Source organism: Rhizobium sp. WSM4643 (genome assembly GCF_025152745.1).
GTDB classification, from domain to species: domain Bacteria; phylum Pseudomonadota; class Alphaproteobacteria; order Rhizobiales; family Rhizobiaceae; genus Rhizobium; species Rhizobium leguminosarum_I.
Window position 1 is genome coordinate 395,819 of sequence record NZ_CP104040.1, and the last position, 57,671, is coordinate 453,489.

Here is a 57,671-nt window from a genome sequence, read left to right on the forward strand (position 1 = left end):
ACCGCGAAAGCGATATCGGTATTCGCGCCTTCGAGCCTGAGGAGGTCAATCTCGCCGCGCGTCAGCTCGGGGAGGTGGCCTATGCCGTCTATATCAGGCGCAACGCCGCCGAGACCGACGAGCGCTGGATTGCAGTTGCCGAGGAAGAGGCGATATCTGCCTATCTGCGCTGGCCGCACGCCCATGCCGCAACGGGGATCGTTGCCACCGTCAATCGGCCGCGTTCGCTGCCGGATCTGGTGCGCGCCGGCGCCGGCAAGACCGTGCTTCCCTGTTTCGTCGGCGATCTCCAACCCGAATTGCAGCGGCAGGGCGGCGAGTTGCCGGAATTGCGCCACCGGCAATGGATCGTCATGAATGCCGAGGATCGCCACCGCCCGGAGATCCGCACAGTCGCCGACCGCATGACCAAGCTCATCAAAAGCTATGCCGATCTCTTCGCCGGAAAACGACCGAGTCGCGGCTGAAGCGTGTCGCCCAGAACTGTGCAGCGGCTTTGGCGCCACAACATGCATCAAATCGAGACGCAAATCGCCGCGCCCGATAGGTCGCGGCGATTGAAGAAGCGGGCCGACTTCACCGGCCCGCCAACGGTCGCCTTTTCGTCAATGCCGGTTGGTGACGACGACGGGAATCAGCAGGTCGCCCCAGTGGCCGTCGCCGCCATGATGACGGGCCGAGCGCACCAGTTCGACCGAGACACCGGCCTCGACGGCTTTCATGACCGATTGGTTCAGCCGATGTAGGTCGTTGGCGAGCATGCGGATCGTCGTCTGCTGATCCTCGCTCATGCTGCTTGCCTGTTCCTCGGCCCGTTCCCTGACGCGTGTAATGGATGCCATGATCTTCTCCTCCTCTTCGAGTTATTCCGCAGCCGGTTTGAACTGCGCATGTTCGGTCGAACCGTGCATCGCCGTGGTCGAAGACCGGCCGCCGGTGATGGCGAGCGACACGGCGTCGAAATAGCCTGTGCCGACCTCGCGCTGATGTTTGGTCGCGGTATAGCCATTGACCTCGGCGGCGAATTCCGCCTGCTGCAGCTCGGAATAGGCCGACATCTGCCGCTGCCGGTAACCACGCGCCAGTTCGTACATGCCGTAGTTCAGCTGATGGAAGCCGGCGAGCGTGATGAACTGGAACTTGTAGCCCATTGCGCCGAGTTCGCGCTGGAACCGCGCAATGGTCGCTTCGTCGAGGTTCTTCTTCCAGTTGAAGGAAGGCGAGCAATTGTAGGCGAGCAGCTTGCCGGGATGGACCTTGTGTACGCCTTCTGCAAAGCGCCGCGCCTGATCGAGGTCCGGCTTCGAGGTCTCGCACCAGATGAGATCGCAATGAGGCGCATAGGCGACGGCGCGCGCGATGCAGGGCTCGATGCCGCTTCGCACCTGATAGAAACCTTCGACCGTACGGCCGGCATCATAGTCGACGAAGGGCTGGTCGCGCTCGTCGATGTCCGACGTCAAAAGCTTTGCCGCTTCCGCGTCGGTGCGGGCGATGACGAGCGTCGCAACGCCCATGACGTCGGCGGCAAGCCGCGCGGCATCGAGATTGCGGATATGGGCGGCCGTCGGGATCAGCACTTTGCCGCCAAGATGGCCGCATTTCTTCTCCGAAGCGAGTTGGTCCTCGAAGTGGACGCCCGCAGCGCCCGCCTCAATGTAGGCCTTCATGATCTCGAAGGCGTTGAGCGGTCCGCCGAAGCCTGCTTCCGCATCGGCAACGATCGGTGCGAACCAGGTCTCGACGGAAAGTCCCTGGGCTTCCGCGGTCTCGATCTGATCTGCGCGCTGCAGCGTGCGGTTGATGCGTTTGGCCAGTTCCGGACCGGCATTGGCCGGATAGAGCGACTGGTCGGGATACATCGCCGACGCCGTATTGGCGTCGGCCGCCACCTGCCAGCCGGAAAGATAGATCGCCTTCAGTCCGGCGCGCACCATCTGCATGGCCTGGTTGCCGGAAAGCGCGCCGAGCGCATTGACGAAATCCTCCTGGTGAATGAGCCGCCACAACCGGTCCGCCCCCATTTCGGCCAGCGTATGGCTGAGCGCCACCGAGCCTCTGAGCCGCTGCACGTCCGCGGCCGAATACGGTCTCTCGATGCCATCGAAGCGGCCTGCTGATGCATTTGGAACAAGCTTGTAGAAATCCGTCATGCTGCTCTCCTCACTAAAAAGCCTGATAAAGGTGCTGCATGACAAGATTGACAATTTGCACCGATATGACCAGGAAAACCTTTGATTTCCTGCTCGGAAAGAGGTTAAGATGACGAAGATTGACAGAGCGGCGCTGTGAATTTGTAAAGTTTTGTAAATACGGCGCTCCCTGCCTGTCAAAGGGTGTGACATGGCGGAACGAAAGATATTCGCAGGCCCGAAAGTCAGGCGCATCCGCAATGCGCTGGCGCTGACGCAGACCGCCATGGCCGAGGCGCTTGAAATATCGCCGTCCTACCTGAACCTGATCGAGCGCAACCAGCGGCCGTTGACGGTGCAGCTCCTTCTCAAGCTTGCAAGCGTCTACAGGGTCGATCTGGAGGAGTTGCGGGGGCAGACCGGCGGCAGTCTTGACCAGCTCAAGGAGATCTTTGCCGATCCGCTGTTGTCGGGCGAGTTGCCGGGTGATCAGGAATTGGTGGAGGTGGCCGAGGCAGCACCCAATGCCGCGAGCGGCATGATCAAACTCTACCGCGCCTATCGCGAGCAGGCGGCAAGGCTGTCCGATCTGACGGCGCTGATGGCCGCCGAAGGGCATGCGCCGATCGCCGCCGGCCGCTTGCCGCTGGACGAGGTGCGCGAGACGCTGGAGCGCAGGTCCGGCTATTTCGGACAGATTGAGACGGCGGCGGAAGCTTTTGCCGCAACGCTCCCTGGCGGCCTCGATCTTGCTGCCGGACTGAAGGATTGGCTGCGCTCGGAGCGCGGCATCGCGGTGCGCGTCTTGCCCGTTCATGTGATGCCGGATCTGCGCCGCCGTTTCGATCGCCATTCGATGCGGCTTTTCATCTCGGAGCGCCTGTCGCAGGCCGACCGTGCGCACGAGATTGCGGTCGAGGCCGCGACTCTGGCCCTGTTGCCGGCAATCGATGCCGAGCTCGACGATCTCTCGCTCTCCTCCGCCGAGGCGCGCCGCATCGCCCGCTTCGAGCTTGCCCGCATCGCGGCCTTAGCGCTCGCAATGCCCTATGAAGCCTTTCTCTCGGCGGCCAAAGCAACGCGCTACGATATCGATATTCTGCGTGCGCGCTTCGGCGTCTCCTTCGGCCAGGCGGCTGCGCGTCTTGCCATGCTGCAACGCCCGGGGGCAGCCGCCATCCCCTTCTTCCTGATCGAGATCGATGCTGCGGGCCACCGGTTGCGCAGGGCAGGCGCCCAGGGCTTTCCGCACGCCCGTTTCGGCGGCGGCTGTCCGAAGCTCAATCTCCATGCCGCCTTCCTGCAGCCGGGCCAGATCCTCGCCGAAACGGTCGTCATGCCTGACGGCGCATCCTTCCTGACGGTTTCCCGAACCCTGGAAGGGCCGAGCGTCGAATTCGGCGAAAGGATCAGGCGCACCGCGATCCTGATCGGCTGCGACGGTGCCCTTGGCGAGGGGGTGGTCTACGGGCAGGCGACGGCGCTCGATCCGGTCGCGATCGGTCCGGCCTGTCGCCTTTGCGAGCGGCGCGGCTGCCTTTCCCGGGCCGAGCCGCCGGTGACGAGACCGCTCGGGCTCGACGAGATGGTGGCCGGGCTCAGCGCCTTCGACTTCCAGTGATTGTGAAATCATTGAGGGCGCAGGATTTTGCGCTTGTGGGCTTAGAAATTCCTTCTTAGTCTGCGTGGAAAACCAGAGGGAAAAGATGTCCGAGGGTGCGGAATCTTTGAACAAACAGGAGAAGTCATGAGGTCAACCATCCTAAGCGTGACGGCCGCCGCCGTTACCGCGCTCCTTGCTGGCGTGCCGGCCTTTGCGCAGGAGCGTGTGGTCAACGTCTACAACTGGTCGGATTATATCGACAGTTCCATCCTCGAGGATTTCACCAAGGAAACCGGGATCAAGGTCGTCTACGACACCTTCGATTCCAACGAGACGCTGGAAACCAAGCTCCTGGCCGGCGGTTCGGGCTATGACGTTGTCGTCCCCACGGTATCCTTCATGCAGCGCCAGATCGCCGCCGGCGTCTACCAAAAGCTCGACAAGTCGAAGTTGCCGAACCTGGTCAATATGTGGGACGTCATCATGAAGGGCGTGGCGTCCTTCGACCCCGGCAACGAATACAGCGTCGATTACATGTGGGGCACGACCGGCATCGGCTACAATGTCGACAAGGTCAAGGCCGCCCTCGGCACCGACGAAAAGCCCAATTGGGACGCGTTGTTCGATCCGGCGAAAGCAGCAAAGCTCAAGGATTGCGGCATCTACATGCTGGATTCCCCGACTGATGTCGTGCCCTCGGTGCTCGCCTATCTCGGGCTCAATCCGAACAGCACCGATCCCGCCGATCTCAAGAAGGCGCAGGAAGTCCTCACGGCTGTTCGTCCCTTCGTCCGCAAGTTCCACTCTTCCGAATATATCAGCGCGCTGGCGAACGGCGATATCTGCATCGCGCTCGGTTATTCCGGTGACATGTTCCAGGCCCGCGACCGTGCCGCGGAAGCCAATGCCGGGGTAAAGGTCGACTATTCGGTGCCGTCGCAGGGCGCCCAGATCTTCTTCGACGTCTTTGGCATTCCGAAGGATGCGCCGCATGTCGCCGAAGCCCATGAATTCATCAACTACATGATGAAGCCGGAAGTGATCGCCAAGGCCTCGAACTTCGTCTTCTACGCCAACGGCAACAAGGCGTCGCAGCAGTTCCTCGACAAGGAGGTCCTCGACGATACGGCGATCTACCCGACGCCCGAGGTGATGGCGAAACTCTTCACCGTTCCGCCGCTCGATCCGAAGACCCAGCGGATCGTGACGCGGCTATGGACCACCGTGGTCACCGGCCAATGATCTGATAGTGGCCCGGACGGAAACGTCCGGGCCTTTTTTGACGATCCCGGCCGGGTGAAACCGGGAATAAAAGCCAATAACAAAAGCAAAGAATGCATTTTCGGGGAACAATATGAAGTCTCTAGGCAATATTCGCCGCTCTTTCGCACCTTGGACCGATCCGACCGCCAAGCCCTTCATATCAATCAAGAACGTCACCAAGAATTTCGGCAATTTCACTGCCGTCGATAACCTGTCGCTCGATATTTATCACCGTGAGTTCTTCGCGCTGCTCGGCGCTTCCGGCTGCGGCAAGTCGACGCTTCTGCGCATGCTCGCCGGCTTCGAGCAGCCGACTTCGGGCGAAGTCGTGCTCGACGGCACCGACATGGCCGGCACGCCGCCTTATCGGCGCCCCGTCAACATGATGTTCCAGTCCTATGCGCTTTTCCCGCACATGACGGTCGAGAAGAACATTGCCTTCGGCCTGAGACAGGACGGCATGGCGAAGGACGAGATGACTGACCGCGTCTTGCAGATGCTGAAGCTCGTCAAGCTGGAGCAATTTGCATCCCGCAAGCCGAACCAGCTTTCCGGCGGCCAGCGCCAGCGCGTGGCGCTGGCCCGATCTCTTGCCAAGCGCCCGAAGGTGCTGTTGCTCGACGAACCGCTCGGCGCACTCGACAAGAAGCTGCGCGAGGAAACCCAGTTCGAGCTGATGGACCTGCAGCAGAATCTCGGCCTCACCTTCGTCGTCGTGACCCACGATCAGGAAGAGGCGATGACCATGGCCGACCGTATTGCCGTCATGAGCCACGGCAAGGTCGTGCAGGTGGCGACGCCGGCGGAGATCTACGAGGCGCCGAATTGCCGTTTCGTCGCGGATTTCATCGGCGATGTGAACATCTTCGATGGCAAGGTTGCCTCATCGGGCAACGGCACCGTCGAGATATCAGTCGATAGCGGCTTCAGCGTCCGCGTCGCCGCTTCCGAGACACCCTCCGCAGGCGGTGCCGTCGGCTTTGCCATCCGGCCGGAAAAGATGCGGGTCGGGCGCACGCCCCCCGCCAACGCTTCGGTCAACGCTGCCAGGGGCGAACTCTGGGATATCGCCTATCTCGGCGACATGACCGTCTTCCATGTGAAATTGCAGAGCGGCAAGGTCGTCAAGGCCTCCTCCCTCAACGCGCAGCGCTTGGTCGACGACCCCTTCACCTACGATCAGCACGTCTGGGTCTCCTTCGACGAAAATGCCGGCGTTCTGCTGAAGGATTGACATCATGGGCAAGTTTACGTCCGGCCTCTACAATCGCCTCGTCATCATCATCCCTTATGCTTGGCTGCTGCTCTTCTTTCTGGCGCCCTTCTTCATCGTCTTCCGCATTTCGATGTCGACGACGGCGATCGCCATGCCGCCCTATGAGCCCGTCTTCTCCTTCGCCGACGGCTGGGCTGGCCTATTAAGCAAGCTCAGTGAACTCTCCTTCGACAATTACACCTACCTCACCGACGACCCGCTCTATTTCAACGCCTATGTGTCGAGCGTGGTGATCGCTGCGATCTCCACCTTCCTGACGCTGCTAATCGCCTATCCGATCGCCTACGGCATGGCGCAGGCGCCGCGTGGCCTGCGCCCGACGCTGGTGATGCTGGTGATCCTGCCCTTCTGGACGAGCTTTCTGATCCGCGTCTACGCCTGGATCGCCATCCTGAAGCCGGAGGGCCTGTTCAACCAGCTGCTGCTGTCGCTGCATCTCATCGACACGCCCCTGATCATCCTCAACACCAATACCGCCGTCTATATCGGCATCGTCTATTCCTATCTGCCCTTCATGGTGCTGCCGCTTTATTCGGCGCTCGAGAAGATGGACGGCACGCTGATCGAGGCCGCGCAGGACCTCGGCTGCCCGCCGATCACCGCCTTCTGGCGCGTCACCTTCCCGCTGTCGATTCCCGGCGTGGTGGCCGGCTGCATGCTGGTCTTCATCCCGGCCGTCGGCGAATTCGTCATCCCCGACCTGCTCGGCGGGTCGCAGACGCTGATGATCGGCAAGACGCTGTGGAACGAGTTCAATTCCAACCGCGACTGGCCGGTCTCCTCGGCAGTGGCGACCATCCTGTTGCTGATCCTGGTCATCCCGATCGTCTTTTTCCAGAATGTCCAGGCCAAAGCCGAAGAGCGGGGGAAATAAGCCATGCTGAAATGGACCCGCTTCAACATCCTCTCCGTCACCCTCGGCTTCGCCTTCCTCTATCTGCCGATCGTGCTTCTGGTGATTTTCTCCTTCAACGAATCCAAGCTCGTGACCGTTTGGGGTGGCTTCTCGACGAAATGGTATGTCTCGTTGATGAGCAATCAGGCCTTGCTCGACGCTGCCTGGGTAACGCTGCGCGTCGGCCTGTTGTCGGCAACGTTGGCAACCATCCTCGGCACGATGGCGGCGCTGACATTGGTGCGCTACACCCGCTTTCGCGGCCGCATGCTGTTTTCGGGCATGGTCTATGCGCCCCTCGTCATGCCCGAGGTCATCACCGGCCTGTCGTTGCTGTTGCTCTTCGTGGCGATCGGCCTCGACCGCGGCTTCTGGACGATCACGCTTGCGCATACGACGCTGACCATGTGTTTTGTCGCCGTCGTCGTGCAGTCACGCCTGTTGAGCTTCGATCATTCGATCGAGGAGGCGGCCCAGGATCTCGGCGCCCCGCCGGTGCGCACCTTTTTCGAGATCACCCTGCCGATCATCGCGCCCGCCGTCGCCTCAGGCTGGATCCTTGCCTTCACCCTGTCGCTCGACGATCTGGTGATTGCGAGCTTCACGTCGGGGCCCGGCGCCACCACGCTGCCGATGAGGATTTATAGTCAGGTCCGCCTCGGCGTGACGCCTGAGATCAACGCGGTGTGCACGATCCTGATCGGCATCGTCGCAGTCGGCGTCATCTGCGCCTCGATCATCACCAAGCGCCGCGAAACGCAGCGCCAGAGGGACGAACGCGCCGCTGCTGCCGGCGCCTGATCAAAAGTGCGCGGCGGTTTTTGCGTGAAAACAAAGGGATAGAGCACTTCCGTGATTCGAAGAAAAACGGAAATGCTCTATTGCGCGTGAGGTGTATTGCCGAACAGCGGCACCGGCGAGATCACCGGGTTTGGCCATGAACCGCCGATGAAGAACGGCAGAAGCGGCAGCTCCGCGGCCTTCGCCGGATCGGTTGCCTCCAGCGATCCGGAAAGCGCCAGCCCGTTCGAATGATAGGTGATGACGCCGGAAAGCGTCAGCGTCTGCGTGGCGCCGGAGATATGGGCGTCGTGCATCTCGGCAGTGCCGTTGGCGAAATCGGCCTGAAGGTTCAGCTGGTTGAAGGCGAAGGCGCCGCCTGCTGCCGCGCTCAGCGGAAAGAACGGCTTTTCGGCCGCCTGCGTCCGGAGTGCTGCGGCATCGATGCCGGGAATTGTGCCTTCGCCCGTCCAGAAGTGCAGCTTGCCGGTGACGTCGGCAAGGCCGGTCGTCCAGATCGCCTTTGGCGACTGCAGGTCGAGATCGAGCGATCCTGTTGCAAGCGGCAGCGGACCCTTCAACGCGAGGCGCTCGGCAAGGGCTGCGAAGTCGGCATTGCGAATCGACAGCTGCAGCTTGCCGCCGCCGTCGAAGTCGCGCTGGGTCGCTTCCAGATGCGCGGTCATCTCGCCGCCCTCGAACTGGCTGTCGCCAATATCGAATTTGGCCTCGCCGCCGGCAACGATCATGCTGGCGCCAACGTCGGAAAGCTCGAAGAGCCCCATCTGGGCGCGCCGCGCCGAAAGCCTGACGTCGACATCGAGCGCCTGCAGCGGCCCACCTATGCCGGCGGAGATTTCCTCTGCCTCGCCGGCGGCGAGCCTCAGCGCGAAGGCATCGAGGAAGGGCTTGAGGTTCATCTGGTCGAAGGCGAGCGTGCCGCCGATTTTCGGTCGTTTGCCGGGTTGAGTAAAAAGGTCCATCACCCCGGTGGCACTCGCTTCGTTCAGCGAGAGACTGAGATTGTTAAAGCGCAGCCCATTGCCCGACGACATGATGTCGGATTCCACCGAAGCGCTCTTCAGCGTTGCGATACCGGGGATCGACTTGCCCGACCATGTCAGCAGCGCCGGCACATCGGGAATGCTGGCGGTGATATTGCCGGAAAGGGCCGAAAGGCTGGCGATGCTGGCAATGCCCTGAAAGTGCGCGGTCAAAAGGTTCGATGTAAGCGATGTCCGTGCCTCGGCATTCCTGCCGGCAAAGGCGAGCAGCGGCTGGCGCGAGGCGAAATCGACCTTCAGATCCTCGCCGTTGATGCGGGCGATGACGACCGCCGAGATCGCGCCGGAAAGTCTCGGCCAGGCAATATCTGCGGTGACGCTGCCGAAATGATAGGCCTTGGCGGTCTTGATGTCGGTGACCACAAGCGTGCCGTCCTCGACGGTCACTGCGCCGATCTCGGCATCGAGATCAGGATTAAGCACCTCGGCGCCGTTTTCGTAGCGTACGCCACTGATCGCGCGTGCAAGCAGTCCGGCATAACTCCAGTCGATCAGGCCTTTCTCGTCGCGCGTCAGCGCCAGGTTGGGGCGTACCAAATGGAACTCGTGGAAGCTCGTCCGGCCTCGCAAAGCATCGATGAGGCTGAAATCGGCCGACAGGCTTTCAATGCTGCCGAGCAGCTTATCGCCATTTTCGCGCGGCTGGCGGATGGTGATCTGGTTCAGCGTGATGCGCGGTGTCGGCCAGAATTCGAGAACTGGGCTACCCTTGATCTCGGCATGGTAGCCCGTCCATTTCGACAGCGCGTCCTCTATGCCGGAGCGCACGAATCCGGTCGAAATGAGATAGGGCGCGGCAACCCTGAGCGCCACGAAAAGCGCCAGCGCGATCAGCAGGAATACCGTCGACAGGCGGGCGAAGGCCGGAAGCCAGCGCGAAACGGGTCCGATCTTCCTGCGCCACCTGCGATGTCTTGACGTGCTCATGATCTCCGCCGGCAAATTCAGCCGGTCATCCCGTTATGCGCTGATTTCGCCGGATATAGGAAATATCGGGCATATGCAAATCCCTACAGCGCCGCGCGTCTTTTCAGACGCGCAAAGGACGCTGTAGCACTTTCAAATAAATAGTTGGAGCATGATGTCGTCCGAAAACCGCTCACACTTTTCGGCATCATGCTCCAGGCGTCGGATCGCGTCGGTTCCACGCTTTATAATGCAATGCAGCATGATATAAGGACGGCATTGGGGAGGAGGATTGAATGCAGGATAACAAACCACTTTGGGTGCCCTCGCAGGATGCCATTGCAAAAAGCCCGATCCATGCCTTCATGGAGCGCTGCAATGCCGATTTCGGGCTTTCTCTTTCGGGCTTTGAGGATCTGCATGCATGGTCGGTGGCCGAGCGGGAGAACTTCTGGTCGACCGTCTGGGATTTTTGCGGCGTGCAGGGAGAGCGTGGCGCAAAGGTGCTTGCCAATGGTGACCGCATGTTGGACGCGCGCTTCTTTCCTGATGCGACGCTGAACTTTGCCGAAAACCTGCTGTCTGGCCGCGGTGAGGGTGATGCGATCATCTTCCGCGGCGAGGACAAGGCCGAGGACCGCTGGTCGTGGGATCGGCTCCGCGCGCTGGTCTCGAAGCTGCAGCAGGCTTTCGCAGCGCTCGGCATCGGCAAGGGCGACCGCGTCGCCGCGATGATGCCGAACATGCCGGAGACCGTCGCCGCCATGCTCGCCGCCGCCTCGATCGGCGCCATCTGGTCGTCGTGTTCGCCTGATTTCGGCGAGCAGGGTGTGCTCGACCGCTTCGGCCAGATTGAGCCAAGGCTCTTCATCGCCTGCGACGCCTATTGGTATTCCGGCAAGCTGCAGGATGTCGGCACCAAGGTCGCGACGGTCGCAAAAAGCTTGGATGTCCCGACGATCATCGTCCATTACGCCGGCGATGCCGAGGCGGTGGCGCTCAAGACACCGGGGGCTTTAACGCTCGACGCCTTTGTCGCGCCTTACGAGGCAAGGGAGGTCGAGTTCACACGGCTCGGTTTTTCGCACCCGCTTTACATCCTGTTTTCATCGGGCACCACTGGCGTGCCGAAATGCATCGTGCATTCGGCCGGCGGCACGCTGCTGCAGCACCTCAAGGAGCAGCGGCTGCATTGCGGCCTGGAGGCTGGCGAGAAGCTGTTTTACTTCACCACCTGCGGCTGGATGATGTGGAATTGGCTGGTCAGCGGCCTTGCGAGCGGTGCGACGCTCTGCCTGTTCGACGGCTCGCCCTTCGCCCCCGATGGCAATGTGCTGTTCGACTACGCCGAGGCTGAAAAATTCACCATCTTCGGCACCTCGGCGAAATATATCGACGCGGTGCGCAAGAGCGGGCTGACGCCGCGCGCGAGCCACGATCTCTCCAGCCTCCGGCTGATGACCTCCACCGGTTCGCCGCTATCGCCGGAAGGGTTCACCTTCGTCTACGACGGCATCAAGGAGGACGTGCAGCTCGCCTCGATATCGGGCGGCACCGATATCGTCTCCTGCTTCGTGCTCGGCAATCCGCTGCAGCCGGTCTGGCGCGGCGAGATCCAGGGGGCCGGCCTCGGCCTTGCCGTCGACGTCTGGAACGATGATGGCAAGCCGGTGCGCGGGGAGAAGGGCGAACTCGTCTGCACCAAGGCCTTCCCGTCGATGCCGGTGATGTTCTGGAACGATCCGGATGGCGCCAAATATCGCGCCGCCTATTTCGACCGGTTCGACAATGTCTGGTGCCACGGCGATTTCGCCGAATGGACGAAGCATGGCGGCCTGATCATCCATGGCCGTTCGGATGCGACGCTCAACCCCGGCGGCGTGCGCATCGGCACGGCCGAGATCTACAATCAGGTAGAGCAGATGGAGGAGGTGGCCGAGGCGCTGTGCATCGGCCAGGAGTGGGACGACGACGTGCGTGTCATCCTCTTCGTTCGCCTTGCCCCGGGTGTGACGCTGACGGAGGATCTTGTCAAGGCGATCAAGACGCGTGTCCGTACCGGCGCCTCGCCGCGGCACGTGCCGGCGAAGATCATCGCAGTTGCCGACATTCCCCGCACCAAATCCGGCAAGATCGTCGAGCTTGCAGTGCGGGAGGTCGTTCACGGCCGGCCGGTGAAGAACCAGGAAGCGCTTGCCAATCCCGAGGCGCTGCGGCTCTTCGCTGGGCTAAGCGAACTGAAGGATTGACTGCGATCGGAAACTACAAGCTTTCACCCTCTATCAATCTCCTGTCATGAAAACCTTTCGTTAAGAAAGGTTTGTCAAATGTGAAGCTAACTTGGGGGCCGCACATGAACGAGGCGGCCTGGGGCTTTCGGGCCTTCGAAACATGACGTTGATCGACTGAGCTCTTGTTGAACAGCACTAAATTCTAGGCAGCCTCTGGCTGCCTTTTCTTTGCGCTCCGATCAGCCGGCCAGCACCCGCTGCGACGGGAAAGTGATCTCGACGAGCGTGCCCTCGTTCGGCGTCGAATTGATCGAGAACGTTGCCCGGTTGGCATCCACCATCGCCTTGGTCAGCGGCAGGCCGAGCCCGGTGCCGTCGCCGCGATGACGGGATTGGGTCGAGGAGACCTGCCGGAACGGCTTCATCGCCTGGTCGAGTTCGCTGCGCGTCATGCCGATGCCGGTATCGCGGACCCTGAGGACGACGCTGCCATTGGCCTCATAGGAAGTGGAAACGACGATCTGCCCGCCTGATGGGGTGAAGCGGATGGCGTTCGACAGGATGTTCAGAGCGATCTGCTTGATCGAGCGTAGATCGGCCACCACCTCGGGGACCGCCTGCGACAGCGCCGTGCGGATGATGACGCGCTGGCCATTCGCCTGCGGCTGTATCAGTGCCACGGCCTCGGAGACCGCTTCGTTGAGACCGACGGCATCAAAATCGAGATCCATCTCGCCCGCTTCGATCTTCGAAATGTCGAGCAGGTCGTTGACGATGTCGAGCACGTGTCTGCCAGAGCGGCCGATGTCGTTGGCATATTCGATATAACGCGGATGGCCGATCGGGCCGAAGCGCTCGCCCGCCATCATGTCGGAAAAGCCGATGATGGCGTTGAGCGGTGTGCGGATCTCATGGCTGACACGGGCGAGGAAATCGGTCTTGTGAGCGTTGGCGGTTTCGGCCGCACCCTTGGCGTTGCGCAGTTCGTCCTCGGTGCGCTTCCACTGGGTGATGTCGCGGATGACGGCGCAATAGCCATTGGAGGAGGTGAGCTCGCCCATCGTCATGAACAGCGGCACGAAACCGCCGGCGGCCTCGCGGCCGATCACTTCGCGTCCGTCGTTTAACACACTTGCCACGCCATGGCCGGAGAGGCCGTTCAGATAGTCCATGACCGCCTTCTGGCTCTCATGGGCAAACAGCATGACGAAGGGTTTGCCGCGCGTCTCCTGCTCGTCGTAATTGAAAAGCGCGCTGGCCGAGCGGTTCATCGAGCGGATGTCGCCCTCCGTGCCGATGACGACGACGCCGTCGGTCGCCGTTTCCAGGATCGAGCGCAATTCTTCCACTTCGACCTGGAGTTTAGCGACCTTCTCAACCATCCGCTCGGGGCGACCTTCGGAACGGCCCTCGGAACGGCTTGCTTCGCCGCGCGTGTCTTCCTTGCCTTCCACCGGCATCAGCGCCAGCATGAGGGCGTTGGCATCTTCCCAGCGCACCGATTGCAGCCGGGCGGTCACCGGCGCCAACGTATCATCGGCCTTAACGAGCATCATGGTGCCGGAGCCTGCGGCATTTTCCTCGAGTTCGCGGCGTTGCAGCAGGGCTTCGATGCCGCCCACCTCGCGCAATGCCTCGAGCGAATTGTAGCCGGTCAGCCGCATGAATTCCGGATTGGCGTGGAGCAGTGCATCGCCGATATGGATCAGCACGGCAACAGGCAGCTGGTCGACCGTTCCGATCGACAGCCCGTCCGTCATCTTGACGCGGGGTGGGATGAAGCTTGTGAGAACCTCGATCTGGCTGACCGTCTCCTCCAGCCCTTCCGTCGCCTCGTCCTCGGCGATGACAGCCGGTTCTTCGGTGGCGCCGTCGTCTTCGCGCTGCGCCTCGATGGCATTCTCGAAGATCGCCTCCTGTGGCGCGATTTCCTCGATCGACGGTATTTCCGTCTTGTCGGCGGTGGGCGTTTCGGCCTCGAACTCTTCGGATCCGGAGGCCTCGTCGAAGCCCGCCGTTTCCGTGGTGGCGGGTTCCGCCGGCGCCGCGGCGCTGGGTTCCATCGATGCTGCGGCGGCAGGCTCTTCCTTGCGGGTACCGAAGGCTTCCAGACGTTTGGCGATCTCGCGGAAATTGGCCTGTTCGGCAGCCGTCAGTCCGGCGCCGCTGTTGTGGAGCTGAACGATCTTGTCGGAGAAACGGCGATTGGGCGTTTCCGAAATCCGAAGCGCCGGCGGCTCTTGCGAAAGTTCTGCTACCGGCTCGGCGGCGGAAACGCCGCCGGCATCGGCGCTGCCTTCCGTTTTTTCTGCAACACTTTCCGGGGCAGGTGTCTCGATAGTCGCCTGCTCGGTAGAAATCTCTTCCGGCGTTGGCTCCGTCTGCAGCTCGCTTGCCGCAAGCGCCTGATCCTCGACCTCTTGCGTCAACGCAGGTTCGATCAGGGGCTCTTCAAACGCTGTCTCCGCTTCGTGTGCCACCTCGGCAATGGTCTCGGCGGGCGGGCCGAGGCTCGCTGCTTCATGGCCGATGCCGTCCGGGCCGAGTGTCAGGCCGAGTGCCAGCGGATCTTCCTGGGTATCGGAAAGCCGAACGACGCCGAAGCCGCGGAAACCATCGAAGTCGCGGTTGCGGGTATAGGTCGGCAGCGCCGCCAGATCGACCGGAACGACGAGGCTGGTGCCTTCGACCGGCCAGAGGATCGTCTTGCCCGACCATGTGTCGCGGCGGGCGAGCGCTTCGGAAATCTTGCCGTCAGGATCGAGATTGAAGAGGGCGGCGACGTCGCCGAAGGAAGAGCCGATAATGTCGGACGCATGTGGGCCGACGGCCTGGGCAAATTCGTGGCTGACTTCATTGAACCGGCCTTCCGCATCGATCTTCCAGACGAAGCGCGTGGCGCGGCTGTTCGGCCTGAAGACGAAGCCGGGCTCAGCCGCAAGCTCAACGGCAGTGCGCGCGTCGGGGACAGGCGCTGCGATGACGGTTTCTTCGTGGACCGCATCCGGCGTGCCATCGATAGGCGTTTCGCTGGTTTCGACAGGCGCTTCCGCCGTCGCCGCTGTTTCCACCGTCTCGGCAACGGAGGCCAAGTCGTCCTCGATGACCGCGGCAGGCTCATCGGCCTCATCCGCGCCACCGTCGATCACGCCGCCGTCGCTCTCGGACTCCGCATGCCCGGCAGAATGCGTCGCTTCAACCGCCTCGTCAGCGGATGCCGCCGCAGTCTCCGTCGGCTGTTCGCTTTCGCCGGCGATCTCCTCCAGCGTCTCCTCGACCTCTTCGATCCCCGCGACCGCGTCGATAATCTCGGTGAAGCCTGCGGTGGCGAGAGGCTCGTCCTGAAACGCTTCGGCAGGTGACGGGCTTTCTTCCTGTGCGGGCGCATCGACGGGGTCGAGCGCGGGCGTATCGACCGTGTCAAGATGACCGATCGCGGCCTCCACAGCAAAGAGCAGATTGAGGGCCGGATCGTCGCTGAGCTTGCCGACCGCGGCCGGAAGATTGCCTCTGGCGGTGGCGACGGGACGCTTCACCAACCGGTCGGGATGTGCGCCGGCAAGGTTGATCAAGGTCTTTGCCGTCTGCTCGGAGATCCCGAGCGAGGCAAAGCCCGGCGAAGCCGCGATGACCTCGCCATTGGCGCCGATCACCGCCATATGCGTATCGGGATCATCAAGTCCCTGCAGCATCTGGGCCGCCGATGCGCCTGACGCGAGGGGCTTTGCCGAGACTGGCACCGAAAACAGGATGGCCTTTTCGCCCTGGGAAAGGCGGATCAGTTCGGCAGCCGCCTGGACCTGCGCACGCTGAAAGCCCTTGGCAACGCGGATCATCAGGTTGCGGCTGTCGCCGATATCGGTGAGCTGGCGCGCCGCCGTTTCCAGCTGGCGAAAGGTGATGTCGGCGCGGTCGACGCCCTGATCGAGCAGATCATAGACCGCCGAATGGCCGAAAAGCTCCGCACCTGCACCATTCGCCCAGAGCAGACGGGCAAGATCGGCCGAAAACAGCACCATGGCCTCGCCGCGTGAAAAGCGTTCCCGCACCCGTGCATGCACGGCGATGTCGATGAACGGATATTGGACTGCGGGCATGTTCGAACCTTGTCGCTGTCGGCCTTCTTAAATTAACGGCTTATTAATAACTGCGGGGCGCATGCCGGTCCAGCAGAGGAGGGGGTTTTCGGCCGGAAAGGTTAACGTCTTGTGCATTGCACAATAATTGTTGCAATGCACAATGAAATGTCTTATATAAGCATCATCCCAACTACCGCAGGCAGCGACTGCCTCAGCCCAAAGGATGCGACCCATGGCTACCATAAAGACCGATGACGTTTTTTCAATCGCTTCTTTCGACCCGTCCAAGTTCACGGAATCCTTCCGTGAATTCGCCGAAAAGGGCGCCCAGCAGTCGAAGGACGCCTATGCCAAGCTGAAGACCGCAGGTGAGGAAGCCGGCAAGACGCTCGAAGCCACCGTCCAGACGGCACAGGCAGGCACAGTCGAGATCGGCCTGAAGGCGATAGACGCTCTGCGTGTCAACGCCGAGAGCTCGATCTCGCACCTGGAAGCACTGCTCGGCGTCAAGTCTCCTGCCGAATTTTTCGAACTGCAGACCTCGTTCCTGCGCAAGCAGGCCGAGCTGGCTGTCGAACAAGCGAAGTCGATGCAGGAAACCACCAAGCAGGTGGCCGAAAAGCTCGCAAAGCCTACCAAGGACGCCGCCGAAAAGGCCATGGCCTCCTTCAAGGTTGCCTGATCGGTCTCTATCGACCAGAAACAAAAAGGCTGGACCTCGCGTCCGGCCTTTTTGTATATTGACGAGGAATGGGGCTTGAATTCGTCGCCAAGTCCTCGTATGTGACCCCCATCGCGCCGAGCGCGATTTATGCGGTTGTAGCTCAGTTGGTTAGAGCGCAGGTTTGTGGCACCTGAGGTCGGAGGTTCGAGACCCCCCAACCGTACCATTTTTTACTTCTATATTTCAGAGGCTTATGGGTCGCGCGACTTTTCTTCGGGATGGCGCATGTTCCCCGCAAAGCCGTTGCGGAACACGTCTGGAACATCACGTTGCCGAAGAGCGCACGCACGAGACGAATTCTGGACTTTCGTTGGACGGTGCGGCCATAAAGCGGCTTTGGCGATGGCGCAATGTCGAAACGTTCTTCGTTCTTCCACTTTCCTGTGAACTAATCACCTCTGCGGAAACTCAATTCAGTAAGCCTCAATGACGGAGGGGTGTTTTCTGTTTACAAACGACAGTTGACTCTGATCGGTTGGCCCGACAAGAGCGTGTGGTTATTCTGGACGGCGAGGGACAACGTGGCTGAAAATACTGATCAAGAAGAAGCAGAAGCTGTGCCGGCCGATCCGATCGACGAAATCGAACGCCAGGAAGATGTCGAGCGTGAGACTGACGATACGAACGAGTCTCCACCCAGCGATATCGTCGCCTACAATGAGCTACGGTCGGGCGCTGACCTTCTTAGAATGCATCTAGAGGGTGACCTAATCATCCAGCCCGATTTCCAGAGGGACGTGGTCTGGAATTCGACAGATCAAACAAGGTTTATCGATTCACTCATCAAGCAGCTTCCCATACCGAGCATGTGTTTCGCCTATGATGCCAAGCGGAATTCGTGGCTAGTAATTGATGGGCTGCAGAGAATTTCGACAATTGTTCGCTTTCTGAATGGTGAGGACTGGAAACTTTCAAAGCTTCCAGACATCGACGAGGTTCTGCGTAACAAGTCGGCGGCGACCTTCAAGACTGCAAAACCTGGGAGCGATCTCCGAAAAATTTTCTCGAAGGTTCAAAATCAAACGATTCCAATTAATGTGTTGAGATGCGATTTTTCGAAACGCAGTCACAACGAATATCTCTTCACGATCTTCCATCGCCTGAATTCTGGCGGACTGAAGCTAAACAACCAAGAGATTAGAAATTGCATATATTCAGGCACGTTCAATAAAGCTCTGAAGGCATGGGATGACGATCCCAACTGGCGAGCCATCAATAATATGCAGCCAGGGGAAAAGTATCGTTTCGCAAAGCAAGAGGCAATACTCAGGTTTTTTGCATTCTATCATAACAAAGACAAGTACAAGGGTTCGGTCGCCAAGTTTTTGAATGACTACATGTCGGATCGTCGCGAGGCAGACGAGAAGATCATTAAAGAGCATGCCGACCTATTTACCCGGGTTGCCAAAGTTCTTGCTGAAAAAGTCATTACTGATCGGCCGGCTCCGCGCATGCCAGGAACCGTCCTGGAAGCGGTGATGATTGGCGTTGCCTCAAACCTCGCCCATCTGGAGGCATCTTCTCCCGTCCATGCCCGAGCGCTGCTCGCGAAGTTCCGCGCTGACAAGAGCATCTCGGATTCCGAGCTCGCAGAGGGGCTTTCTAAGAAAGATAAGGTCGACGCACGCCTCACGGCAGCGGCCAACGTTTTTGCGGAATGACATGGTCGTCAAAAAACACATCGAGGAAAACCTCACACATCTGGATCAGGCTTACCGACGAGAGCCTGATCAAAAGAAGGCCACCTATTTCTCCAAGCTAGCGATACTTGAATTGTGCGGTTGGATCGAGCTCTCCATGGACGGCATCATCCTCAGGCATTGCGCAAGGAAGATCAGGTTACCTGCCAATACCAGGTTGATTGAAGACACCGTAAAACGGACGTATGGCTTCGACTACGAAAAGCATTTCCGAAAAATGTTGATCAACCTCGTTGGCGTCGTCGCTTGCGAGACTGTTGAAGCGTCCATAAATACCGCGGCTAAGGCAAGGCTCGAAGCTCAGCTGAGGACGTTGAAAACAGTCCGTGACGGACTTGCGCACACCTACCTCCAGGGTCCTGCACCGATAGTTGCGCTCGACGCTCCTTCGGCGACCAAGGCCCGATTGGGGGATATATATCACGGCCTAAAAGAGTTTCAGCGAGTTCTACGACAGCTCTAACGCCGGCCATTCTAATTATAAAGGCCGGCGGCACGGGGACGCCGGCTCCGGCAATGAATGCAATTTCGGTGTCAGTCGGCCCCGCATCTCCCCTCGGGATCGCTATGCTGATGCTCCTGCGGCTGACATCACTCCCGAAATCACATGCGCGAATTCCCGCGGCGTCCCCTTCGGGGGCGCTATGCTCGCCGCTCCGATATGCTCAATGTTGGCAAAGGCGCGAAAACCGCGCAGGTTACATGGAATGGCTGTTTGGAGGTCCGAAGGCGTGGAACCGAGGCGCAGGGAAGGCCGTACAGCATGAATAAAGCATCACGATGATGTCTAATACCCCGAGACATGGCTCTCCTAAACAGCCGGCCACACGCGCAGAGGTAGCCTCGCGCCCTTCCAAGTCGATGCTCCAGGGCTTCGGGGCGAGCCACGTGTCTCGCCCCGATCCGCTGCGCGGACCGCCCCTCCCGCATAGACATGGAACCTTTGTCGCTCGGTGACGTCGAGCGGCGGGGCTTTCCTGACCTTCGGTCACCGCCATGCCATTTCTGGCAAGGCGGGGAGAAAGCCTATGCCCCGCCGCTCGACGTCAACCCCTGCGCACCCGAGCGCACCGCGGATGACCATTAGAACTTTAGGGATTCAATTAACCGCGCCTCCGGGACGTCGCAACTTTACCGCGTGCACCCCGATAAATCCCTGGGCTCCGCCTCACGCCGTGATAAAATAAACACGTCAAAACAGCGACAATGGGGTTTCGAATGCAGATCATCGTAACAACCTTTCCGGGTCTGACTTTTGACTTGCTGGTTGAAGAGGTTAATCACCGGGACCCAGCCGGCCGTTTACTTTGCTACTTGGCGTCGATCTATCGCCAGGAGAAAGGCACTGTGGCTCGCCATCTGATCCGCCGATCACGTTTACCCGGTTCAGCCGACGCCATGCGCCATGAGCTTCAGAGAGACGGTATCCAGGCATTCCGTCGCCTTGAGCCGCCCAACGCCTCGAAGGCTAAGAGCGACTACAACCATAAAGTAAATAAAGACCTCAGTAGCGGATAATTTAAGAACTCGACGCGCGCTTAATTGCCATGAGTTCTTCAATTATTTTTCTTTAAATTCAAGACCTTAAATGTTTGCAAGTTGCATACTCTCATATTATAAAGGGTACGCAGACAACAACCAAAAGGAGAGTTTAGTGAATATAAGTTTCAGTCCCTGGACGGCCGAACCGGATGTTTTTGGCGAAGCAGCATCAATGTGGACAAACGAACGATTTCTCGACCTCACGATGACGCCGACCAAAAGAAGGCGCGCGGTTTGGGACGTCCTCGACGGCGGTGAAAAGATTGCGGAAGGCGAGGCTGATAGCCCCGAGGCCGCGAAGGCCGAAGCCGTCGTTGCAGCCCGACGAGGGCTGTTCACAATTGTAAAATGATACCTCACGGCGTGAGGTTCGGAAGGACAACGTGTAAATGAGTGAAGCGATTTCAAAATCCAAGGTGAACTGGACTGGGGCTGTCATGTGGTTGATGTTAGTCCCCGCACCGTTCCTATTCTTCATTCTCGTGAACGTGGTGGCGAACAAGGCCCCCGGAATGGCGGCCGCCTATTCGCTGGTTCCGTATGCGACCCTCGTTCTGGCGGCCGGCTTCGGGATCAAGGGTAGGTCCCGTTGGCGCTCGTGGCGGGGCGTCGTTGGCCTGCCATTCGCCGTTCTCGGCGGTTGCGGCCTCGCCGCGATCTTGGCGAATGGGATCATGTACGGACTATAATCTCGGCGCAGCTTGCTCTCTCCATCATCATAGCTCCCGGCGCGTGGAGCCGAACCAGTGATTGCCCGTCACCATGCAATGGACGTGAGAAGCAAACCCGCCAAGGGTGGCTTGGTCGATTCAGGGCCTTGATCAACAACAAATAGCTCACGCCGTGAGATTTCCATTGCCGCCAATCTCACGGCGTGAGATTATCAGATACGGTTTACAAACTGGGAGACGAGAGATGACGGAATATCCACACAACCTACCCGTCGCCCACAAGAACAGGATCATCAAGGCCCTGAGAGATTATCTGGGCTATCACTATGCGAAGATCGATATCCCATCGGAGTTCGATCAGTCCCCCGCCTTCAAGTTCGACTATATCGCCGGCGAAAAGGTTGATTACGGTGATCCAGACCTTAGGCGCATCCGCGACCTGCTTCTGGATGCCGGGTTTTACTACCTGCAGGATATTGTTGACAGACGTCTCTCGGTCATCAGCGGACCATTATTCCGCCGTGAGCTTTGCCGCATCACGATGGATGCACTGGAGCGGTTTGGTTCTCCAATTCTTACTTCGGAGGACGTTCCCAGTGAACCAGCACACGAGGTTACAGAGCATATCCAGTCGCAGGTTTCGGAAGACAAGAAGGTCCGTCAGGCCGGCTACGCCGCCAAACACCGCGAGAAGGCCAAGGCGGTCGGTCGCCCGGATGCTCGTGCCGTACAGGCGGCGGTATTCGACGCGTTGAGTCACCAATTGTGGATAGCGCGGCGAAATAATCGATCCGGTGAAGTGCTGACAATGCAGGGTATCCTCATGGCAGCGGCGGTCGCGTTATATAAGGACTACGACAAGAAACAGGTACTCGAAAAGATCGTGAGCATGCGCGGTGATAATCCCTTCCCGTCGCCAAGCGAGCCATGAAATCTAACCCCTACGGCGGCGCAGGCCAAACTCGCCGACGTCATTCGAACAATCTGTAGGGCTTATTGACCATTTCCTCACACTCCCGATGCTAAGACAATCATGGGCAATGCTACGCGCACCAGCGCCCAGACGCGGGCAGGCGAGCGTAGAATTCGACTGAAAGATTGAATAGACCTTATTGAGAGAACTCTTAATGCCTGATGTAATTACCGATGCTGCTCACCCTGGCTGGACGCTTGCCTTCGGGCTCGTCTTCCTTCTTCTCGGCGCTGCTTGCCTTCTGATCAAGTTTGGGCCGAAGTGGAAACAGTGGGGTACTGATTGGTCGAAGCCGATTAAGGCCTTCGGCGTCGTCGCCGCCCTTCTTGGAGCGGCCAACACTTACCTGGGAATCAAGTGGCTATTGGCGGCATCGGGGGCGGCATGAGGGGCTGAGCGTAAAAGCACGAAACCGCTTGTCGGGAGGAGTTCGGCAAAGGGTTTTCGGGATGTGTTTTCGTGATCGGTCTCAATCTCAATTGACGATGACTTTGTGCCAATAGACACGTGGGGCATCCTCAATGCCCCACTCATGGCTGTTGTAATCCTCCCAGCACCCGTAAAACTTCACGGCGACGTCGTAAGAGCCGCGACTGAGATTGCCGCGCAGTGTTATCCCGCGATAAAAAGCAGGATCATCAATAAAGTGTTCGGACCAAAAGCCATGGCCGGCCGGGTATTCAAGTTCCCAACGCCCTTTTCCCCTGCAAGATATATACCATGGCGGTGGCTCACCGCCGCCGCCGGAGAAGTGGACACGGATTCCATGAGCAGCCTGCGCGGCTGGAAACCTGAAGGTTTCGGCCGATGCGCTCCCGGGGATCAATGCCGCCAGCGCGGCGGCGGCGATGATGGTTTTCATTTCCCGTCCTCCCTAAGTGTCTCGATATTTGACGCGATACGGTCGGGCAGGGACCATATGAAGCCGAGGAAAACACAGGTGATCCAAAAGGGGATTACAAATGCGACCAGGTAACACAATCCCAAGACGGGTCACATTTCCACTTGCTCGACGTTCATTCGCTGCGCCTCCACGAGCCTTCATCTATGCTGCCTGTCGGCTTTGCCTTGGACAAGGCCTGCGTCGGCAAAGCGCCGGGGGTGGACCGATTGCCTAGGGCAGTCGCACCCATCACCGCCGCCGCCGTGTGGTCGGCCTCTCCCATGCTTCCAGCGCCTTGGATTTCGAGCCAGGCCATCACGCGATCCGGAAGCCCTGCAATCATCCCGAAACCTCGGGTGTGCACCATCCATTCAACATACGTCTTCAAGGCATAGCTGACGATGATCGTAGACAGACCCGCCACATAGCCGCCCGTTTGCGCGTAGAACGCCATCGGCCAAATAGCGTCAAGCGTATTCACGGCGAGCGGGAAGAACAGGAAGCCAGCGCCGAGCGATAGGACGGCCAGCGCCGGACGCAACGCAATGTTGATGAGCAACCTCAAGCCCATCCGTTGAGCAGAGCCGATGAAATCTTCGTTGTCGGCCTTCATGAAGGTCAGAGCCCAGATCGGCCCCGCGATCATCGCTTCGGCGATCGCGACGACGAACAAACATCCGGCCATGTACGTGTAGATGGTGGGCAAGCTTGGAATGATGTCGGTCCACATCGAGCCGATTAGCCACATCGCTCCGATCGCCACTGAAGCCCAACTGAGCAACCACTTTGCGGCCTCGCTAGCGCCGAGTTTTTCGGCAAACCAGTTGGACGAACCAACCATTACGACACCCCCGAGGACGACAGCGCTTTCGGCTGTCGTCTTCCACACTTGGCCCCCGGCAATCCGTCGCGCCATAGGGTCATCTTGGGGATCGACCGTAGCGAACCACACGCCAATATCTCTCGCTGACGGACCGAGAACCTTTGTCAAAAAGTCGGCCCTATCGTCACCGGCAGAGGTGAAGTCGTTTGCCGAAATCTGCACCCGCGCAACTTCACCGCTCACCTGGTAGCGCAGCGCCTCGAAGCCCTTGGCGATCTGCTGACCGAAGTCGGAATCGAGGCGCGGCGTCTGCCGTTCGGGCTTCTCGTTTGCCATGCGCGTTCCGAGCATGGAAATGTCCGACAGGCCCCGCCAGTACATCCCCATAGACATCCAGCCTTGCTGTCTGGCGTTCGCTACGAGCTTGGCGCGGCTCTCCGTTTCCAGGGTCGCCGCTTCCGCTTTCGCGGCCTCGGCAATCCTCTTGTCGAAGGCTTCACCCGCTGCGCGGAGGTCGGCCACGATCGAGACGGGCAGGGAGCCGTTGGCGATCGCTCTCACATAGGCGTCAGACGAATTGACGCCCGTGTTCTCGGTGACGGCATCGGCATATTTCGCCGCGGCCGTCCTCATGCCAATGACAAGGGTTTCCACGGCTTTACGGCGGGCCTCGGAGAAGTTCGGGCGGTCATCAAGCATGGTGTACGAGATGGAGCCACATGTCGGCCCATAACTCCACCAGACGCGATCGCCGGACACTTCGCCTGCAGGTGCTGCTTGCCGGGTTTTCCAGCCCCAAAGGTCGCCACTCTTGTTGTAGATGGCCGCGCATATCTCGTGCTCGAGGATTGACATCACGACGCCGGAACCGCCTGTAGAGGCGGGCAGGATCGGCACGGACTTTCCCGCGACCGCATCGACGTCGGCAAGCCACATATGATCGGCAGCGTTCACGGCGGGTAGGGCGATGAAGTATTTGATGCCGTAATGAATGCTGGAAAATTGACCACCGACAGGCACGATGAGGCCGAAACCGAGAATGATACGGAGAGGCGTCCAAATCTGGTGAAACCGCTCGCCTAGCACTTTGCCAGTGTACGCACTGGCGACAATCCCCGTCACGGTCGTATAGGCGAGATAGAAGCTTCCGAACGTGGCTAAGATCGCAGTGAAAACTGCAAAAGTCTGTCCCCAGGCGGTGGAAGTGTCAGACGGCAAGATTGCATCGACCCACTTCCAAGCGATGTTGACAATCTCGCCGTTTATTTTCGGAGGTTCCGCAAACAGGTCTATCATAGCTTCGGCCCTCCCGGAGGCGTGAAATCGTTCTTCTCTTCCTTGGTGTTCCTTGTGGGCTTCCCCCAGCCCATGGCCGCGATCTCCGCAGCGGTCAAAATGACCTCTTCGGCGGTGTCCTCAGTTTCGACCGGCGCACCGGATTTCGCCTTCTGGCCTCCTCCGGAGCCGCCTTCAGCAGTGCCGCCCTGGTCTTCGTCTTGGTCGGGACGTAGGCCGGCCGCGGCCGCTGCCTGTTTACGAGCAAGCTCCCATTCGGCCCGTTGCTCTTCCTCGGCCTTTCGCACGGCGATCAAGCCGATAGCAGCCATATCCTTCAGAGCTCTAAGTATGTGCTCATAGCGCGGCACCCGCGCCGACGCCTGGACGCCCGCCAGGTCCATCGCCTGTGCCTGGATCATCCAGCGATCCCGAACGGTACGCCATGCGGCGGGACCGCCATCCGCCATGGTGTCGAGGTAGGAGAGCAATCCGGGGGAGTGCTCCGTGAGCCATTCCCGCCGACTGTTCGACGGCGCGCGCTGGTGAAGCTGACAGTCCCTTACGATCGCTATGGCAGCGGCGAGCTCGATCGACAGTTCGGGCCACATGCCCGCCCGTATCTCCTCTGCCCGCCTCCGAAGCGGTTCCGGCATCGGCTCAGCAGTCTTGAGGTCTGCGCCCGTCAACGCCTCGGCCAACGCGCGCAACACTACCGGGACCTCTAAGTCATCCGCCGGCCACGGCGGTAGTTCGGAGAAATCGATATCAAGGCCATGGAGAGGCGTTGCAACCGCGTCGGCGGGCTTAGTGTCGTCGATCAGTCTTGTTGTCGCAATCATTTCGGTTTGTAACCCCTTATGTTGATTTTCGTTGGTTCCGGCTCGTACCGAGCGCGCAACGACTGAACCTCTTGCCAAGCAAGGTTGCGTTGCGCGGCGAGCGCGCGCACCGAGGAAGCCGACGCCTCCGCTAACCTCTCCGCTTCGCGACGGCGTTCCCGTTCGGCCTTGACGTCGCCGCGGACGGCATCCAGCAACCGCTGAGCCTGTTCGAGCCGCGCCGAGAACTCGACCGCCACCGCTTCACGGACCTTGGAAATCCGAAGTCCGTCGAAAAGGGCTCGTAGACGTCCGCCTATCCCTTTCAAGCGATCGGCCGACCTCTGAGCCTCTTCCGCCGCCAAACGTGCCTTGAGGGCTTCGGCAGACGCTTTCTCCGCCCTTTCCCGTTCACGTCGGGCAAGCTCAGCCGCGCGATCGGCGGATGCCTTCGCTTTAGCGGCTCTCGCGATCTCGGCTTCGGCCGATGCTTTCGACTGGGCGACGAATTCTTGTCCCTGCGCCTGGACGGCCCGCGCCCGTTCGACGGTCGCCTGCAGCGCCGTCGCCTGGACTTTCTCGGCCTGCCATTCTGCCCGCGTCAGACGCCTTTTCGCCGGCCCCAATCTGGACAGGCCGCAGGGCACCGCGACGGCCTGGTGATAGCCATCCTGCCACTTCCGCATCGCGGCTTTGTACGCATGGTCAGATCGTTTTATGACCGACTTCTGATCCTCTCCCGATCGAGGGCCGGCGGAGAGCACCGCCGACTTAGCGACTTGCCCCGGATGCAGGAGCGAGGCTTTCATTGCTCGATCGGGCGGCAAGGCATAAGCATGGAGATGATAGTGGGCCTCGTCGTCGTGCCTGACCACCGAGGCGAGCGAATCTCCGAACTGTTCTTTCAGCCATTGAACGTTCAGGACTTCCCATCTCTCGGCCTCGCTGCGCTTCGCGGGATCGGCCTTCACCTCCTCGACGGTGTAAGGGTGGCTCATAACGACGGTGACAAGCGTGTGCTGATGCCTCTGAATAGACCGCTCTTTCCCACCCTGTGGTGTAGTCCGCGCCGTCGCCGCCTGCGCATCATGCAAGCGCTCGACCTCTTCCAATGGCACGCCGTAGATAACTATAGGGGGCAGTGGGTCGTGGACATGCAGCGACACATCAGGGCGGCGTGCCGCCTCTCCGAAAACGAAAGAGGTGGACCGACCTTTTTTATCCGCTTTTCTGCTGAAATTCTCCATATGAACAAACTGGATCGCCACGGCAGCACCTCACTGCGACGACCGCGGAAGGCCGAATTCCGCCCATTCGCATATACGCTGCACCGTGATTGCGCGGCGGCGATCACGTTCGGCCTGGAGACGGTCGAGAACGTTCTGCGCATACGTCAGTTGCTCATCAATGCGGGGGTCATCGTCCCTGAAACCAAACTGAGTTTCAGAAGCAGAATAACCGCTGAAATCAAACTCGGTCGATGCGAAAGAGGCCCCGCGCTGACGGGACCTCCCCGCAAGCGTCAAAATGGCCCCCGTCAGAGCCTCTATGACAAGCTCCAATTCACCATCCGTAAATTCCCGATCACTCATGCGCTGCACCCCTGTTAACAAGAGAATCGTGTGCGCCGGCGGAAAGCGAAGCAAGATATTAGTGACCGACTAATGTCTCTCCCTGCGGTCGAGACGTCGGCTCTCCGAGGGGTCTTTCAGACAGACCCTCTGGGGCCTGGCTGGGGCCTTGTCGTCGTCCAGGTGGACGACGAGGCAACACGTACTTTCGCGTGTTGCCTCTCGGTGACTTCGCCTCCTTCTCGGGAGGCTCAGGCCGCTGGCCTCAGGCGGCAGCCTTGACCAGCTCCGCAGGCTCAAGCCGGCGCGCCGCGGGGAACACGGCAGCGGCCTCTTCGATCACCCGACCGATGCGATCCCGCGAGCCGTGGCTATCGGCGGAACGCCGGAGGCGGTCGATCGCATACGCGCGCGCGAACGCCGTGTCCCTGTCAGCCCGCGTCGCTTCACGCTGCCGCTGCATCGCGGTCGCCTTCCGCTCCTGTTCGGCCTTCCAGACGGCGGCGCGCTCCGCTCGGAGCCGCTGGTATTCGGCCTCCAGCGGCTCGGCGTCTCGCTCCGTAGAATCCACGGCTGCGTCGAATCCTTCTTGGCCCCCATACTCGACGCGGCTCAGGAATGTGGCTGCAAGCCCGTGCCTCATCCATACCCGCCACGTTGGTGCTTCGACGCGACCGACTACCTCGTCGGCCTCGTGCAAATCCTGCTCGCCGGCCTCGTCGTCCTTCGTGACATCGATCCCGAGCTTGCGGGCGAGCGCTGGGGATACGACGCACGAGCGCGTGCCGGGCATGATTTCCATGTATTCCCGCCAGCGCCCGAACATCGCCGCATCACCGTCCGCCGCAGCAGCGGCGATGTCCCACGGCGTCAACGAAGCTTCAGCCTTTGTTCTGTCCTTATACCCGCCGGAGATTTCCCAGGCCATGGACCCTTTGGCGGTGTAGTTGCTCGCGTCCTTGGCGTCGATGGCAATCCGGACGTGCCAGCCATGGCGGTCGGATACTTTGCCGCCCACTGCGCGGACCTTCGCTGTGTACGTGTTCGCTAACCACGCCCCAGCGGCTTCCGCACGCTCGTATGCGTCATCATCAGGACCGTCCACCAGAACCGACAGATGCTGGTGATAGTGCCAGCCGTTTTCGATGCTGTACGTTGTTTCCTGACCCACGACGACACCGAGAATACCGTATTCCGCGACGGCATCCGTCCATGCGCGGCCCTTCCGGGCGGCACTGGATGCGCCCTGCACCAAGGCCTTGATCTCCGCGAGCGACGTTCGAAGGGAATGCGAAGCCGTGAGGACGACGAGCGCGGCGCGTCCTCCGCGCTGGAACGTGGCATTCGCGGCAGCCTGGACGCGCTCCGCGCGGTCATGCGCCTTCTTCACGGCGCAGACGGGGCAGAGCCAGGGCGAGCCGCAACGGTAGATGCCCGACACGCCTGCGCGTATCTCGCCTGTTTCCTGAGACGTGCGGAGATGAATGTTGACGTTGGTCGCATTATGTCCGGGCATGCCGCATCCAACGACGGCAGGACCGCGAGCGCCTTCCTCGGCGGGACGGCAGAGCCTTTGAATTCGGGATAGAAGACTCCAACGCTTGACCGTCGATGACCCAGAGGGAGTCTGTATCTGGATGTCCTGGCAGGGGAGCGTAGAAGCTCCGTTTCCACGGGGTGGAACCGTAGCTCCTCCACTCCCGAGGGCGGCGGCTTCGCCTGCCGCCTTGGGAGCCGTCGTTTTGACGGCAGCGCGAACATGCACCTCTGCGTCTTCGTAGGGATCGAGCGCAAAGCCCTTGTCGGCGAAGAGCTTGTCAACAAATTTGAGGCGGAGGGTTGGGGGTGACTTCGGCTTGGCTGGGGTATGTCCCAGCCCCGCGCTCACTCAGCCGTCAACGGCGGCTTTACAACAATTTCAAGATCGTTCATCATTATTGAACATTCCCAAGAAAAACCGCTGGAGGGTTGCGAGCCCGTCGATGGCGGTTTTTTCATGGTCGATCGATACCGCGTATCGGTCAAGCGCCGTTCAGGATTCTCCAAGAATACGGCGTGTCAGTCGATATGGCCGGCGTTTCGGAGAAGGGTAATGTCCGCCGTTGTTTTAGGTTGGAATGAAATGAATTCGTCGGCGGTGACGGGGCCGAGCCCGAGTTGGTCTATTAAGGCGCGGTCGCGCTGTCCCCATAGCAAGGCGATGCCTCTCGGCGCGAGGATGTCTCTCGCGCCACCATTTCGGCGAATGCGCTTCATATAATCATGTTGTTGGGCGAGGGCGCTAACCTGCTGCCGAGATATCGGTCGCTCCTGAACCTTCTCGAACAGGGCCGCGATGCGGCTGGTGCCACCCCGGGCTGACATGATCTCGTTGCGGTCGGCAACCGATAGAACTTCCCAGAAGTTGGGCGGATAGGGATGCTGGCGCAGTATCCACCAGATATTCACGTGCTGGGCGGCCAGGAGTTGGCCCTTACCGTCCTGATTGGTGCTGAGACGAAGATATTCTGGCCTGCAGACCACGACGCCGACGTCGCAGAGCGCCGTCTTTTCCGACGACCTGACGAGAAGAGCCGGCCTGTTCAGCACTTCCCTCGGGAGCATCCAGTCACGTCCGGTTGTGTTCTTGATATCGATCTCGGTGCCGTCGACCAGCATGTCGAGGACGGTACCCTTGGGAACGCCGAGATAGTTCCTTATCAGGATTTCGACCTTCGTCCCGACGTAGGTCTTTTCGGTTTTTTCAGTTTCACCGAGCGTGAAGCGGCTTGTGCGGGGAGCATCGATGACTTCGTCAAACGCCTGACGGATAAGGACGGGGACATCCACAGCGAATTTGCCGTATCCGCCGGCATGGCGAAGGAGTGCCGCAACCACCCTCGAAACGAGCGGATAGTCCAGATGTGACGAATCGAGGGGAGCCTGTGACATGCCGACGATGATCGCCGGACATGGTTAGCGGATCGTTAAGCTCTCAACCTGCGAGTGCAGAAACGGGACGACTAGCCCGTGTCTCCATGGCTTCCCGAATTTTTGAGGCCACGGCTTTGGCTACAGGAGGCGGGAACGCGTTTCCGACCTGGCGGTAAGCCGCAGTTTTCCGACCGTGAAACTGCCACTGGTCGTCGAAGCCCTGAATGCGTGCGGCCATGCGAACAGTCAAACGGGGCATGCCAACGAAGTCGCGGTCGGGGGCCTCTTCGGCGATGGACTTACCGTTCACGCCGAGCGTCGCCCATGCCATACGGGCGCGCGTCGGGCCAAGGTCGGGGCCACCATGTTTCTTCGAGCCGCCAACAAGCGTCGGCGCGACGTCGTTGGCGCGCTTGGCCCAGGCCTTCGCTCCCTTCCAACCGTTCGCGGACATAAGATCGGCCAGCGTCTCGCCGACCGTCGGCGCGTCGAAAGGCGACGGGGAGGGCCACTCGAAGTGGTCCTTGATGTCGTCGCGGAGCGCCACGATCAGGACGCGCGGCCGCAGTTGCGGCACGCCGTAGTCCGAAGCGTTGAACAGACGCCAATGGGCGTCGTAGCCGAGCTTCTTGAGTTCGCCCTTAATGAAGCCTCGATAGTCCTCGAAGATGGCACTCAGGAAACCGCGGACGTTCTCGATCATAACAGCCTTGGGACGGGTCTCGTCCACGAGACGGATCGCGGCAGGAAACAGATTACGCTCATCCTTATCGCCGAGCTGCTTGCCGGCGACGGAGAACGGCGGGCATGGCAAACCGCCCGCGAGGAGGTCGATGCCCTTGTACCCAGTGCCGTCGAACAGAGACAGGTCTTCCTCGTGAACCGTCCACTGCTTGCGATTCAGGCGAAGCGTCTCGCAGCAGTCACGGTCGATCTCGACAACGCCGGCATGGTCGAAGCCAGCGAGCTCAAGACCACGTGCTTGACCGCCGGCCCCGGCACACATCTCAAGGGAAGTTAAAGACATAGGGGCCTCCATGCGAGAACAAAACAAGAACAAGCCCGCCTTAGCACGCTGCTCGATTCAGCGCAACGGTTCATCCGTCAAGCTACACCTACAAGGTTTCCCCAAGCTTAACCGGGTGAACGGAGCGAGAACCCACAGGATTACTTTCCGCCAAGGAAGTCGCCGATGCGCGCACGGACCGCGTTCATGTCCCGGAGTTGGCATTCCCAAATGACGAGGACTTGCCAGCCGTCCGCTTCGAGTAAAGCAAGATTTTTCCGGTCACGCTCCGCATTGCGATCCATCTTCGGCCCCCAATACCCCGTGTTCGACTTGGCCTCCGAACGGGCTTCCCAGCAAGTAGGGTCATATCGAAGATGGGCGTGCCAATAGCATCCACGGACTTCGATGATTTTCCGTCGGGGGCCGAAAGTGAGGTCGGGTTTACCCGGCAGGTCCTTCCGATGGAGACGGTAGCGGTAACCCAAGGCATGGACAAGACGCCGCACGACCAGCTCAGGCTTAGTGTCCTTGGAACGGATACGCGCCATGTTCCTGCTGCGCTGTGCCGTGACATCTGCCAATCCGATTCCCCCACCCCGTCCACAGGACGGTGCTGCGGCCCTCCCCCAGGGGAGGGCCTCACGCCCCCGCGGGGCGACTTGGTTTCACCGCCGTCGCGCGGGCGCTCGGGCGATGCCAGTCATCGCTCGGTGGGCAGCCATTCCGACTTGAGTCTGTCGTATTCGTCCAAGACTGTATCTGTCCATATCGTCATGGCCCTGCGCTTTAAATGGAGGTGCTGCGCGCCACCATAGGCGAGCCGCGTAATGCGGGCGACGCGCTGCTCGCGTGAGTCGTCGTTCTCAACGTCCAGATTGTCCGTGCGTCTCACTTCGTGAGCAAGGACCACTGAAGCTCCGCCCGGAATGCCGGCGTCGTCGAGAGCGCGGGTAATTGTCCGGCGGAGGTCGTGCGGGGTCCACCATTTGATGCCGTTGGCTGCCAAGAGATCGACCGCTGTCGCGCGCTTCTTCGTCAGGGTGTCGCGCGCGCCGAGGCGCTGGACAACGGCGAGGGTGGAGGATCGGTGGATGTGGATATCCTCTTCGCCACGTTCCGACGGGAGCAGCCACCTGCTGTCGGGCCTTTTCACCTGATCGAGTTTTGTCGCCATGTGCTGCGCCAGCCGTGGCGGGATCGGCAAGATATGGGCAATGCCGGCCTTCATGATGCCTTCGCCCCACGCGGCGAGATACCAGCCCTCATTATCGGGGTCGGGGATGTAGTCAGTCTTCTGGATCGCCAGCGCCGCGCCCTGGCGCTGGGCGGTCAAGCAGACCCAGTGAAACGCCGCGGCAACGCCGTCACGAATTCCATACTTGTGATCGTGTTTCGCCTGCATGCGCCCCGGCAGGCGTTTCATGGCGTAGACGTCCGCAAGAACGAGGGTCTTCGCCACGCCCTCCAAACCCGGGTTACGGGTGCGCGGTTTGACCGACTGCCCCACCGTCAGAAGTTTCCACCATGGTTCAACGCGGTCCAGTCCCGATTGTCCGCCATGAACGGACTGGCAATGGCCGAGAACAGTACTGACGTTCGAAACCACCTTCGCTGCGGGGGAAGGGGACTTGTGCTTCTTGAGCATGTCGTCACGAATTCGTTCAATGTCTGCCCGTTTGATATTGACGGCCGGCATCTCCAGAAGGTCAGCGAATTCGGGTTTGGCGAAGGTCGATTTCAAGGTTGTGACGGTCGTTTCCCGCCACGGTTTCGTTGCTGTGTGCGCCGTCTTGTCCTCGATAGTTCTTTCCATGCAGCGCTGCAGAGTCCAAGTTCCCGCCCTTGGGCGCATCTCACGGACGATATCGTCATGCGAAAGATCAAGCTTGTTCTCGACTGCATGGTGATACTGCCTCAGGAACTCCTCGGCGTATGTCTCGCCGCCAAAATCAATCTGCCGCTTCACCTTGTCGGCGAGCTCGCGTGCAGCTTTGATTGAGGGGATGTACCAGGCCTCCCCCTCGTGTCCCCAGCCGAGGGTTTTGTTGACGCCTTTATATCGTAGGAAGAACGAGACCTTCTCACCCTTCAAGCGTAGCGACAAACCAGTGCATTTCAGGTCAGTAATGTAATGGCTGCCCTTATGGCCTGGGCGCGCGGCCTTGAGGAAGTCGGTCAGCTGGGTTGGACGGAGATCGGCTTTATCGGATTTAGTGGTCATCGGAGTCTTTAATTTGTTTTCTGGAACACGTCTGGAACATTTGCCACCCCATAAGTGGAGTCTTTAATTAGGCACGAAGAGATGACAATGAGGTCTTTAATTCGATCGACAATCACCAAATACCGTTAAATGTCAATATTTTACGCGCAAAATTAAAGACATTGATCGTCATCGGAGTCTTGCATTAACGCTAGGCGTCAGGTTTGTGGCACCTGAGGTCGGAGGTTCGAGACCCCCCAACCGTACCATCTCCCCACGTCAACTCCCTATCAGACGAGTCGTTTTAGCTAATGTCATTTCGGCCGAATATGTCGGTATAGACGTTTAACGGTATCTGTAACGATCCTGCACCGATGTTGGAGTGGTTTGCCAAAAGCGCGATCTTTCACGTGTGGAATGGCATACGAAGCGTGCCCATGACCAATCCCATGGCGCGGCGCCCTGAAGAGCACCTACATTTTTTTGCCACAGAAAGTCGAACATTTGTCCGTATGCGCCATACTGCTGTGTGAGCTGCGTGTGCGGCACGCAGCAGCAGCAGCAAGGTCCGCAATGCGACAACTCGCCACTCGATACGGAACGATCCGCCCAGGCGCAGACATCGCTCGGCGGGCGCCAAAACATCCGGACCTTGCTTTCCCGATCTCACCGAGCGTGGAAACTTATTAAATTTCAGCAGATGGCTGTAACGCCAATTTAAGTGCCGTCATGCCAGCAATTGCGGAGGTTCGGACAGGCTGAGCACAGGATCCCTGGAATAGCTTCTAGCCTTTGATCGAGTTTGCGGACGAAGGGCTTCATAAGCGTTGGTTACTAAGATCAAAAACTTTCCTGAAGCGAAATAAAGCTTTTGGTTGAAATTTCCTCTGGTTTGGGGCAGAGGGAAACTGGCATTAGGCACGGCCGAACGGAATAGGCAAACGGATATTTTATGACGAATCTTATTACTTCGACAAAGGACGTCAGCTCGACTGGGGATGAGAAAGTTGACGGGCTCTTCAGTGGCACTGCCTGGGACGGAACGATAACCTATGCGTTTCCTACCACCTCGTCATCTTATGCCTATAGCGGCGAGAAAGACTATTCTTTCTCTTCAATTTCGACGCAGCAGCAGTCTTATGCTTTGTACTTTATGGAGCAGTCCTACGGGAGTGCGGCAAATGACGGCTTCTCCGTCGAGGGGTTTACGAACGCCAACTTTGAGGCCGGAAGCGCTGGCACCGCAACGGTGCGGTTCGCTCAATCGTGGCTACCTCCGACGGCATGGGCCTATACCCCAAATATCGGCGGCAGCGGTGGCGATGTCTGGTTCGGCACGGAATATGCTGGCACCGAAGATGATTATCGCTTGCCGAGGTTCGGCAACTACGCGGGCCATTCCTTGGCACACGAACTGGGTCACGCTCTCGGACTGAAACATGCTCAGGAAGGGTATAATCTCAATCCGACAGTCGTTCCGAGCGCCTACGACTCGCTCGAATATACGATCATGACCTACCGCACATATGTCGGAGACAATGGGAATGGGTACACGTATGAGCATGACGGCGCGCCGCAAACCTTCATGATGCTCGACATCGCCGCCCTGCAGGAAATGTATGGTGCGGACTATACGACGAACAGTGACAATACCGTCTACAAGTGGAATCCGAACCAGGGCATCACCTATGTCAACGGCGTTGCGGCCATCACACCCGCCGCCAACCGCATCTTCGCGACAATCTGGGACGGCGGCGGTATCGATACCTATGATTTGAGCGCTTATACCACCGCCCTCAAGATCGACCTGCGAGCAGGGGGTTACTCGGTCTTTTCCCAGGGCCAGTTGGCCGACCTGGGAGGAGGTCCGAATAATGGTTATGCCCGCGGCAACATTTTCAACGCCCTGCTTTATCAGGACAATGTTGCATCGTTGATCGAGAACGTTAAGGCCGGCTCCGGCAACGATACGGTTACGGGGAACGAAGCGGACAATACGCTCTGGGGCAACGCCGGAAATGATTCCCTGACCGGCGATTCCGGTAATGATACGCTCGACGGCGGGACCGGAATCGACAAGCTGTCGGGCGGGGTGGGCGACGACATCTACATCGTCGACAATGCCAGCGACACCGTGATTGAGAATGCCAATGAGGGGACGGATACGGTCCGGACGACGCTTTCTTATACACTCAGCGCTAACGTCGAAAACCTGACCTACACCGGCACCACCACGTTCATCGGTGAAGGCAATGCGGCGGCCAATGTGATCACCGGCGGGACGGGATCTGATTGGCTTGATGGGGAGGCCGGCGCCGACACGCTGATCGGTGGTGCGGGCGACGATACCTATGAGGTCGATAGTCTCGGCGACGTCGTGGTCGAGGCGGCCGACGGCGGCACTGACAAGATCCGGACCGATCTTGCTGCTTATTCGCTTGCGGACATCGCCAATGTCGAGAATCTATCCTTCGTAGGTAACGGCAATTTTACCGGTACCGGTAATAGCCTCGACAACATAATCACTGGTGGGTTAGGCGACGATACGTTCTCCGGTGGGGCAGGCAACGATACTCTGAATGGTAAGTGGGGAAATGACTCGCTTGCCGGTGGGACCGGCAACGATATTTATGTCGTGTACGATGCCGGCGACACTATCATTGAAAACGCCGACGAGGGCATCGACACGGTTCAGACGTATGCGGCGAGCTACACACTGAGCGCCAACGTCGAGAACCTCACTACCGTTAGCGGGACTGCATTTGCCGGCACTGGCAATACCCTCAACAACACGATCACCGGCGGCGCGGCCATCGATATTTTGTCGGGCGGTGCCGGTGATGATACCCTGAATGGCGGGGCTGGCGCCGACACGCTGATCGGCGGGACGGGCAACGACACTTACATCGTTGATAACACGTCCGACGTCGTCACCGAAAACGCTGATGAGGGCATCGATACGGTGCAAACGGCGCTGGCAAGCTATACTCTTGCCGCCAATGTCGACAATCTCACCTATAGCGGCACGGCAGCCTTTGCCGGGACAGGCAATGACCTTGCCAACACGATCCGGGGTGCGGCAGGTGCCGACACGCTGGACGGAAAGGCTGGAGCAGACATACTGATCGGCGGAGCGGGCGATGACACTTATGTTGTCGATAACCTTGCCGACCTCGTCACTGAAAGGCCGAATGAAGGAGCCGATCTGATCAAGACGGCGCTTTCACTCTATACGCTCGGCAACAATGTCGAGAACCTGCTCTATACGGGATCCGCCAGCTTCACCGGTACCGGCAATGCGCTCGTCAATACGATCACCGGCGGCGCCGGCAACGACACGCTGGACGGCGGCGCCGGTAATGACACGCTTGACGGCGGTGCCGGCAACGACATCTATGTGGTCGACAGTGCGGGCGACGTGATCAAGGAGGCGGTCAGTGCCGGCACCGACGAAATCCGCACGGCGCTTGCAGCCTACTCGATCGCCGCCTTGGTCAATGTCGAGAACCTGACCTACACGGGGTCCGCCAACTTCACCGGCACCGGCAATGCGCTTGATAACACGCTTTCCGGCGGCGCCGGCAACGACACGCTTGATGGCGGGGCCGGGGCCGACAGCTTGATCGGCGGTGAGGGCGACGACACCTATACCGTTGACAATGCCGGCGACCTCGTCACCGAAGCCGCCGATGCCGGAACCGACACGGTTCGCACGACCCTGGCGAGCTATACGCTTGTCAGCGATGTTGAGAACCTCACCTATACCGGCACGGCAGCCTTTACCGGCACCGGCAATGGCCTCGCCAACACGATCAAGGGCGCGGCAGGTGCCGACATCCTGGATGGGAAGGCCGGAGCAGACATACTGATCGGTGGTGCCGGCAACGACACCTATATTGTCGATGACGTTGGCGACGTGGTCACCGAAGGGCTGAATGCAGGAACCGATCTGATCAAGACGGCGCTTTCACTCTATACGCTCGGCAACAATGTCGAGAACCTGCTCTATACGGGATCCGCCAGCTTCACCGGTACCGGCAATGCGCTCGTCAATACGATCACCGGCGGCGCTTAACAACGACACGCTGGACGGCGGCGCCGGTAATGACACGCTTGACGGCGGTGCCGGCAACGACATCTATGTGGTCGACAGTGCGGGCGACGTGATCAAGGAGGCGGTCAGTGCCGGCACCGACGAAATCCGCACGGCGCTTGCAGCCTACTCGATCGCCGCCTTGGTCAATGTCGAGAACCTGACCTACACGGGGTCCGCCAGCTTCACCGGCACCGGCAATGCGCTTGATAACACGATCACCGGCGGCGCCGGCAACGACACGCTGAATGGCGGGGGCGGTGCGGACAGCTTGATCGGCGGTGAGGGCGGCGACATCTATATCGTCGACAATGCCGGCGACATCGTCACCGAAGCCGCCGATGCCGGAACCGATACGGTTCGCACGACCCTGGCGAGCTATACGCTTGGCAGCGATGTCGAGAACCTCACCTATATCGGCACGCTAGCCTTCGCCGGAACAGGCAATGATCTCGACAACGCGATCACGGGTGGCGCTGCAATCGATACGCTTTCCGGCGGTGTCGGCAACGATACGCTGAATGGCGGGGCCGGGGCAGACCGTTTGATCGGCGGGGCGGGTGGCGACATCTATATCGTCGACAATGCCGGCGACCTGGTCACCGAGGCGATCAATGAGGGGATCGACACGGTTCGAACGAACCTGAGTGCCTATACATTGGGTGCCAATGTCGAGAATCTCACCTATATCGGAACGGCAGCCTTTGTCGGAACAGGCAATCTGCTCGACAACATTATCATCGGTGGTGTTGCTGCCGACAAGCTCATGGGGGCTGGCGGCAACGACACTTTGATCGGCGGGTCTGGTGCCGACACGATGTTGGGTGGGATTGGCGACGACGTCTACGTCGTCGACATTGCGACGGACATCGTGATTGAGAACGCGAACGAGGGGACGGACACGGTCCGGACGGCGCTTGTCGGCTATACGCTCGGCAACAATGTCGAGAACCTGACCTATACGGGATCCGCCAACTTCACCGGCGCCGGCAATGCGCTTGATAACACGATCACCGGCGGCGCCGGCAACGACACGCTGAACGGCGCGGCAGGTGCGGACACCTTGATCGGCGGTGCGGGCAACGACACCTATATCGTCGACAATGCCGGCGACATCGTCACCGAAGCGGCCAATGAGGGGATCGACACGGTTCGCACGAACCTGGCGAGCTATACGCTTGCCGGCAATGTCGAGAACCTGAGCTTTGCCGGGATAGGAACTTTCGCTGGTACCGGCAACAATCTCGACAACACGATCACGGGTGGCGCTGCCACCGACACGCTTTCCGGCGGCGCCGGCAACGACACGCTTGATGGCGGGGCCGGGGCCGACAGCTTGATCGGCGGTGAGGGCGACGACACCTATACCGTTGACAATGCCGGCGACCTCGTCACCGAAGCCGCCGATGCCGGAACCGACACGGTTCGCACGACCCTGGCGAGCTATACGCTTGTCAGCGATGTTGAGAACCTCACCTATGCCGGCACGGCAGCCTTTACCGGCACCGGCAATGGCCTCGCCAACACGATCAAGGGCGCGGCAGGTGCCGACATCCTGGATGGGAAGGCCGGAGCAGACATACTGATCGGTGGTGCCGGCAACGACACCTATATTGTCGATGACGTTGGCGACGTGGTCACCGAAGGGCTGAATGCAGGAACCGATCTGATCAAGACGGCGCTTTCACTCTATACGCTCGGCAACAATGTCGAGAACCTGCTCTATACGGGATCCGCCAGCTTCACCGGTACCGGCAATGCGCTCGTCAATACGATCACCGGCGGCGCCGGCAACGACACGCTGGACGGCGGCGCCGGTAATGACACGCTTGACGGCGGTGCCGGCAACGACATCTATGTGGTCGACAGTGCGGGCGACGTGATCAAGGAGGCGGTCAGTGCCGGCACCGACGAAATCCGCACGGCGCTTGCAGCCTACTCGATCGCCGCCTTGGTCAATGTCGAGAACCTGACCTACACGGGGTCCGCCAGCTTCACCGGCACCGGCAATGCGCTTGATAACACGATCACCGGCGGCGCCGGCAACGACACGCTGAATGGCGGGGGCGGTGCGGACAGCTTGATCGGCGGTGAGGGCGGCGACATCTATATCGTCGACAATGCCGGCGACATCGTCACCGAAGCCGCCGATGCCGGAACCGATACGGTTCGCACGACCCTGGCGAGCTATACGCTTGGCAGCGATGTCGAGAACCTCACCTATATCGGCACGCTAGCCTTCGCCGGAACAGGCAATGATCTCGACAACGCGATCACGGGTGGCGCTGCAATCGATACGCTTTCCGGCGGTGTCGGCAACGATACGCTGAATGGCGGGGCCGGGGCAGACCGTTTGATCGGCGGGGCGGGTGGCGACATCTATATCGTCGACAATGCCGGCGACCTGGTCACCGAGGCGATCAATGAGGGGATCGACACGGTTCGAACGAACCTGAGTGCCTATACATTGGGTGCCAATGTCGAGAATCTCACCTATATCGGAACGGCAGCCTTTGTCGGAACAGGCAATCTGCTCGACAACATTATCATCGGTGGTGTTGCTGCCGACAAGCTCATGGGGGCTGGCGGCAACGACACTTTGATCGGCGGGTCTGGTGCCGACACGATGTTGGGTGGGATTGGCGACGACGTCTACGTCGTCGACATTGCGACGGACATCGTGATTGAGAACGCGAACGAGGGGACGGACACGGTCCGGACGGCGCTTGTCGGCTATACGCTCGGCAACAATGTCGAGAACCTGACCTATACGGGATCCGCCAACTTCACCGGCGCCGGCAATGCGCTCGCCAACACGATCACCGGCGGCGCCGGCAACGACATGCTGAATGGCGCGGCAGGTGCGGACACCTTGATCGGCGGTGCGGGCAACGACACCTATATCGTCGACAATGCCGGCGACATCGTCACCGAAGCGGCCAATGAGGGGATCGACACGGTTCGCACGAACCTGGCGAGCTATACGCTTGCCGGCAATGTCGAGAACCTGAGCTTTGCCGGGATAGGAACTTTCGCTGGTACCGGCAACAATCTCGACAACACGATCACGGGTGGCGCTGCCACCGACACGCTTTCCGGCGGCGCCGGCAACGACACGCTTGATGGCGGGGCCGGGGCCGACAGCTTGATCGGCGGTGAGGGCGACGACACCTATACCGTTGACAATGCCGGCGACCTCGTCACCGAAGCCGCCGATGCCGGAACCGACACGGTTCGCACGACCCTGGCGAGCTATACGCTTGTCAGCGATGTTGAGAACCTCACCTATACCGGCACGGCAGCCTTTACCGGCACCGGCAATGGCCTCGCCAACACGATCAAGGGCGCGGCAGGTGCCGACATCCTGGATGGGAAGGCCGGAGCAGACATACTGATCGGTGGTGCCGGCAACGACACCTATATTGTCGATGACGTTGGCGACGTGGTCACCGAAGGGCTGAATGCAGGAACCGATCTGATCAAGACGGCGCTTTCACTCTATACGCTCGGCAACAATGTCGAGAACCTGCTCTATACGGGATCCGCCAGCTTCACCGGTACCGGCAATGCGCTCGTCAATACGATCACCGGCGGCGCCGCAACGACGACACGCTGGACGGCGGCGCCGGTAATGACACGCTTGACGGCGGTGCCGGCAACGACATCTATGTGGTCGACAGTGCGGGCGACGTGATCAAGGAGGCGGTCAGTGCCGGCACCGACGAAATCCGCACGGCGCTTGCAGCCTACTCGATCGCCGCCTTGGTCAATGTCGAGAACCTGACCTACACGGGGTCCGCCAGCTTCACCGGCACCGGCAATGCGCTTGATAACACGATCACCGGCGGCGCTTAACAACGACACGCTGAATGGCGGGGGCGGTGCGGACAGCTTGATCGGCGGTGAGGGCGGCGACATCTATATCGTCGACAATGCCGGCGACATCGTCACCGAAGCCGCCGATGCCGGAACCGATACGGTTCGCACGACCCTGGCGAGCTATACGCTTGGCAGCGATGTCGAGAACCTCACCTATATCGGCACGCTAGCCTTCGCCGGAACAGGCAATGATCTCGACAACGCGATCACGGGTGGCGCTGCAATCGATACGCTTTCCGGCGGTGTCGGCAACGATACGCTGAATGGCGGGGCCGGGGCAGACCGTTTGATCGGCGGGGCGGGTGGCGACATCTATATCGTCGACAATGCCGGCGACCTGGTCACCGAGGCGATCAATGAGGGGATCGACACGGTTCGAACGAACCTGAGTGCCTATACATTGGGTGCCAATGTCGAGAATCTCACCTATATCGGAACGGCAGCCTTTGTCGGAACAGGCAATCTGCTCGACAACATTATCATCGGTGGTGTTGCTGCCGACAAGCTCATGGGGGCTGGCGGCAACGACACTTTGATCGGCGGGTCTGGTGCCGACACGATGTTGGGTGGGATTGGCGACGACGTCTACGTCGTCGACATTGCGACGGACATCGTGATTGAGAACGCGAACGAGGGGACGGACACGGTCCGGACGGCGCTTGTCGGCTATACGCTCGGCAACAATGTCGAGAACCTGACCTATACGGGATCCGCCAACTTCACCGGCGCCGGCAATGCGCTCGCCAACACGATCACCGGCGGCGCCGGCAACGACATGCTGAATGGCGCGGCAGGTGCGGACACCTTGATCGGCGGTGCGGGCAACGACACCTATATCGTCGACAATGCCGGCGACATCGTCACCGAAGCGGCCAATGAGGGAAGCGACACGGTTCGCACGAACCTGGCGAGCTATACGCTTGCCGGCAATGTCGAGAACCTCACCTTTATCGGAACTGGGGCGTTTGCCGGAACAGGGAACGTGCTGAACAACATTATCGTCGGCGGCAGTGGTTCTAATACGCTGACGGGTGGCGCCGGCAACGATATCCTCACTGGTGGAGCGGCAGCCGACATCTTCGTTTATTCGCCGAACTGGGGCCATGATACGATCACAAACTTCGTGGCAACCGGCTCCGCACATGACGTGATCTCGATCGATGACAGCATTTTCGCCGACTGGGAATCGCTTTTTGCGGCAATCGAGCAGTTCGGGAATGATACAATTATCACAGCCGATTCCGACAACACCATAACGTTAACGAATGTTGCTGTTTCAAGCCTGCAATCGTGGGACTTCTTGTTTGCGTGATCTTTTCTCGGACCTCGCGGCACCCTGTTTGGCGGGAAGGGGGCTAAACCCGTAGCGGTGTGAATCAAGTCCGCCGAGACGGCAGCGTTTGGACCCCTCAGTGTCGGACGAGAGCCAACAGGCAAATCAAAATGCTCTGCTGAGTTGGTGAGTTCCGCCGCGAGTTGCACGAGCTTCAACATAAATGCAAGAAGGGTTGATTATCAAACGCCGCGGCTGGCCTGCATAAGGTTTGCAAAGTGAGATCCGGAAGCGCACGTGCAGCCTCTCGAGTGCAGGAACGAAACGAGGATCCTGTCGTTTCGATGGAACCCGTGCCTTCCCGGACCGTTCTCCATGTTAACGGGAGAATTTGCATGTCGAAAACCCTTCTCTACGGTGCGACGAAGATCGACGAGACAAACAGCGCTTATGCGGCGGCCGAAAGCCTCGCCCAGTTCCAGTGGAAGAACCGCGTCTTCGTGGTTTTCGCCGACAGGGATAATTCTCGCGCCGCCCGGCAGGAAAATCAGTTGCTGGCCGATCGCTCGGCCCTCGATGAGCGTGATCTGGTGGTGCTCAAGTTTCCGGCGCCGGCGTTCGATCGCTCTTTGGTGCGGCTGACGGTCTCGACGGCGAAGCCATCCGCCGCGATCTCGAGGCACCTGATGTGGGCGAATTCGCCGCCTTCCTTGTCGGAAAGGACGGCACCGTCAAGCTCAAGGCCAGCGAGCCAATTACCGATGGCGAGCTCTTCGCTATCATCGATAGCATGCCGATGCGTGCTGCCGAATCGCTGAAGCCAGGCAAATAGCCCGAACGTCGCGTAAACTGAAATCATGAAAGGGAGGCGGTCATGTCCGTGCCCAACGAACCCATTCCCGATCAGCCGCCGATGCCGGCGCCCGGCTGGAAGCCGGTGCCTCCGATCAAGGAGCCGGAGCCGGACCGGATGCCCGACGAGGCGCCGGTTCCCAATCCCGACGAGAACGACGAGCCGGCAAAGCAGACTTTCGAACCTTAAAGAAAGATGTGCCGTTCGGCGCTGACGAGTTCCTGGAGGAAATCGGCGACGCTCCTGACGCGCATGAGGTCGCGCGCCGTTTCGTGATAGGTCGTCCAGTAGGCGCGGCGGATCGAAATATCAGGCAGGATGCGCTGGAGTTCTGGATACTGCCGAGCGATATAGTCGTGCAGGATGCCGATTCCGGCGCCTGATCGTACCGCCTCCGTCTGGCCGATCGCCGTCGAGATTTCGAAGCTTGCATCCCAGCTCCGCATCACCTCGCCGGAGAAATTCAGCGAGGCGGTGAAGATCAGGTCTTCGACGTAACCGATGCGCGGATGCGCCTTCAGTGCGTCGATATCCCCTGGCGCGCCCTGGGAGGTGAGGTAGTCGCGCGAGGCATAAAGGCCGAGCGTGTAATCCGTCAGCTTCGAGGAAACGAGCCGGCCCTGGTCCGGCCGCTCCAGCGTGATGGCGATATCCGCCTCGCGCTGCGACAGCGAGAAAGAGCGCGGCACAGGTACGAGCTGGATCTTCAGCTCCGGATGGCGCTCGATCAACCTGCCCATGCGCGGCGCAAGAAAGGAAACACCAAAGCCGTCGGGCGCGCCGACGCGCACCGTCCCGGCAATTGCCGTATCGGTGTGGCCGAGGCTGGCCTGTGCTGCGAGCATTTCCGTTTCCATCCGTTCTGCGGATGCCAGGAACACTTCGCCTTCGGCCGTCAGCTCGCAGCCATTCGTGCGACGGATGAAAAGCCGCGTCTTCAGCGCCTCTTCCAGCGAAGTCAGTCGACGTGAGAGCGTGGCGTGATTGAGCCCCAGCCGCTTCGAGGCGGCAAGGATCTGTCCGGTGCGGGCGACGGCGAGGAAAATACGAACATCGTCCCAGTTCATGGCTTGGCACGCATCGCGATCGGATCGACCTCGATAAGCGTCAACGATGTCACCATGTGCGCCGTCTGGTTCTTGTACTTAAGGAAATGCGGTGTTCGCAGATGGGCCTCGTATGCTTCCTGGTCGGCGTAGATTTCAAGAATACGGATCTGGTTCGGGTTGTCCCTGATGGAAACAGCGTTCAGGGAAAGGACGCCGTCCTCCAGCGCTAGGGATGCTTCGATTTCTTCCGTGAGCAATGCGCGATAGGTTTCAAGCGTGTCCGGATCGATCTCCAGCTCTGCCATTCTGACGACGGGTTTCCGGCTCATCGGTTTGATCTCCCCTTGGGGTTTGACTTGTTGGCGTGGGGTGCCAAGTTTGGAAGCAGCCGCAGCGCCCGATGCAATGATCGGGCTATAATTTACGCACAACGGTTGCTTATATCAGCGCATTGATTTGTGCAAATTGAAGTGCGATTGTCGGCCATCGAAAAACAGGAGGAACACCCATGCGTGAGATCGGTCATTTCATCGGCGGCAAGCAGGTTGCCGGCACCAGCGGCCGCGTAAGCAACGTCTACAATCCGGCAACAGGCGAAGTACAGGCGACGGTCGCACTCGCAAGCGTCGAGGAACTGCGCGCTGCCGTCGAAAACGCCCAGGCTGCACAGCCGAAATGGGCTGCCACCAATCCGCAGCGCCGTGCCCGCGTCTTCTTCAAGTTCGTCGAACTCTTGAACAAGCACATGGACGAGCTTGCCGAAATCCTCTCCAAGGAGCACGGCAAGACGATCGAGGATGCCAAGGGCGACGTCATTCGCGGCCTCGAAGTCTGCGAATTCGTCTGCGGCATTCCCCATCTCGCCAAGGGCGAGTTCACCGAGGGCGCTGGGCCTGCGATCGACATGTATTCGATCCGCCAGCCGGTCGGCATCGGCGCCGGCATTACCCCCTTCAATTTCCCGGGCATGATCCCGATGTGGATGTTTGCGCCGGCGATCGCCTGTGGCAACGCCTTTATCCTAAAACCCTCCGAGCGTGATCCCTCCCTGCCGATCCGCCTCGCCGAACTGATGATCGAGGCCGGCCTGCCCGCCGGCATCCTCAACGTCGTCAATGGCGACAAGGGTGCGGTCGACGCGATCCTCACCGATCCCGATATCGGCGCCGTCTCCTTCGTCGGCTCGACGCCGATCGCCCGCTACGTCTATGGCACCGCGGCGATGAACGGCAAGCGCGCCCAGTGCTTCGGCGGCGCCAAGAACCACATGATCATCATGCCCGATGCAGACCTGGATCAGGCCGTCAACGCCTTGATGGGCGCAGGCTACGGCTCGGCCGGCGAGCGCTGCATGGCGATCTCGGTTGCCGTTCCGGTCGGCGAGGAGACCGCCAACCGCCTCGTCGAGAAGCTGACCCCGAAGATCGAATCCCTGCGCATCGGCCCCTATACCGACGACAAGGCCGACATGGGCCCGCTCGTTACCAAGGAAGCCTATACCCGTGTTCGCGGGTTGATCGATCGCGGCATCGAAGAAGGCGCCAAGCTCGTCGTCGACGGCCGCGATTTCAAGCTCCAGGGTTATGAAGACGGTTATTTCGTCGGCGGCTGCCTGTTCGATCACGTCACGCCGGAGATGGATATCTACAAGACCGAGATCTTCGGGCCTGTGCTCTCCGTCGTCCGCGCCAACAACTATGAGGAAGCGCTGTCGTTGCCGATGAAGCACGAATACGGCAACGGCGTTGCGATCTACACCCGCGACGGCGATGCCGCCCGCGATTTTGCCTCGCGTATCAATATCGGCATGATCGGCATCAATGTTCCGATCCCGGTTCCGCTCGCCTATCACTCCTTCGGCGGCTGGAAGGCCTCGAGCTTCGGCGACCTCAACCAGCACGGCACGGATTCGATCAAGTTCTGGACGAAGACCAAGACCGTCACGGCCCGCTGGCCTTCCGGCATCAAGAGCGGCGCGGAATTCGTCATGCCGACGATGAAGTGATCGTCACCACATTCCAATCTGCAATCTGCAATTCGGGGGCCTTTCGGCCCCCGAATTTTTCTTCGTCATGCTGATTGTCGGCGATATCGGTCCGGCATCGAGGATATTCTGAGACAAGGGCGTAGTCTGTTCGCCATCTCCATTCCCCAGTGCGAGGTCAAACGGATGCGCAAGGCACGCCCGAGCGCAGGCGGGCGATCCTCGATGACGTCGAGATATTGGAGGAGATTGACGTCGCGGCAAATGGCCTCATAAGCTGAATGCGAATTTCATATTTTGGAATTGTTCAAAACTAGCAAACCGCCTATATAGGTCTGAACAGACGAGTCAGGAGAATGGCATGCGGTTGACGAAGCAGACGAACTATGCGGTTCGCATGTTGATGTATTGTGCTGCCAATGACGGGCACTTGAGCCGGATTCCGGAAATCGCCAGGGCCTATGGCGTTTCCGAGCTCTTTCTTTTCAAGATCCTCCAGCCGCTGAACAAGGCGGGTCTGGTCGAAACGGTGCGCGGTCGCAATGGCGGCGTGCGCTTGGGCAAGCCGGCCGCCGACATTAGTCTTTTCGACGTCGTTCGGGTGACGGAAGACAGCTTCGCCATGGCCGAATGCTTCGAGGATGACGGTGAGGTCGAATGCCCGCTGGTCGACAGTTGCGGTTTGAATTCGGCGCTGCGCAAGGCGCTCAACGCCTTCTTCGCCGTGCTGTCGGAATATTCCATCGACGACCTCGTCAAGGCGCGTCCGCAGATCAATTTCCTTCTCGGCATTACCGGCGAGCCGGCATATCGCAAACCCGCGATCGTTGCTCCCGCCGCCTGATTTAAAGAGCAGAATTTGCTTCTGAACCGCGGTTGCCCTGGCAGCCGCGGTTTTTGTTTTTTCGGACCTCTCGTCGGCCGCCGAATGCCGGGAAAATGCCGGTTGCATGTCGCGATGGGCGCGCTTTTATACCAAATGCGACAAAATTTCGTTCATTTTTGTCCGAATATTTCCAAATGCGGCTGATTTTTGACTGAAAATTTCTAAAATTGTCCAGCTGGAAAATTTTTCTGCATAGCCCGTTGCTTTCAGTAGATAAATATCGTTCCATCAACCGTCGATCGAGATGCATTCTACGATCTCCAAACATCAAGAAGAACAACCGGGAAACAATATTATGAAAAAGATCTCTGTCCTCCTGGCAGCGACGGCCCTGATTTCCGTCATGGCGACGTCGGCCTGGTCCAAGACCCTTGTTTATTGCTCCGAGGGCTCGCCGGAAGGCTTCGACCCGAGCCTCTATACGGCAGGCACGACCTTCGACGCGTCGTCGCGCACGGTCTATAGCCGCCTCGTCGAATTCAAGCATGGCGGGACCGAGATCGAGCCCGGTCTGGCCGAGAGCTGGAGCGTTTCGGCCGACGGCACGGAATACACCTTCAAGCTTCATCCCGGCGTCAAGTACCAGACCACCGACTTCTTCACGCCGACGCGTGATTTCAACGCCGACGACGTCGTGTTCTCCTTCGAGCGCCAGCTGAAGTCCGACAATCCGTGGAACAAGTATGTCGAGGGCGGTTCCTACGAATACGCCGCCGGCATGGGCTTCCCTGAACTGATCAAGTCGATCGCAAAGGTCGACGACCTCACGGTCAAGTTCACGCTCAACCATCCCGAAGCGCCGTTCCTCGCCGACCTCGCCATGGACTTCGCCTCGATCGTCTCCAAGGAATATGCCGACAAGCTCGCCGCCGACGGCAAGATGGCGCAGATGAACCAGCAGCCGCTCGGCACCGGCCCGTTCACCTTCGTCGCCTACCAGCCGGATGCCGTCATCCGCTACAAAGCGAACGAAACCTATTTCAAGGGCAAGGAAAAGATCGACGATTTGGTTTTCGCCATCACCTCTGATGCGGCTGTCCGTGCTCAGAAGCTGAAGGCCGGCGAATGCCATCTGATCCCCTATCCGAATGCAGCCGACGTCTCCGAGCTGAAGAAGGACAACAATCTGACCGTGCTGGAGCAGGCCGGTCTCAATGTCGGCTTCCTCGCCTACAACACGCAGATGGCTCCGTTCGACAAGCCGGAAGTTCGCCGTGCGCTCAATATGGCGATCAACAAGCAGGCGATCATCGACGCCGTCTTCCAGGGTGCTGCCGCCGTTGCCAAGAACCCGATCCCGCCGACGATGTGGTCCTATAACGACGCTGTTCAGGACGACAAGTACGATCCGGATGCTGCCAAGAAGGCTCTCGCCGATGCCGGCGTCAAGGATCTCAGCATGAAGATCTGGGCGATGCCGGTTTCGCGCCCCTATATGCTGAACGCGCGCCGCGCCGCCGAATTGATGCAGGCAGATTTCGCCAAGATCGGTGTCAAGGTCGAGATCGTCACCCATGAATGGGCCGAATACCTGAAGCTCTCCTCCGACGTGAAGCGCGACGGCGCCGTCATCCTCGGCTGGACGGGCGATAACGGTGATCCCGATAACTTCATGGATACGCTGCTCGGCTGCGATGCCGTCGGCGGCAACAACCGTGCTCAGTGGTGCAACAAGGAATATGACGACTTGATGACCAAGGCCAAGCTGACGGCCGATGTCGGCGAGCGTACGAAGGCCTATGAGCAGGCGCAGCTGATCTTCAAGAAGGAAGCTCCCTGGGCGACCCTCGACCACTCGCTCGTCTTCGTTCCGATGAGCAAGAAGGTCTCCGGCTTCCAGATGGACCCGCTCGGCATTCACCGCTTCGACGGCGTCGACGTATCCGAATAACAAGAATAATGTAAGAATGCCCGGCAGAGCTGGGCGCAGCCGGCGGTCAGGGTCTCCTGACCGCCGGAAACTATTGGATACCTGCCATGTTGCGTTTTTTCATCAGCCGCTTCGCGGTGCTGATCCCGACATTTCTCGGCGTTTCCCTCATTGCCTTCTCGTTCATCCGCATGCTTCCCGGCGATCCCGTCATGCTCCTGTCGGGTGAACGTGTCATGGCGCCGGAGCGTCACGCCCAGATCATGCACGATCTCGGCTTCGACCGGCCCATGTATGTGCAGTATTTCGACTACCTCGTAAAAGTGCTGCACGGCGATCTCGGCACCTCGATCGTCACTAAGCGGCCGGTTCTCGGCGAATTCCTGACCCTGTTTCCGGCAACGCTGGAGCTTTCGCTCTGTGCCATCATCATTGCGGTCTGTCTTGGCGTGCCCGCCGGCGTCTTTGCGGCGGTCAAGCGTGGCACGTGGTTCGATCAGAGCGTAATGGGTGTTGCCCTCATCGGTTATTCCATGCCGATCTTCTGGTGGGGTCTGCTGCTCATTATCTTCTTCTCCGGCTATCTCGGCTGGACGCCGGTTTCCGGTCGAATCTCGCTGATGTATTTCTTCAAGCCGGTCACCGGTTTCATGCTGATCGACAGCCTGCTGTCAGGCCAAAAGGGGGCTTTCGCCTCCGCCGCCAGCTATCTCATCCTGCCGACCATCGTGCTGGCGACCATTCCGCTTGCCGTCATCGCGCGCCAGACGCGTTCGGCAATGCTCGAGGTTCTGGGCGAGGACTATGTCCGCACCGCGCGCTCGAAGGGCCTGAAGCCGCTGCGCGTTGTCGGCGTGCATGCGCTGCGCAATGCGATGATCCCTGTCATCACCACGATCGGTCTGCAGATCGGCGTTCTTCTTGCCGGCGCCATCCTCACCGAGACGATCTTCTCCTGGCCGGGCATCGGCAAATGGATGGTCGATTCGGTCTTCAAGCGCGATTATGCCGTGGTCCAGGGCGGTCTTCTGCTGATCGCCGGCGTCATCATGCTGGTCAATCTGATTGTTGATGTTCTCTACGGCTTCATCAATCCGCGCATTCGTCATTAGGAGCGGTCCATGAGCACGGTCACCGTCAAAACCGGCCAGCCATCCGCTCTTGCGGATTTCTGGCATTATTTCTCCCGCAACAAGGGCGCCGTCATCGGCCTGGTGGTTTTCATCATCATCCTGATCGTCGCAGTCTTCGCACCGCTCTTTGCGCCGCATGAGCCGAACGAGCAGAACCGTGCGGTACTGCTCGCCGTGCCATTCTGGATGGAGGGCGGCAGCGCCTCCTTCCCGCTTGGAACGGATGCCGTCGGCCGCGATATCCTCTCGCGCCTGATCTACGGCGCGCGCTTTTCGCTGTTCATCGGCGTCGTCGTCGTCACGCTTTCGGTCATTTCAGGCGTGCTGATCGGCCTCGTCGCCGGATTTTTCCGCGGCAAGGTCGATACGGCGATCATGCGCCTGATGGATATCATCCTGGCCTTCCCGTCACTGCTGCTCGCTCTGGTGCTGGTGGCCGTGCTCGGGCCAGGGCTTACCAATGCGATGATCGCGATTTCGCTGGTCAACCAGCCGCATTTCGTCCGGCTGACGCGCGCCTCGGTCATTTCAGAACGCGAGAAGGAATATGTGATCGCCTCGCGTGTTGCCGGTGCCGGCACCTTCCGGTTGATGTTCAAGACGATCCTGCCGAACTGTCTTGGGCCGCTGATCGTTCAGGCGACGCTCGCCTTCTCGGCGGCGATTCTCGATGCTGCCGCCCTCGGCTTTCTCGGCATGGGCGCTCAGCCGCCGACACCCGAATGGGGGACGATGCTGGCCGAATCCCGTGAGTTCATATCGCGCGCCTGGTGGGTGGTGACATTCCCTGGTCTTGCCATCCTCATCACCGTTCTCGCCATCAATTTGATGGGCGACGGTCTGCGCGACGCACTCGATCCCAAACTGAAGAGGTCGTGATGCCACTCCTCGAGATTGAAAATCTGACTGTCGAATTCCAGACCTCTTCCGGTCTCTTCCGCGCCGTCGACGGCGTATCGCTTGCCTGCGACAAGGGCGAGATCCTGTCGGTCGTCGGCGAATCCGGCTCGGGTAAATCCGTTGCCATGCTTGCCCTCATGGGGCTTCTGCCCTGGACGGCGAAGATCACCGCCGACCGGATGCAGTTCGACGGCAAGGACCTGCGCGGCATCTCCGCCCGCCAGCGCCGCAGGATTATCGGCAAGGATATGGCGATGATCTTCCAGGAGCCGATGTCGAGCCTCAATCCTTGCTTCACGGTCGGTTTCCAGCTCGGCGAGACCCTGCGCGTGCATATGGGCCTCAACCGCAAGGAGCGCCGCCAACGCTCGATCGAGCTCTTGAACCTCGTCGGCATTCCGGCGCCGGAAGAGCGCCTGTCGAACTTCCCGCATCAGATGTCCGGCGGCATGAGCCAGCGCGTCATGATCGCCATGGCACTCGCCTGCAATCCGAAGCTCCTCATCGCCGACGAGCCGACGACCGCGCTCGACGTGACGATCCAGGCGCAGATTCTGGATCTGCTTGTTCGCCTGCAGAAGGAGCAGGGCATGGCGCTGGTGCTGATCACCCACGACATGGGGGTCGTTGCCGAAACTGCCGAACGGGTGCAGGTGCAATATGCCGGCCAGAAGGTCGAGGAACAGCCGGTGAGGGCGCTGTTCCGCGACCCGCATCATCCCTATACCGCAGCCCTGCTCGCAGCGCTGCCCGAGCGCGCCAAGGTCGGCCAGCGTCTTCCCTCGATCGCCGGTGTCGTTCCCGGGCAGCATGGTCGCCCGACAGGCTGTCTCTTTGCGCCGCGCTGCGGCTTCGCCACGGTCGAATGCGACCGTGGCGTGGTCCGCCAGGGACCGGAGCTTGGACTGGCGCTCTGCAACTATCCCTTGAAGGACGGCAAGCCGCTCGGGCATCCCGGCATCATGGCCGTTGAAACCGCAGGAGACCTCGTATGACGAGCGCTGTTCTCGAGGGCAGGGATCTCGCCCGCTTCTACACCGTCAACCGCGGCCTCTTCAAAGCCGATGCCACCGTCAAGGCGCTGAACGGCGTCAGCTTCAGCTTGCATTCCGGCAAGACCCTCGCCGTCGTCGGCGAATCCGGCTGCGGCAAGTCGACGCTCGCTCGCCTGGTCACGATGATCGAGAATCCGACTTCGGGGCAATTGCTGATCGATGGCAAGCCCGCTCATGTCGGCGACCGCAGCTTGCGCAGCCAGGTGCAGATCGTCTTCCAGAACCCCTACGGCTCGCTCAACCCGCGCCAGAAGGTTGGCTCGATCCTCGAAGAGCCGCTGAAGATCAACACCAGTCTCGACGCCGCCGCCCGCCGCCGCAAGGTGGAGGAGATGATGGCCCGCGTCGGCCTGCGTCCGGAGCACTATGGCCGTTACCCCCATATGTTCTCCGGCGGCCAGCGCCAGCGCATCGCCATTGCCCGCGCCCTGATGCTGCGGCCGAAGGTGCTGGTGCTCGACGAGCCGGTTTCGGCGCTCGACCTGTCGATCCAGGCGCAGGTGCTGAACTTGCTCATGGACCTGCAGAAGGAGATGGGTCTTGCCTATCTCTTCATCTCGCACGGCCTCTCGGTTGTCCATCACATCGCCGACGAGATAATGGTGATGTATCTCGGCCGCCCGATCGAAACCGGTCCTGCCGCCGAGGTCTTCGCCCGGCCGCGCCATCCCTACACGGCAGCCTTGCTGTCGGCGACGCCGATTGCCGATCCCGACCGTGCGAAGACCCGCATTCGCCTGCAGGGTGAACTGCCTTCGCCGCTGAAGCCGCCGACGGGCTGCCACTTCAATCCGCGCTGCTGGAAGGCGCAGGACTATTGCCGCCAGGTTTCTCCCGAATTAAGTGGAGAAGGCGCACAACAATATGCCTGTCATTTCCCGCTCGACTGAGCGGGGAGATAAGCTGAGGAGCAAACATGCCGGATGAGCAGATGAACAGACCCCATGCGATCGTCGTCATGGGCGTCAGCGGCTGCGGCAAGTCCTCCGTCGGCGAAAAACTCGCCGAAGCGCTGCACCTGCAGTTTATGGAGGGCGATGCGCTTCATCCGGCCGCCAATGTCGAGAAGATGTCGAAGGGCATTCCGCTGACCGATGACGACCGGATGCCCTGGCTCGACAGCATCGGCGAAGAGATGAAGGCCTCGCTGGAAAAGAGCGAGGGCATCATCGTCTCCTGCTCGGCGCTGAAGCGTCTCTATCGCGACAGGCTCAGGGCTGCTGCCGGCGGCAATCTGCTCTTCGTCTATCTCGAAGGTTCCAGGGCGCTGCTGATGAAAAGGATGGGCGAGCGCAAGGGGCACTTCATGCCGGTCTCGCTGCTCGACAGCCAACTGGCGACGCTTGAGGTGCCCACAGGCGAGCCGGGCGTCGTCACTGTCGATATCGACGACACCGTGGACGGCATTGCAGCAACGGCCCTCGAAGGTCTCGCAACACTCGGCGTTACGGGTTGAAACGCTGCGGCGAATAGGCCGCGATATCGATGAAAGGCTTCTCGCCGGTGATGAGTTCGGCAAGCACGCGGCCGGTCACCGGTCCGAGCGTCAGCCCGTGATGGGCATGGCCGAAGGCAAACCACAGGCCCTGATGACGCGGCGCCTTGCCGATGATCGGCATCATATCCGGCGTGCAGGGGCGCGCGCCCATCCAGGGTTTGGGATCGAGCCTGCCTCCGAGCGGGAAGATCGTGCGCGCCACGGCTTCGGCGCGGTCGAGCTGGACCGGCGTCTTCGGCGCGTCGAGCGTAGCAAACTCCGCCCCGGTCGTCAGGCGGATGCCGCGGTTCATCGGCGCAAGGAGGTAGCCGCGTTCGGCATCGAGCGTCCAGTTGTTGAGCACGGCATTGCCCTCGGCGGCATAGTGCATGTGATAGCCACGCTTGACGCCGAGCGGGAAGGAATAGCCGAGCCGGCGCGTCGCAACGGCCGCCCAGGGGCCGAGTGCCATCACAGCATCATTGGCTTCGAGCGCACCTTCCGCGGTCATGATCTTCCAGCCGGAGCCGAACGGACCGAGCGAGGCGGCGTCGCCCGTGACGAACCGGCCACCGAGGCTCTCGAAATAGCGGCGATAGGCCGATGTCAGCGCATGCGGATCGAGCACCGACCAGGGATCGCGCCAGCGAATACCGCCGGCGAAATCGCCGGTCATATGAGGTTCCATGCGGGCGATGTCGGCCGAGGTCAGGCTGTCGTACGCCACGTCGAATTCATTCCGCCAAAGTGCTGCCTCTGCGAAAGCCGCGTCGCGCTTGGCTTCAGTGCGGAAAATCTTTATCCATCCGTCCTTGCGGATCAGCCCTTCGGCCTCCGACGCTTCGATCAGGTCCTTGTGCTCCACAATCGAATTTTCGATCAGCGGCGCATAGGCCCGGGTGATGATGGCGTGGCGCCGCGCATTGGAATTCCACCAGTAGCGGGCGAGAAACGCGATCTGACTCGGCAGCGTGCGCAGGTGATAATGCGCGTCGATGCGATTATTCAGCGCATAACGCAGCAAAAGCCCGAGCTGCTGGGGAAAGCCGTAAGGTGCCACACCTTCGCGCTGGATCAGGCCGGCATTGCCGAAGGAGGTTTCGTTGCCCGGATCCTTGCGGTCGATCAGCGTCACCTGCCGGCCGCGCCGCTGAAGATGGATGGCCGTGGAAACCCCGACGATGCCGGCGCCGAGCACGATTGCGTTTTTCGTCATTTCCGCTTGCATTCCGCTTAGTCTTACGCGGTGAAAATGCCCGCGCCGATACCGCGACGCAAACGGAAAATCGCATTCATTTCAAAATCATTGCGCTTTTCAGTGCGGCATTTTCAGTTTTCACGCGGACATGGAGGATAAGCGCGTTGAAAAGGGAAAAGACGATCGCGTAAAGCGGCAGGCCGAAGGCGAGGGGAAGGACGGCGATTTCGCCGACGACGATCGCATAGTTCGGATGGCGGAGGAAGCGATAGGGCCCGGAACTGACGAGCGGCGCACCGGGCAGGATGATGATACGCGTCGTCCAGCGGCCTTTCAGCGTCGCCAGCACCCAGAGCCGCAGCGCCTGCAGCCCCATGAACACGAGAAACCAGAAGAGCGCGATCGGCCTGCCCGGTGCAGTGAGCCAAAGGCCGATGATCCAGCCTGCATGCAGCGCCACCATGACGGGATAATGCTCGGGTGCCACCTCTCTGGCGCCACCGGCAAGAAGCGCGGCCGTGTTGCGCCGGGCGAGCGCGAGTTCCGCCAGCCGCTGCAGCGTCACGAATGCCAGAAGCGCGATCGACGGCCACATCATGCTTCCCTCCGCAGCGTCACGCAGCTGGCCGAAAAGCCCGGCCCCATGGCGATCATCGCCGAGCGCGCCGGCAACCCGGCGCGGATTGCCCGCTCCAGCACGAACAGGATGGTCGGCGAGGACATGTTGCCATATTCGGCAAGCACGGCGCGCTCGTGATCGAGCGTGCCCGGCGATAGCGAAAGCGCGCTCTCCATCGCTGCCAGCACCTTCGTGCCGCCGGGATGGCAGATGAAGCGGTCGATATCCTCCAGCTTCAACCTGTTGCGCGCCAGAATAGCACCCACCGCCGGGCCAAGCTCCTTTTCGGCAAAGGGCGGCAGCGATTGCGCCAGTACGATGCCGAAGCCGCCGTCGTCTATCTTCCAGCCCATGATATCGAGCGTGTCGGGAAAGAGATGTTCGCCGGTCGATTCCACCTCCGCCAGCCCGTCTTCGCCTGATCGCAGCACGCAGGCGGCCGCGCCGTCGCCAAAAAGCGCTGTGGCGATAATGTTCGGCCGCGTCAACTCGTCCAGCCGGAAGGCGAGCGTGCAAAGCTCGATCGAGACGAAAAGCACAACAGCGCCCGGCCGGCCCCGCGCCAGCCGTGAGGCGATCGCAAAGCCCGACACGCCGGCGGCGCAGCCGAGCCCGAAGACCGGCACGCGTTCGATATCGGGCCTGAAACCCATCCGGCCAGCTAGCTGCGCATCGAGGCTCGGTGTCGTAAAACCGGTGGAGGAGACGGTTACGACACAGTCGACATCGCCGGCCTCAAGCCCTGCCTGGCGAAGGGCCGAGCTGGCAGCCTCAACAAAAAGCCTGCCCGCCACCTCGGCAAAGGCCTGCATCCGGTCCTGCCAGCCATGCGGCTCGTCGAACCAGGCAAGCGGCCGCGCCGCATGACGCTTTTCGATACCGGCGCTGTCGAAGACGCGGGCAAGATGCCGGAAATCCTCGAAGCGGTCGGCAAACAGGCGGGCAGAGGCTTCCACCGCCTGTCTTTGGAAAATGACATGTTCGGGTGTCGCAACGGCGAGGCTGACGAGTTTCACGGTATCAGTCATGGTGTTCTCCTTGTCGTTCCCGGCGCAACGACTGAAAACACGCCTATGCCGAAATTATTCGGATCAGCGTGCTTCACGAAATCGTGATGAAAGAAATGCGAGGGGCAGCCGAATAAAGCCCGAAGCAGCGGTGTTCTCTCCTCGCAACGTCACTTCTAGAGGAGTTTCCCCATGACGATCACGCAAGCCCGCATCGCTTCCATCGTTCTCGGCGGCTGCCTTGTCGCTTCTGTTTTCTCCGGCCCGGTCTTTGCGATCGGCGATAACAGTAGCACAACGCCAACCTGCAAGAAGGGCGAGATCTACGACCAGAAGACCAAGAAATGCGTCAAGCAGCAGAGCGCCAACGTCTCGGACGAGAACCGCGCCGATTATGCCTATTCGCTGGCCAAGGCCGGTCGCTATGAAGAGGCGCTTGCCGTACTCGACACCGTCAAGGACCAGAACACCGCGGAAGTGCTCAATTATCGCGGCTATGCCACCCGCAAGCTCGGCCGCACCGACGAGGGCATCTCCTACTACCTGCAATCGGTGAAGATGGACCCGCAATATGCCAAGGTCCGCGAATATCTCGGCGAAGCCTATGTCATCAAGGGCCAGCTCGATCTCGCCAAGGACCAGTTGAACACGATCAAGGCGATCTGCGGCACCGGTTGCGAGGAATATCAGGACTTAAACGCCGCGATCCTAGACCCTTCGAAGATCTGATCGGCCGGTCAAGGGCGGGAAAACGGAACCACGAAAGGGATGTGAGAATGTCGGTCGCGCGCAGCATATTTCCTGCCTATAGTCGCGCGAGAATGGAATCGCCGGTTCATCCGGCGGTTCCGAGGGATGCAGGATTGGCGGAGGCGGCCATCGCGAGCGAAGCGGATATCAGAAGCGGCCTGACGGAAAATCTGGCAAGGCTCTGGCGTTATGGTCTCGTTCTCTCGCATCAGCGCGATGTCGCCGACGACCTGGTCCAGGCGACCTGCCTTCGTGCGCTGGAGCGCGCCGATCAGTTCATCTCCGGCACCCGGCTCGACCGCTGGCTGTTT

At 60.2% G+C, this 57,671-nt stretch carries 50 protein-coding genes, 1 tRNA gene and 1 pseudogene (2 of these 52 running past the window's edge); 32 read left to right on the forward strand and 20 right to left on the reverse strand.

Annotated elements, in window-relative coordinates:
• A protein-coding gene (locus N1937_RS01965; RefSeq protein WP_222294953.1) for a LysR family transcriptional regulator crosses the window boundary here: on the forward strand, positions 1-467 show its 3' portion. Its footprint begins 403 nt before the window's first position; the window shows 467 of its 870 coding nt (coding positions 404-870); the start codon falls outside the window, past its left edge; the stop codon is at positions 465-467.
• Positions 468-605: 138 nt separating this feature from the next.
• On the opposite strand, the gene N1937_RS01970 is transcribed toward N1937_RS01965, so the two are convergent.
• Together N1937_RS01970 and aceA are read right to left on the reverse strand one after the other, a co-directional pair.
• Positions 606-842, reverse strand: a complete 237-nt coding sequence (locus tag N1937_RS01970; protein ID WP_003545603.1) for an SMc00767 family acetate metabolism repressor — start codon at positions 840-842, stop codon at positions 606-608.
• 21 nt (positions 843-863) lie between these two features.
• The gene (gene aceA / locus N1937_RS01975) at positions 864-2,153 is read right to left on the reverse strand and encodes an isocitrate lyase (protein WP_260057308.1); all 1,290 of its coding nucleotides are present in this window, start codon (positions 2,151-2,153) and stop codon (positions 864-866) included.
• Positions 2,154-2,343: 190 nt separating this feature from the next.
• Here aceA and N1937_RS01980 point away from each other — a divergent pair, with 190 nt between their 5' ends.
• From N1937_RS01980 to N1937_RS02000, 5 genes are all read left to right on the forward strand, one after another.
• Positions 2,344-3,753 carry a helix-turn-helix domain-containing protein gene (locus N1937_RS01980; protein ID WP_260057309.1) on the forward strand — a complete coding sequence of 470 codons (1,410 nt, stop codon included), beginning with the start codon at positions 2,344-2,346 and terminating at the stop codon, positions 3,751-3,753.
• 126 nt (positions 3,754-3,879) lie between these two features.
• Positions 3,880-4,977: a polyamine ABC transporter substrate-binding protein gene (locus tag N1937_RS01985; RefSeq protein WP_222294951.1), complete on the forward strand. Its 1,098-nt coding sequence runs from the start codon at positions 3,880-3,882 to the stop codon at positions 4,975-4,977.
• Positions 4,978-5,089: 112 nt separating this feature from the next.
• Positions 5,090-6,232, forward strand: coding sequence for an ABC transporter ATP-binding protein (locus N1937_RS01990; protein ID WP_260057310.1), 1,143 nt, complete (start codon positions 5,090-5,092; stop codon positions 6,230-6,232).
• Between the two features lie 4 nt (positions 6,233-6,236).
• Positions 6,237-7,148 carry an ABC transporter permease subunit gene (locus N1937_RS01995; RefSeq protein ID WP_260057311.1) on the forward strand — a complete coding sequence of 304 codons (912 nt, stop codon included), beginning with the start codon at positions 6,237-6,239 and terminating at the stop codon, positions 7,146-7,148.
• Positions 7,149-7,151: 3 nt separating this feature from the next.
• Entirely contained in the window at positions 7,152-7,970 is an 819-nt protein-coding gene (locus N1937_RS02000; protein WP_017967096.1) for an ABC transporter permease, read from the forward strand.
• Between the two features lie 77 nt (positions 7,971-8,047).
• Here N1937_RS02000 and N1937_RS02005 read toward each other — a convergent pair whose 3' ends face one another.
• Positions 8,048-9,940 (reverse strand): AsmA family protein, encoded by a 1,893-nt coding sequence (locus tag N1937_RS02005; RefSeq protein WP_170276739.1) that lies wholly within the window; start codon positions 9,938-9,940, stop codon positions 8,048-8,050.
• 275 nt (positions 9,941-10,215) lie between these two features.
• On the opposite strand from N1937_RS02005, the gene N1937_RS02010 reads away from it, so the two are divergent.
• Positions 10,216-12,168 (forward strand): acetoacetate--CoA ligase, encoded by a 1,953-nt coding sequence (locus N1937_RS02010; RefSeq protein ID WP_260057312.1) that lies wholly within the window; start codon positions 10,216-10,218, stop codon positions 12,166-12,168.
• 221 nt (positions 12,169-12,389) lie between these two features.
• On the opposite strand, the gene N1937_RS02015 is transcribed toward N1937_RS02010, so the two are convergent.
• The gene (locus N1937_RS02015) at positions 12,390-16,247 is read right to left on the reverse strand and encodes an ATP-binding protein (protein ID WP_260057313.1); all 3,858 of its coding nucleotides are present in this window, start codon (positions 16,245-16,247) and stop codon (positions 12,390-12,392) included.
• A 214-nt stretch (positions 16,248-16,461) separates the two neighbouring features.
• On the opposite strand from N1937_RS02015, the gene N1937_RS02020 reads away from it, so the two are divergent.
• The 9 genes from N1937_RS02020 (at position 16,462) to N1937_RS02060 (ending at position 22,227) form a co-directional block, all read left to right on the forward strand.
• Positions 16,462-16,911: a phasin gene (locus tag N1937_RS02020; protein WP_164576245.1), complete on the forward strand. Its 450-nt coding sequence runs from the start codon at positions 16,462-16,464 to the stop codon at positions 16,909-16,911.
• A gap of 131 nt (positions 16,912-17,042) precedes the next feature.
• Positions 17,043-17,119: transfer RNA gene (locus N1937_RS02025), tRNA-His, on the forward strand.
• A gap of 355 nt (positions 17,120-17,474) precedes the next feature.
• Positions 17,475-18,614 (forward strand): DUF262 domain-containing protein, encoded by a 1,140-nt coding sequence (locus tag N1937_RS02030; protein WP_260057314.1) that lies wholly within the window; start codon positions 17,475-17,477, stop codon positions 18,612-18,614.
• 1 nt (position 18,615) lies between these two features.
• Positions 18,616-19,116, forward strand: coding sequence for a hypothetical protein (locus N1937_RS02035; protein ID WP_260057315.1), 501 nt, complete (start codon positions 18,616-18,618; stop codon positions 19,114-19,116).
• A 755-nt stretch (positions 19,117-19,871) separates the two neighbouring features.
• Positions 19,872-20,171, forward strand: coding sequence for a hypothetical protein (locus N1937_RS02040; RefSeq protein WP_260057316.1), 300 nt, complete (start codon positions 19,872-19,874; stop codon positions 20,169-20,171).
• A 136-nt stretch (positions 20,172-20,307) separates the two neighbouring features.
• Complete coding sequence (locus tag N1937_RS02045) at positions 20,308-20,547, forward strand: hypothetical protein (protein WP_260057317.1); 240 nt, start codon at positions 20,308-20,310, stop codon at positions 20,545-20,547.
• Positions 20,548-20,584: 37 nt separating this feature from the next.
• Complete coding sequence (locus tag N1937_RS02050) at positions 20,585-20,884, forward strand: hypothetical protein (RefSeq protein ID WP_260057318.1); 300 nt, start codon at positions 20,585-20,587, stop codon at positions 20,882-20,884.
• A gap of 226 nt (positions 20,885-21,110) precedes the next feature.
• Entirely contained in the window at positions 21,111-21,797 is a 687-nt protein-coding gene (locus tag N1937_RS02055; RefSeq protein WP_260057319.1) for a hypothetical protein, read from the forward strand.
• Positions 21,798-21,993: 196 nt separating this feature from the next.
• Positions 21,994-22,227: a hypothetical protein gene (locus N1937_RS02060; RefSeq protein ID WP_260057320.1), complete on the forward strand. Its 234-nt coding sequence runs from the start codon at positions 21,994-21,996 to the stop codon at positions 22,225-22,227.
• A gap of 87 nt (positions 22,228-22,314) precedes the next feature.
• Here N1937_RS02060 and N1937_RS02065 read toward each other — a convergent pair whose 3' ends face one another.
• The 10 genes from N1937_RS02065 to N1937_RS02110 all read right to left on the reverse strand — a co-directional run bounded on the left by N1937_RS02065 (position 22,315) and on the right by N1937_RS02110 (position 33,355).
• On the reverse strand, positions 22,315-22,701 hold the full coding sequence (locus N1937_RS02065) for a hypothetical protein (RefSeq protein WP_260057321.1): 387 nt from the start codon (positions 22,699-22,701) through the stop codon (positions 22,315-22,317).
• Between the two features lie 154 nt (positions 22,702-22,855).
• Entirely contained in the window at positions 22,856-24,841 is a 1,986-nt protein-coding gene (locus tag N1937_RS02070) for a hypothetical protein (protein WP_260057322.1), read from the reverse strand.
• Positions 24,838-25,662, reverse strand: coding sequence for a hypothetical protein (locus tag N1937_RS02075; protein WP_260057323.1), 825 nt, complete (start codon positions 25,660-25,662; stop codon positions 24,838-24,840). Before N1937_RS02075 ends, N1937_RS02070 begins: the two co-directional genes overlap by 4 nt.
• Positions 25,659-26,909, reverse strand: coding sequence for a plasmid recombination protein (locus tag N1937_RS02080; RefSeq protein WP_260057324.1), 1,251 nt, complete (start codon positions 26,907-26,909; stop codon positions 25,659-25,661). The genes N1937_RS02075 and N1937_RS02080 overlap by 4 nt, the downstream gene beginning before the upstream one ends.
• Before the next feature lie 9 nt (positions 26,910-26,918).
• Positions 26,919-27,233 carry a hypothetical protein gene (locus N1937_RS02085; RefSeq protein WP_260057325.1) on the reverse strand — a complete coding sequence of 105 codons (315 nt, stop codon included), beginning with the start codon at positions 27,231-27,233 and terminating at the stop codon, positions 26,919-26,921.
• Positions 27,234-27,477: 244 nt separating this feature from the next.
• Complete coding sequence (locus N1937_RS02090; RefSeq protein ID WP_260057326.1) at positions 27,478-28,728, reverse strand: hypothetical protein; 1,251 nt, start codon at positions 28,726-28,728, stop codon at positions 27,478-27,480.
• A 542-nt stretch (positions 28,729-29,270) separates the two neighbouring features.
• Positions 29,271-30,143, reverse strand: coding sequence for a NaeI family type II restriction endonuclease (locus N1937_RS02095; RefSeq protein WP_260057327.1), 873 nt, complete (start codon positions 30,141-30,143; stop codon positions 29,271-29,273).
• Between the two features lie 43 nt (positions 30,144-30,186).
• Positions 30,187-31,152, reverse strand: a complete 966-nt coding sequence (locus tag N1937_RS02100; protein WP_260057328.1) for a DNA cytosine methyltransferase — start codon at positions 31,150-31,152, stop codon at positions 30,187-30,189.
• A 140-nt stretch (positions 31,153-31,292) separates the two neighbouring features.
• Positions 31,293-31,715, reverse strand: a complete 423-nt coding sequence (locus N1937_RS02105) for a very short patch repair endonuclease (RefSeq protein WP_260057329.1) — start codon at positions 31,713-31,715, stop codon at positions 31,293-31,295.
• Positions 31,716-31,834: 119 nt separating this feature from the next.
• A complete protein-coding gene (locus N1937_RS02110; RefSeq protein WP_260057330.1) occupies positions 31,835-33,355 on the reverse strand; it encodes a hypothetical protein in 1,521 nt (506 codons plus the stop codon).
• A 931-nt stretch (positions 33,356-34,286) separates the two neighbouring features.
• Here N1937_RS02110 and N1937_RS02115 point away from each other — a divergent pair.
• From N1937_RS02115 to N1937_RS02140, 6 genes and pseudogenes are all read left to right on the forward strand, one after another.
• On the forward strand, positions 34,287-37,409 hold the full coding sequence (locus N1937_RS02115; protein WP_260057331.1) for a M10 family metallopeptidase: 3,123 nt from the start codon (positions 34,287-34,289) through the stop codon (positions 37,407-37,409).
• Positions 37,375-41,121: a beta strand repeat-containing protein gene (locus N1937_RS02120; RefSeq protein ID WP_260057332.1), complete on the forward strand. Its 3,747-nt coding sequence runs from the start codon at positions 37,375-37,377 to the stop codon at positions 41,119-41,121. Before N1937_RS02115 ends, N1937_RS02120 begins: the two co-directional genes overlap by 35 nt.
• Positions 41,040-41,282, forward strand: a complete 243-nt coding sequence (locus N1937_RS02125) for a hypothetical protein (RefSeq protein ID WP_260059042.1) — start codon at positions 41,040-41,042, stop codon at positions 41,280-41,282. Before N1937_RS02120 ends, N1937_RS02125 begins: the two co-directional genes overlap by 82 nt.
• The gene (locus N1937_RS02130) at positions 41,248-42,618 is read left to right on the forward strand and encodes a calcium-binding protein (protein ID WP_260057333.1); all 1,371 of its coding nucleotides are present in this window, start codon (positions 41,248-41,250) and stop codon (positions 42,616-42,618) included. Before N1937_RS02125 ends, N1937_RS02130 begins: the two co-directional genes overlap by 35 nt.
• A 356-nt stretch (positions 42,619-42,974) precedes the next feature.
• Positions 42,975-43,411, forward strand: a pseudogene (locus N1937_RS02135) (DUF4174 domain-containing protein).
• A gap of 42 nt (positions 43,412-43,453) precedes the next feature.
• The gene (locus N1937_RS02140; RefSeq protein WP_017967102.1) at positions 43,454-43,621 is read left to right on the forward strand and encodes a hypothetical protein; all 168 of its coding nucleotides are present in this window, start codon (positions 43,454-43,456) and stop codon (positions 43,619-43,621) included.
• Here N1937_RS02140 and N1937_RS02145 read toward each other — a convergent pair.
• Both N1937_RS02145 and N1937_RS02150 read right to left on the reverse strand, forming a co-directional pair.
• Entirely contained in the window at positions 43,618-44,499 is an 882-nt protein-coding gene (locus N1937_RS02145; protein WP_260057334.1) for a LysR family transcriptional regulator, read from the reverse strand. The genes N1937_RS02140 and N1937_RS02145 overlap by 4 nt on opposite strands.
• Complete coding sequence (locus tag N1937_RS02150; RefSeq protein ID WP_260057335.1) at positions 44,496-44,810, reverse strand: putative quinol monooxygenase; 315 nt, start codon at positions 44,808-44,810, stop codon at positions 44,496-44,498. Before N1937_RS02150 ends, N1937_RS02145 begins: the two co-directional genes overlap by 4 nt.
• Before the next feature lie 179 nt (positions 44,811-44,989).
• On the opposite strand from N1937_RS02150, the gene N1937_RS02155 reads away from it, so the two are divergent.
• Together N1937_RS02155 and rirA are read left to right on the forward strand one after the other, a co-directional pair.
• Positions 44,990-46,486 carry a CoA-acylating methylmalonate-semialdehyde dehydrogenase gene (locus N1937_RS02155; RefSeq protein WP_260057336.1) on the forward strand — a complete coding sequence of 499 codons (1,497 nt, stop codon included), beginning with the start codon at positions 44,990-44,992 and terminating at the stop codon, positions 46,484-46,486.
• Between the two features lie 340 nt (positions 46,487-46,826).
• On the forward strand, positions 46,827-47,309 hold the full coding sequence (rirA, locus tag N1937_RS02160) for an iron-responsive transcriptional regulator RirA (protein ID WP_003545647.1): 483 nt from the start codon (positions 46,827-46,829) through the stop codon (positions 47,307-47,309).
• 1 nt (position 47,310) lies between these two features.
• Here the strand turns inward: rirA and N1937_RS02165 are convergent, their stop codons facing one another.
• A complete protein-coding gene (locus N1937_RS02165) occupies positions 47,311-47,601 on the reverse strand; it encodes a hypothetical protein (RefSeq protein WP_260057337.1) in 291 nt (96 codons plus the stop codon).
• Between the two features lie 45 nt (positions 47,602-47,646).
• Here N1937_RS02165 and N1937_RS02170 point away from each other — a divergent pair, with 45 nt between their 5' ends.
• The 6 genes from N1937_RS02170 (at position 47,647) to N1937_RS02195 (ending at position 53,765) form a co-directional block, all read left to right on the forward strand.
• Positions 47,647-49,242 (forward strand): ABC transporter substrate-binding protein, encoded by a 1,596-nt coding sequence (locus N1937_RS02170; protein WP_260057338.1) that lies wholly within the window; start codon positions 47,647-47,649, stop codon positions 49,240-49,242.
• An 86-nt stretch (positions 49,243-49,328) separates the two neighbouring features.
• Positions 49,329-50,333, forward strand: a complete 1,005-nt coding sequence (locus N1937_RS02175; protein ID WP_260057339.1) for an ABC transporter permease subunit — start codon at positions 49,329-49,331, stop codon at positions 50,331-50,333.
• Between the two features lie 9 nt (positions 50,334-50,342).
• Positions 50,343-51,233 carry an ABC transporter permease subunit gene (locus N1937_RS02180; protein ID WP_017967110.1) on the forward strand — a complete coding sequence of 297 codons (891 nt, stop codon included), beginning with the start codon at positions 50,343-50,345 and terminating at the stop codon, positions 51,231-51,233.
• Positions 51,233-52,249, forward strand: coding sequence for an ABC transporter ATP-binding protein (locus N1937_RS02185; RefSeq protein ID WP_222294941.1), 1,017 nt, complete (start codon positions 51,233-51,235; stop codon positions 52,247-52,249). The genes N1937_RS02180 and N1937_RS02185 overlap by 1 nt, the downstream gene beginning before the upstream one ends.
• A complete protein-coding gene (locus N1937_RS02190) occupies positions 52,246-53,199 on the forward strand; it encodes a peptide ABC transporter ATP-binding protein (protein WP_162119481.1) in 954 nt (317 codons plus the stop codon). The genes N1937_RS02185 and N1937_RS02190 overlap by 4 nt, the downstream gene beginning before the upstream one ends.
• A 26-nt stretch (positions 53,200-53,225) precedes the next feature.
• Positions 53,226-53,765: a gluconokinase gene (locus N1937_RS02195; protein WP_222294940.1), complete on the forward strand. Its 540-nt coding sequence runs from the start codon at positions 53,226-53,228 to the stop codon at positions 53,763-53,765.
• Here the strand turns inward: N1937_RS02195 and N1937_RS02200 are convergent.
• The 3 genes from N1937_RS02200 to N1937_RS02210 all read right to left on the reverse strand — a co-directional run bounded on the left by N1937_RS02200 (position 53,755) and on the right by N1937_RS02210 (position 56,631).
• On the reverse strand, positions 53,755-55,002 hold the full coding sequence (locus N1937_RS02200) for an NAD(P)/FAD-dependent oxidoreductase (RefSeq protein WP_222294939.1): 1,248 nt from the start codon (positions 55,000-55,002) through the stop codon (positions 53,755-53,757). The two genes, N1937_RS02195 and N1937_RS02200, sit on opposite strands and share 11 nt — an antisense overlap.
• A gap of 76 nt (positions 55,003-55,078) precedes the next feature.
• The gene (locus N1937_RS02205) at positions 55,079-55,582 is read right to left on the reverse strand and encodes an isoprenylcysteine carboxyl methyltransferase family protein (protein WP_260057340.1); all 504 of its coding nucleotides are present in this window, start codon (positions 55,580-55,582) and stop codon (positions 55,079-55,081) included.
• Positions 55,579-56,631 (reverse strand): type III polyketide synthase, encoded by a 1,053-nt coding sequence (locus tag N1937_RS02210; RefSeq protein ID WP_260057341.1) that lies wholly within the window; start codon positions 56,629-56,631, stop codon positions 55,579-55,581. Before N1937_RS02210 ends, N1937_RS02205 begins: the two co-directional genes overlap by 4 nt.
• A gap of 171 nt (positions 56,632-56,802) precedes the next feature.
• On the opposite strand from N1937_RS02210, the gene N1937_RS02215 reads away from it, so the two are divergent.
• Positions 56,803-57,339 (forward strand): tetratricopeptide repeat protein, encoded by a 537-nt coding sequence (locus N1937_RS02215; RefSeq protein ID WP_260057342.1) that lies wholly within the window; start codon positions 56,803-56,805, stop codon positions 57,337-57,339.
• Positions 57,340-57,386: 47 nt separating this feature from the next.
• Positions 57,387-57,671, forward strand: the 5' end (the start) of a protein-coding gene (locus N1937_RS02220) for an RNA polymerase sigma factor (RefSeq protein WP_260057343.1). The gene runs 321 nt beyond the window's last position; 285 of the gene's 606 nt are visible here — the first part of the coding sequence; it begins with the start codon at positions 57,387-57,389; the stop codon falls past the right edge of the window.

Excerpts from the sequence above, each read along its gene's own strand:
- N1937_RS01970 (WP_003545603.1), bottom strand. The coding sequence starts at position 842 with ATGGCATCCATTACACGCGTCAGGGAACGGGCCGAGGAACAGGCAAGC.
- aceA (WP_260057308.1), bottom strand. The coding sequence starts at position 2,153 with ATGACGGATTTCTACAAGCTTGTTCCAAATGCATCAGCAGGCCGCTTC.
- N1937_RS01980 (WP_260057309.1), top strand. The coding sequence starts at position 2,344 with ATGGCGGAACGAAAGATATTCGCAGGCCCGAAAGTCAGGCGCATCCGC.
- N1937_RS01985 (WP_222294951.1), top strand. The coding sequence starts at position 3,880 with ATGAGGTCAACCATCCTAAGCGTGACGGCCGCCGCCGTTACCGCGCTC.
- N1937_RS01990 (WP_260057310.1), top strand. The coding sequence starts at position 5,090 with ATGAAGTCTCTAGGCAATATTCGCCGCTCTTTCGCACCTTGGACCGAT.
- N1937_RS01995 (WP_260057311.1), top strand. The coding sequence starts at position 6,237 with ATGGGCAAGTTTACGTCCGGCCTCTACAATCGCCTCGTCATCATCATC.
- N1937_RS02000 (WP_017967096.1), top strand. The coding sequence starts at position 7,152 with ATGCTGAAATGGACCCGCTTCAACATCCTCTCCGTCACCCTCGGCTTC.
- N1937_RS02005 (WP_170276739.1), bottom strand. The coding sequence starts at position 9,940 with ATGAGCACGTCAAGACATCGCAGGTGGCGCAGGAAGATCGGACCCGTT.
- N1937_RS02010 (WP_260057312.1), top strand. The coding sequence starts at position 10,216 with ATGCAGGATAACAAACCACTTTGGGTGCCCTCGCAGGATGCCATTGCA.
- N1937_RS02015 (WP_260057313.1), bottom strand. The coding sequence starts at position 16,247 with ATGCCCGCAGTCCAATATCCGTTCATCGACATCGCCGTGCATGCACGG.
- N1937_RS02020 (WP_164576245.1), top strand. The coding sequence starts at position 16,462 with ATGGCTACCATAAAGACCGATGACGTTTTTTCAATCGCTTCTTTCGAC.
- N1937_RS02035 (WP_260057315.1), top strand. The coding sequence starts at position 18,616 with ATGGTCGTCAAAAAACACATCGAGGAAAACCTCACACATCTGGATCAG.
- N1937_RS02040 (WP_260057316.1), top strand. The coding sequence starts at position 19,872 with ATGCAGATCATCGTAACAACCTTTCCGGGTCTGACTTTTGACTTGCTG.
- N1937_RS02050 (WP_260057318.1), top strand. The coding sequence starts at position 20,585 with ATGAGTGAAGCGATTTCAAAATCCAAGGTGAACTGGACTGGGGCTGTC.
- N1937_RS02055 (WP_260057319.1), top strand. The coding sequence starts at position 21,111 with ATGACGGAATATCCACACAACCTACCCGTCGCCCACAAGAACAGGATC.
- N1937_RS02060 (WP_260057320.1), top strand. The coding sequence starts at position 21,994 with ATGCCTGATGTAATTACCGATGCTGCTCACCCTGGCTGGACGCTTGCC.
- N1937_RS02065 (WP_260057321.1), bottom strand. The coding sequence starts at position 22,701 with ATGAAAACCATCATCGCCGCCGCCGCGCTGGCGGCATTGATCCCCGGG.
- N1937_RS02070 (WP_260057322.1), bottom strand. The coding sequence starts at position 24,841 with ATGATAGACCTGTTTGCGGAACCTCCGAAAATAAACGGCGAGATTGTC.
- N1937_RS02075 (WP_260057323.1), bottom strand. The coding sequence starts at position 25,662 with ATGATTGCGACAACAAGACTGATCGACGACACTAAGCCCGCCGACGCG.
- N1937_RS02085 (WP_260057325.1), bottom strand. The coding sequence starts at position 27,233 with ATGAGTGATCGGGAATTTACGGATGGTGAATTGGAGCTTGTCATAGAG.
- N1937_RS02090 (WP_260057326.1), bottom strand. The coding sequence starts at position 28,728 with ATGCCCGGACATAATGCGACCAACGTCAACATTCATCTCCGCACGTCT.
- N1937_RS02095 (WP_260057327.1), bottom strand. The coding sequence starts at position 30,143 with ATGTCACAGGCTCCCCTCGATTCGTCACATCTGGACTATCCGCTCGTT.
- N1937_RS02100 (WP_260057328.1), bottom strand. The coding sequence starts at position 31,152 with ATGTCTTTAACTTCCCTTGAGATGTGTGCCGGGGCCGGCGGTCAAGCA.
- N1937_RS02110 (WP_260057330.1), bottom strand. The coding sequence starts at position 33,355 with ATGACCACTAAATCCGATAAAGCCGATCTCCGTCCAACCCAGCTGACC.
- N1937_RS02115 (WP_260057331.1), top strand. The coding sequence starts at position 34,287 with ATGACGAATCTTATTACTTCGACAAAGGACGTCAGCTCGACTGGGGAT.
- N1937_RS02120 (WP_260057332.1), top strand. The coding sequence starts at position 37,375 with ATGCGCTCGTCAATACGATCACCGGCGGCGCTTAACAACGACACGCTG.
- N1937_RS02130 (WP_260057333.1), top strand. The coding sequence starts at position 41,248 with ATGCGCTTGATAACACGATCACCGGCGGCGCTTAACAACGACACGCTG.
- N1937_RS02140 (WP_017967102.1), top strand. The coding sequence starts at position 43,454 with ATGTCCGTGCCCAACGAACCCATTCCCGATCAGCCGCCGATGCCGGCG.
- N1937_RS02145 (WP_260057334.1), bottom strand. The coding sequence starts at position 44,499 with ATGAACTGGGACGATGTTCGTATTTTCCTCGCCGTCGCCCGCACCGGA.
- N1937_RS02150 (WP_260057335.1), bottom strand. The coding sequence starts at position 44,810 with ATGAGCCGGAAACCCGTCGTCAGAATGGCAGAGCTGGAGATCGATCCG.
- N1937_RS02155 (WP_260057336.1), top strand. The coding sequence starts at position 44,990 with ATGCGTGAGATCGGTCATTTCATCGGCGGCAAGCAGGTTGCCGGCACC.
- rirA (WP_003545647.1), top strand. The coding sequence starts at position 46,827 with ATGCGGTTGACGAAGCAGACGAACTATGCGGTTCGCATGTTGATGTAT.
- N1937_RS02165 (WP_260057337.1), bottom strand. The coding sequence starts at position 47,601 with ATGCATCTCGATCGACGGTTGATGGAACGATATTTATCTACTGAAAGC.
- N1937_RS02170 (WP_260057338.1), top strand. The coding sequence starts at position 47,647 with ATGAAAAAGATCTCTGTCCTCCTGGCAGCGACGGCCCTGATTTCCGTC.
- N1937_RS02175 (WP_260057339.1), top strand. The coding sequence starts at position 49,329 with ATGTTGCGTTTTTTCATCAGCCGCTTCGCGGTGCTGATCCCGACATTT.
- N1937_RS02180 (WP_017967110.1), top strand. The coding sequence starts at position 50,343 with ATGAGCACGGTCACCGTCAAAACCGGCCAGCCATCCGCTCTTGCGGAT.
- N1937_RS02185 (WP_222294941.1), top strand. The coding sequence starts at position 51,233 with ATGCCACTCCTCGAGATTGAAAATCTGACTGTCGAATTCCAGACCTCT.
- N1937_RS02190 (WP_162119481.1), top strand. The coding sequence starts at position 52,246 with ATGACGAGCGCTGTTCTCGAGGGCAGGGATCTCGCCCGCTTCTACACC.
- N1937_RS02195 (WP_222294940.1), top strand. The coding sequence starts at position 53,226 with ATGCCGGATGAGCAGATGAACAGACCCCATGCGATCGTCGTCATGGGC.
- N1937_RS02200 (WP_222294939.1), bottom strand. The coding sequence starts at position 55,002 with ATGACGAAAAACGCAATCGTGCTCGGCGCCGGCATCGTCGGGGTTTCC.
- N1937_RS02205 (WP_260057340.1), bottom strand. The coding sequence starts at position 55,582 with ATGATGTGGCCGTCGATCGCGCTTCTGGCATTCGTGACGCTGCAGCGG.
- N1937_RS02210 (WP_260057341.1), bottom strand. The coding sequence starts at position 56,631 with ATGACTGATACCGTGAAACTCGTCAGCCTCGCCGTTGCGACACCCGAA.
- N1937_RS02215 (WP_260057342.1), top strand. The coding sequence starts at position 56,803 with ATGACGATCACGCAAGCCCGCATCGCTTCCATCGTTCTCGGCGGCTGC.